This window comes from Pseudomonas sp. 1L-B-1-E-C1, assembly GCF_057291835.1.
Window position 1 is genome coordinate 1 of the sequence record NZ_JBXAWN010000011.1, and the last position, 57,671, is coordinate 57,671.

Consider the following 57,671-nt stretch of genomic DNA (forward strand, 5'->3'; position numbering starts at 1 on the left):
GACAACCCGCTGCGATTCCAAGGACAGTATTTCGACGCCGAGACAGGGTTACATTACAACCGCCACCGCTACTACAATCCGGGGACTGGACGGTTTTTGACCCCGGATCCGATCAAGCTTGCGGGTGGGTTGAATAGCTACCAGTACGTACCTAACCCTACGGGGTGGGTGGATCCTTTGGGGTTGAGCAACAATTGCCCTGGCAAAGCGAAAAAAGGCTTTCAAAGAAAGGTGGATGATACTAGTAACAATAAGGTTGAAAATGGCGAACCAGAGCTACCTATAGGCCATGACAGCACAATTACTAGGAAAGCCGCATTCAGACAAGCGAAACGCGTTGGAGGTGTGCCCCTATCACAGCAGCCATCCAGATCCTATAAAGAGGTACTTACCGACCAGCCTGGTCGCGTGATGAGTAGGGTTTACGAATTCAATTTGAAAGACGGCAGGATTGTGACTATCAGAGAGCATTCATTGGGACATGTAAAAGGTAATGAAGGACCACACTTCAACACTGAAGTTACGGGAACGACAGGTACGAAAGCAGCCTTAAAAGAAGGTGACAACTCACACATTTACTTCAAAAAAGACTAATCATGAGCATATACTACACATGCGAACCGGGCATAAAGTTCCACGAAACGCCCGAGCACTTTCCCGCCCCTGACTTCATGAGCATCGCATTGATAGCAGGCACTCTTCAAGACTTATGGACCACGTGGAAAGCCGTCAGTAACTTTCTCGCGCCTGAATGGCCGGTAACCATAAAGTGGCGGACCATTGGATACTCTCTGGAACAACAGAAAATTCAAGAGCTCCGCCTGCAAAAAGAGATACTCACGAGCCTAAGCCCGAATGGACTTTTGAAAAAAAACGAAAAGACCAAAATATATTCTTATGTAGACTTCACTAACACGAACGATATCATGTTCACCCCCAACGAACTAACACAATACCGAAACACTATTCTCATTCTAAAAAAGGAAGAGGAAGACGCATATAAAATCTGGAGCCAACTAAGTGAGAACGACAGATTGAACGCAGCAGCTATAGCAAAGTTCTTGAAGAGTAATCGAGATGCACTCATCGCTCGCTTTCTAGAAAGTGACACCCACTCAACCGCTCATATTATCACCTCCCAAAAATACTCAGAAAGAATAAAATCAATACTATCCAAGCTAAATAGTGAAGAGATAAAATCGGCCAAGCTTTATGAAATCATTAATAAACTTTGAATCTATTTGAAACCGCTGCTATTGCGTAGATCAAATGCCTGATAAAGGTAGAGCATTTCCCCTTGCTGATCTTGGTGATCCAGAAGAGCTCTCACCGATTGTCAGATATATGCCTTTACCGGAAGGCGGGGCAGGATCAGAAGAAAGACTTTACGCGAATTGGAAAAGCGTCATTTCTGCGTATGAGGAACTATTCTCCCTCGAAAGGAACGCTGACAAAAGCAGTTGAACTCTTTAGTTTTCTAGCATTTTGTAAATCCGCAACTTACTACTCGGCGGCCCCCCTCCGCATTTATAGACAGCGTCAGTCGCCCTGTCACGGACGAACGCGACGAGCTCGGCCGTATCACCCGCTACGAATATGCCGACAACCTGCACCTCGTCAGCCGCCGCATCAATCCCGACGGCAGCCAACTGCGCTACCGCTACGACAACTCGCAACTCAACATCACCGAGATCGAGAACGAGCGTGGCGAACGCTATCAACTTGATTATTACTCGAACGGCCTGATCCAGCAGGAAACCGGTTTCGATGGTCGTCGGACTGCCTACGAGTACGACCTCAACGGCCAACTGCTGAAGAAAACCGAGTTCGGCGATGACGGTAGCGGACTGGTTACCGAATACCAGCGCGATGCCGCCGGCCGTTTGCTGGTCAAGACGCTGCCCGATGGCGAAGAGATTCACTACAGCTACGACGCACTGGGTCGCTTGGTCAACGTCGACGACGGCCATTGGCCGCTCGCTTATGAATACGACGTGCAAGATCGCTTGATCACCGAGCATCAGGGTTGGGGCACCACCCGTTACGCGTACGACAACGTCGGCCAACTCAGCCACTGCCGTCTGCCGGACGGCTGCGTGCTCGATTACCGTCATTTGTCCGGTGGACGCCTGAGCAGTATCGACCTGAACGGTTCACGCCTGACCTCTCACCAATTCAGCGCCGGTCGCGAACAACAGCGCCAGCAAGGCTTGCTGCTCAGCCAATACCAATACGATGAACAGGGTCGCCTGCAAGCACACAGCGTTAACCAACGGGACAAGCACCTGTTCCAGCGTCGCTACAACTACGATGCCAACGGCAATCTCGCCGGCATCGACGACAGTCGCAAAGGCAACCGCAGCTTTCACTACGATCCGCTGGATCGCCTGATCAGCGTACGCGGCGCTATGCCTGAGAGCTTCGCTCACGACCCCGCAGGCAACCTCCTCGGACAAAATGACCTGCCCGCAGCCAACCTCGCCAACGTCAAAGGTAATCGCCTGCTGATGCAAGGCGACCGCCACTACGATTACGACGCCTACGGCAACCTCATCCGCGAAAGTCGCGGCACCGGCCAGAAGCTCGTCACCGAGTATCGCTACGACTGCCAACACCGCCTGATCGGCGTCAGCCTGCCGGGAGGCAGCACCGCATCCTACAAATACGACGCCTTCGGCCGCCGCATCGAGAAAACCGTCGACGGCCACACCACTGAATTCCTCTGGCAAGGCGAACGCCTAATCGCCGAAAGCGCCAAGAACCGCTACCGCAGCTATATCTACGAACCGGGCAGCTTCCGGCCGTTGGCCATGCTCGATGGAGAAGGCCCGCTAAAAGCGGCCCCGTTCTACTACCAACTCGACCACCTCGGAACGCCGCAGGAACTCACCGACTACAGCGGCGAGATCATGTGGTCAGCGAAGTACCGCGCCTATGGCAACCTAGCGGCGCTGGATGTCAGCGAAATCGACAACCCGCTGCGCTTCCAGGGTCAGTATTTCGACGCGGAGACAGGCTTACATTACAACCGCCACCGCTACTACAATCCGGGGACTGGACGGTTCTTGACGCCGGATCCGATCAAGCTTGCGGGTGGGTTGAATAGCTACCAGTACGTGCCTAACCCTACGGGATGGGTGCATCCGTTGGGGCTGAACGGGTGCCCGCCAGATGGAGATGGAAAAGGAAGTCCAACGACAACGACTGGAAATGCAAAGGTCGATACCAAAGAACCGCTTCCACCGGATGTGGACTGGTCAAGTCCTAGCGTCAAAAGAGCCTCTGCACAACTTGACCAAGGCGCTAAGGACGTTACGGTAAACAGTCGAGCGGACGCTGAAGAATTGTTTAGAGGAAAAATGTAGGGCAAGGATATAGAAATGCTGAAGAATTTAACTCCGTAACAGCCAAGGATTACTTCCAAACACCTCAAGGAAAAGAATCCTATTACCACTGGGATGACACTCCAGTGTCTGATATTGAAACTCGGAAGGTTTACATGGCCAATCACAGTCCTACCGACCCACATGCTGCCATGCCACATTTACAGCTGCACCCTAAAGACGGAAAAGTAATTCGAATCTACTGGCCAAACTCATTTGCAGGTCAAAAATGACAGAACAAAAGAAAATTCCTCGGAGTGTATGGTATGGACTCGACGGAGCGAGCTACGACAACATTGCACAGGAACTCCCCTCAGAAGACCCATTGCTACGAAGATGGGCCTCAATATATGCAATTTACAAGTACAAATTTTCGAACGACCCACATCAATATTATGAATTTATTCACAAATCAAAAAATTCAAAATATGCATTAATAATATTCACTATACCTAGCGAGATAATCGATACAAACGATGGCATTGACGATCGCGACATCAACATCTCCGACCTACACACAATGAATTCTGAAGAGGAGATCTATACAATCCTAGGAAAACTAGGAATAGACTCAGAATCATTCACACCTCCATGGCGGTGCGAATACCCGCTTTAATAATGATCGATGGGCGGCATTGAATAAATTCTAGACTACTTTTGGATTTGATGAGTGACTGCCTATCGAAAGCAAATAAGAACTGCCGGCAAGTCTGTTAACCAATAAAAGCGGGTCACAAGTGCGTAGCAACTGGGAGAATCTGCAGCTTAGCCAATACCAATACGATGAACAGGGCCGACTGCAGGCCCACAGCATCAGCCAGCGGGAAACACCTGTTCCAGCGTCGTGATAACTACGATGCCAATGGCAGTCTCGCCGGCATCGACGACAGTCGCAAAGGCAACCGCAGCTATCACTACGATCCGCTCGACCGACTGATCAGCGTACGCGGCGCCACACCAGAAAGCTTCGCGCACGACCCAGCGGGTAACCTGCTCGGACAAAATGACCTGCCCACAGCCAACCTCGCCAACGTCAAAGGTAATCGCCTACTGATGCAAGGCGACCGCCACTACGACTACGACGCGTACGGCAACCTGATTCGTGAACGCCGTGGCAGCGGCCAGAAGCTCGTCACCGAATACCGCTACGACTGCCAGCACCGCCTGATCGGTGTCAGCCTGCCGGGTGGCAGCACCGCATCCTACAAATACGACGCCTTCGGCCGCCGCATCGAGAAAACCGTCGACGGCCACACCACTGAATTCCCCTGGCAAGGCGAACGCCTCATCGCTGAAAGCGCAGAGAACCGCTATCGCAGCTACATCTACGAACTGGGCAGCTTCCGCCCGTTGGCAATGCTCGACGGCGAAGGCCCGCTAAAAGCGGCTCCCTTCTACTACCAACTCGACCACCTCGGCACCACTCAAGAAATCACCGACTACAGCGGCGAAATCATGTGGTCGGCAAAATACCGCGCTTACGTCAATCTCGCGGCGCTGGACGTCAGCGAAATCGACAACCCGTTGCGTTTTCAAGGGCAATATTTCGACACCGAGACAGGGTTACATTACAACCGCCACCGCTACTACAATCCGGGGACTGGACGGTTCTTGACCCCAGATCCGATCAAGCTTGCGGGTGGGTTGAACAGCTACCAATACGTGCCTAACCCTACGGGGTGGGTGGATCCCCTAGGGTTGAATACTTGTCCAGGCGGAGATAAATGCGTTCCGGGGCAAAGCGCTGAAATACCCGAAGGAAAAGCTAGGGTAAGCGATGGAGCCCCGCCTCCTCCTGACGTTCAATGGACAAATCATGGCAACAAACATGTGGCGCCGAAGGCTCCTTGGCCATCTGTTGTAAAATCGACCGCTAATGGAGGTGCAGCTAAATATCTACCCGGCACGGACATTGAAGCGTTAGAGCGGCACGCGTTTGCAAATGGTCAAGATGTTAACAATGGAAAACCATGGAAAGTAATTGACATGGGAAAAACCATAGGCGCCAATGACGGAAAAGAAACTCAGTACATGAGAGTGGAGTTAAGTGCTAACACAATACATGGACATCCAATATCAGAAGAATCGTTTAGAAAACTAACGAAAAAGAAGAAATGACTTATGAATCTTGAAAATATAAAAGATCTCGGTGGCAAGATAACTTTTGACGAAATATCCAGCCTAGCCGGATCGGAAATCGCACTGATTACAGATGAATTAAGAGAGGATCTTTTGCAAGCGCTACTCCCGCATGAGCAAATAATAGACATTGGTTGGTATCCCGAATTCAGTGAACACGGCGCCTTCAGAATCTCATTAATCGCAAATCAAAATTGGGCATCGCCTATATACACCGAAACGGCCAAAACCTGGGCCGATCTTGAAAAAGCGTTAGATCATACATTGAATAAAGTAAAAATTTAATGCATCGACGAGCTCGCGTTGACTAACCAGCGTCGACGACGGTCGTTAGCCGTTCGCCTATAAATATGACTTGCAGACCAACTCATCGAGGAACACCAAGTCTGGGGCACCTTGCGCTACGAATACGGCCGGGCGCGAGCAGCAGCGCCAGCAAGGTCTGCTACTCAGCCAATACCAGTACGACGAACAGGGTCGCCTGAAAGCACACAGCGTCAGCCAACGGGACAAGCACCTGTTCCAGCGTCGCTACAACTACGATGCCAACGGCAATCTCGCCGGCATCGACGACAGCCGCAAAGGCAACCGCAGCTATCACTACGACCCGCTGGATCGCCTGATCAGCGTGCGCGGCGCCATGCCAGAGAGCTTCGCCCATGACCCGGCAGGCAACCTCCTCGGACAAAATGACCTGCCCGTTGCGAATCTCGCCAACGTCAAAGGCAATCGCCTGCTCATGCAAGGCGACCGCCACTACGATTACGACGCCTATGGCAACCTGACCCGTGAAAGTCGCGGCACCGGACAAAAACTCGTCACCGAATACCGCTACGATTGCCAACACCGCTTGATCGGCGTCAGCCTCCCAGGCGGCAGCACCGCCACCTACAAATACGACGCCTATGGCCGCCGCATCGAGAAAACCGTCGACGGCCATACCACTGAATTCCTCTGGCAAGGCGAACGATTGATCGCCGAAAGCGCACAAAATCGTTATCGCAGCTACATCTACGAACCGGGCAGCTTCCGCCCGTTGGCAATGCTCGACGGCGAAGGCCCGCTAAAAGCGGCCCCGTTTTACTACCAACTCGACCACCTCGGCACCCCTCAAGAACTCACCGACTACAGCGGCGAAATCATGTGGTCCGCGAGGTACCGAGCGTACGGCAACCTCGCGGCGCTGGATGTCAGCGAAATCGATAATCCGCTGCGCTTCCAAGGTCAGTATTTCGACGCCGAGACAGGGTTACATTACAACCGCCACCGCTACTACAATCCGGGGATCGGACGGTTCTTGACGCCGGATCCGATCAAGCTTGCAGGTGGGTTGAATAGCTACCAATACGTGCCTAACCCTACGGGGTGGGTGGATCCGTTGGGGTTGAATAATTGCCCTAGCGATAATATGTCACCAGCAAATAGTGAAAAGGTTCCTTCTCTTAAAGGTGCTGTTGACGAAGACGCGCCGCCTTTACCTCAGGCTAAAGATCAATCCGGCTACAATTCAGCTCTTTATGAACGGCTTCGGGCAAGTTATGCCGCTGATGAGATCAAGGCAGCACAGCCCGTCGGAAGCGCATTAAAAGAAGACCCGATGCATCGAGCACCAAGCTAGGTTGTAGATCAAATACCTGATAAAGGTAGAGTATTTGCCCTCAGAGGTGGGGATGGCACTAATAACACGCTTACACAGATGCCAGGAACGATGAATGATAAAGCCGGGATCTTTGAGTGGATCATCAATACCAAGATGGAATTAACGCATCAAAGATTTATACCTGACGGAAAAATAACCGGCACCCCAAACCAAATCCCCTCAAGACTTCCGAGGTAGAAAAATTGGCTCTATTACCACTTGACGGAAACTATGTTTTTTCCAAAACACCTTGGCTGTCTTGGAGCGAGCTTTTATATGGGCTTCAAAAGGGTTACATCGACGACCAAGGTGCTTCTAGCTTCGCTTGTAATACGCTAACACCATCATCACCGGAAAAAGCCTATGAACTTTCCTTACTAGATCCGCAGGAGCTATATCTAGTGCAGGACTTGATAAAATCTTTAGCAAGTAACGAACCAACAACAAAAGAGAACGCTATCTCAAAGCCTTGGATATACCTGTTCCTTTCTCATCTTTTTGAGAATAAGGATCTTTTTCTGGACCCTCTCGAAAAAGTTGAAGAACTATATGCTGATCTTGATTATCCAGAAGAGGTCTCATCGATCGTCAGATATATGCCTTTACCAGAAGGCGAGGTAGGATCAGAAGAAAGACTTTACGCGAATTGGAAAGCGTCATTTCTGCGTATGAGGAACTATTCTCCTTCGAAAGGAACCCTGACAAAAACAGCTGAACTCTACATCTACGAACCGGGCAGCTTTCGCCCGTTGGCAATGTTCGACGGCGAAGGCCCGTGGAAAGCCGGCTCGTCTACTACCAACTCAAGCACGTCGGTTTCTCTCAAGGACTCTCTGCTACACCGGCAAGATCATGTGGTCGTGAAGTACCCGGCCTACGATAATCTCGCGACGCTGCAATCAGCGAACTCGCTAGCATCGCCAAAAAAAAAAATAAACCAGGGAATTTGAGACTGAAGAGCCAAATGAATACCCGTGAGATAACGCTTGCCAATCGATGGACCGCAACCTTTCAAAACATCGGCGAGTTTCGCATGGGCGTCGAGGGCTGGAGCTTGCTTCTACAGGGTCCGGATAACCAGACGATCAAATACTTCGCAGACCGGATTGTTCTCGCGAACGACGAGGACGGCCACCAAGCCAACACCTGCATCCTGCTCTCGGTGGATGGTGTTTATGGTTTCTTGCGTACGGCCGTAGAGGGCGACTGGGTGATCGATTTTGCGCGAGGGATGATTGCCCCTCACCGAGTAACCATTCGCCACCATCACGACGCGTACGACGAAACCCTCGCGCTGTACGAGCAGCCCGCCTTCAAACGTGTGCGCCAGTACATCAGTGTTGCCGGCAAACACATCTATCTGACCTTTCCGCTAACCCGAGATGAAGATTTTCCCAATTTGTGGGAGGAATACCTGGCAATCCGCAAGCGCCAACTGGATGAGCTTTACTTCGCAACCTGATGAACGCATGGAGACATCCGGTACGCATCCCAACCGTTTTACGTCCTTACACTTCTCCAGGTCCGACCCTGCCAAATTAAGCTTCACCTAAGCTTCCCCCGCTAGCATCCCGGCCCATGTACCCCGTCGTCTTGAGCCGTGGATGAGTCCCTCCGACATGAAAGCCTTCGATCTACCCTCCCAGCCGCAATCCAACTTCAGCCTCGTTCTGGTCAATTACAAAACCCCGGACATCACCCGCATGTGTCTGGAGCTGTTGCGTGAGCATGTTCAGGCGCAGGGCATTCCAGTTTGGGTGGTGGACAACGATTCGGCGGATGCCAGCCTTGATTACTTGCGTTCGCTGGACTGGATCAATCTGATCGAGCGGCCGTCGCCGGGCAAGGAAGCGGGGCATATTGCCCATGGCAAGGCGCTGGATCTGGCCTTGGCGAAAGTTGAGACCGACTACTTGTTTCTGCTGCACACCGACACTTTTGTCTACGACATGGAAGTGTTCGCGATGATGATGCGCGAGTGCACGAAAAATGCAGACATGGCGGCGGTCGGTTGTGTGGAGCAACTTGATCGTGGGTTGTTGCGAGATACCTGGCGGTTGACTTCGCGATTCTGCAAACACCATGTTCGCCGGCTCAAAGTTCATTTCGGCCTGCGTTCGAAACCGCCACGCCCGTATAAAGAAACTCATCTTAAAAGTTTCTGTACGCTGTGGAATGTGCGTTTGATGAAGTCGCAAGGATTACACTTCTGTATGGATGATCGGGTGCCGGGTTATACGCTGCAGGATCGAATGATCGAGTTGGGCTATGGCGTCAGGTTCCTCTCGCCGCGGAAGATTTTCCGCTATCTGGATCACATCCAGGCCGGCACCGTCGCGGCGGCAGGCACGTATGGCAAGGACCATCGCCGCACGAAGATGTATCAGGCAACGCTCAAGCGCTTTCGGGGGCAGCGAGGCAAGTCTGGCATGCAGGCTTCGGCTTGAGTCCAGGCAACAAAAAGGGCGACTTCAAAGTCGCCCTTTTTTGTTCTTAACTTTTGTATACAACTACCGTCGTTGGAGTTCGCCCAGTGTTACGGCCTGGCAATCCATGCACCGGTAAAGAGCCCTGACACTGGGCGAACGCCAAGGATTTTAATTCAATCCCATCAATAAGTCGTCATGCGCAAACATGAAATTTTTGTACTGAAAAGTTAAAAATCCGTCATTTCCGATATTTCCCCAGAATTGTCCGACAGAAACATTTATATGATTGCTCTCATACATAAAGTTGTACAAGAGCAATAAATCTGTAGAGCTAATACTCAACTATCGTGTTGACTGGTCACTTTCAGGATATCGGTGTAAGTGACATTTACGCTCTGCCCTACTTTCAGATCTTTCAACCTGGCCTGAATCTCCGGCCTCTTCACATCGAGCGTCTTCGATTGTCCGGACGGGTTTTCGAGAGTGACCTGGTTGGTCTTCAAGTCAATTTCGGTGATCTTCAGCTGCACCTGAACCTGGCGATAGGCCTCGCCGCCCGGGTTATCGCTGCCCGGAGCCTTGCGCAGTTCGCCAGTTCGCTCGGTGGTGCCTGGCAGACCTTTATCTACATCGGTGTCGAGATAAGCCGCGACAGACCGCTGCACTTCGATCTTCACCAGGTCCCCCACCTTGAGATTGGCGAGATTTTTCGCTTTGTCGCTGAGCTGGACGTGGACCTGACGTCCTTCCGGACCTTCCAGCACCACCTGGTGATTGGCCGGGTCGACGGCGAGCACTTTGGTGGTAACGGAATCGGCCTCAACGACGGCAGATAACGGAATGTCGGCAGCCAAAGCGCCGAAACTGGTGACAGAAAGCAGCGTTGCGAGGGTGATGGCCTTGGCCAGAGCGTCGAGCTTCATATGCATTACTTTCCCTGTGATGAAGTGGCGACGCCCGCTGCCGAATCGACTTCAGCGGCGGGCGTGCCAGTGAGCATAGACGCGGTTCAGGGCTTGACTTGGGTTTGTGGCCCGCGGGTGTGTGGCTTGGCGGTTTCCTGAGCGGTGGATTCGCCGCTGGCGGTGCCTTTGCCGCTGTCCTCTCGCTGCTTGGGATCGGTTGGGCGCAGGGCATCATTATCGCGTTCGGTTTCGCCGGCAGGGCGCGGTTCGTCGGGGTTGTCGTTCTGGTTGCTGGTCGTATTCACGGCGGTAGTCCTCAGGCTTCGGGATCGTCGAGTTCGCGGGCGACGTTGACCTCGGGCGTTTGCTTGTGCAAATCGTCGGCCTTGGCGCGGAGCAACTGCCATTGCTCAAGATCGATCGCCCCTTGGCCGAGCAGGTCGTCGGCGATGCGCTGCAGATCGAAATAGTGAGCGTCGGGCGATTGCTGCCAAAGGGTCTGATCGTCGAACAGGCGCTGCCAGGTTCCGAGATCCGGGAGTTGCAGGTCGTCGCTCATGGGTAAGTCCGAAAATGGCGGGTTTCTGGGTAGAGCGGTGGGCGCCGGTGAGAGTTCCAGTCAGTTCGCTCAGCGGTGAAGGCACGGATGCTATCGCTGGCAAGCCAGCTCCCAGAGGGATCAGGGTAGATCCGCTATTCATTCGTATCTTTGATACAGCTATCGCGAGCAGGCTCACTCCTACAAGAGCAAGAGTAAGAGCAAGAGCAAGAGCAAAAGATCGCAGCCTTCGGCAGCTCCTACAGTCTCCGCGTTCACCTCTAGGCCGAGTGTCAGCTCGCCTGCGGCTTTTGATCTTGATCCACCGGCGACGTCGGAAGGCTGAGTGGAGGGATTGATCCGGGCGTGGGAGCGCAGCGACCGTACGACGCAGTCGTACACAGCGAGAGGAGGTGCAGCGAAGCAAACCGGAGACGCTGCGCCCGGATCGATACCGGAGCGAAGGAACCCCGAGCCTGCGAGGGGCCGAACGTAGGAGCAAGCCTTTTCGGTTACCTTTTTGGCGTTTGAAAAAGGTGACCCGCCGTAAGGGCGGAACCCTAAGCAGCCGTTACCGCAGCAACGGATATGTACTCGGTCAACCAGAACAAATCCGCTCGACAAAAAACCTTCGCGAGCAAGCTCGCTCCCACAGGAAAACTGCACCTACCGTTAATACCCGGTCATTTCCAGATAGCCCTGGCCAGGATGGCTGCCATCAATCTTCACCGGCCCTTCCCAATACGGAATACGCAAATCCATCCACGCATTGCGGTTGATCGCATCGACGCTGATATCGAGCTTCTTGTCGGGAATACGGATCGACCATTTCACCGGCATCGGTCGATCAGCAACCTTGGCCGTATCCTGCGGAACGAGGCTGATCTGCTCGCTGTGCAAGGTCTGAATCTGCCCGTCAGCGGCGATCCAGGTGCCGGTCAGGTACGGTGCCCCGTCCTTCTGCCGCATGCGATAGAGCATCACATGTTCACCGCTGTCCAGATGCAGCGAAAACCAGTCCCAGCCAGTCTGATTGGCGGTCAGCGGTTGACTGCTCCACTCGCGATCGAGCCACGCCGGGCCACTGACCGTGTAGGTCCGGCCGTCGATCTGCAGCGTGCCGCTGGCCTGGAAAAATGGCTGGCTGTAGTAATACGAGGCCTGGCCTTCTTCGGATTTCTGGCTGAAACCCTGATCGCCCTGCAGCACCAGCGGTCGGCTGGAGGTAAGGCGCAGTTGATAAGCGAAATTCTTGTCACGAGCACTGAGTTGCATATCGCTCAACGGATCCTGCGCTTGGCTGGCAAACATCCAGTCGTCGATCCACGCCTCGAACGGCGCCAGGCGCACGCCCGCCTGGCCTACACCTCCCCGGGCGTAGCGTTCGGCGGCGTGATGAACCGAACGCGAGGTGACGGCCGCATGGCCAAGCCAGATCGTCTGATTGCCCCACCCGGCCTGCTCGGCGAGCGGTTTCAGGGCGCTGCGAAACAGCGTCCATTGCACACCAAAATCGTTGCCCTGCTGATCCTTGAGATTGGCGGTGACGTACCACCACTCGATGCGAAAACCATCATGCGCGCCGTGATCGGCAGGGAAACTGAACACCCGACCGGGCACCACCGGGGTGAACGATTGCGCCTGATCACCCATCCCCGCAAAGCCCTTCTCCTCGGGTGCGGGCTGATCGCAACCACCGAGCAGCAACACCAGCATCAGCACGACGCCGTTAATCCTCATGGGCAAACGTCCTCAGCAACTCCGCCGGTTGCGTGCGGTACAGCGAATACAGCGGCCATGCCGAGGCCAGTAAAGTCGCGAGCAAGGCCAGGCCCATCAGTTGCAATAACTGCAACGGGAACACCCGCAACGGCAATCGCCAGCCAAACGCCTGCACGTTGATCACCGCATCCAGGCACCACGCCAGTGCGATACCCAGTGGCAGCGCCAACAACAAGGTCAGCACCGCCAGAAGCCAGGTCTGGCCCAGGTTGAGCAACATCAATTGCTTGCGCGTCACGCCCAGCGCCCACAATGGTGCAAGCTGACTCAGCCGACTCTGGCTCTGGGTCAGCAGACTGATGAACAGCGCCACACCGGCCACGGCCAGGGTCAGGCTGTTCAATGCCGCCGTCGCGGCAAAGGTACGTTCGAAGACTTGCACCGACCAGCCCTTGAGCCGCGCCTGATCGATGATGCGGCTGTCATCCAGCTCAAAGCGCGCCTGTAAGGCGTTGAGCAGCGCCGGAATCTGCGGTGGATCGATGCGCAGATTGAAGCGATTCGGGGTGAGTTGCGGCCAGCCGCGCAGCAGGTGCTCACTGCTGATCAGAACGTGCCCCTTCGGATTGCCGTAGTCGGCGTAGATGCCGACAATGCGCGGCGACCATGTGCCGTTTGGCGTGGGAATGTTCAGATGCTCGCCCGGCTTCAATTTCAGGCGTCGTGCCAGTTGTTCGCTGAGCATCACCGCATCGTCAGTGGCCAGCTTCCCCCATGGATCGCTGCCGCTGCTGTCGAGCAGCGGCCAGTGCTGGCGATAGTGCGGGTGATCGATGATGCCGTAGACATCGGCCGGCCAGCCTTGCAGCGTCACCGACACCTGCCAGTTGGGCAGCACTGCGCTGACGTTGGGCTGCTGCTTGAGCCAACTGTGCATTTCGCGAGCCTGGGCTGGATTGGCCGGGTTGATGTACAGCTCGGCGCTCAGGCGTTGTTCGAGCCAGTCGTTGAAGGTCTGGCGAAAACCGGCGGTCATGCTGCCGGCGCCGATGTTGGCCGCGAGAGCCAACAGCAGCGCCATCAACGCCAGACTCAGGGCTGGCAGTTGCTGGCGGCAATCGGCGAGAAACCACTGGCCGAGCACCGAACGACTGCGCCCGAGCAACGGGTTCAACAACGCACTGAGCAGCACCGGCAAGGCCAGCGCGGCACCGAGCAACAGCCCGGCCATGAGCACGAAGCCGCTGCTCAGGCTGTCACCCCAGATCAGCGCCGCCAGTGCAATCGCCAGCAGCGCCGCCGCCAGCCAACCCTGCCGACGCAACCAGCGCGAATATTGCTGATGCCATGCCTGCGGATCAGCCACCGCCAGCAACGGCAGGCGCGCCGCCCGCAGCAGGCTGTTGGCCCCGGCCAGCAGCGCGCCGAGCAGGCTCAGACCGATGCCGCTGAACCACCACCAGGGACTCAAACGCAACTGCCCCGCCACTTCCGCGCCATACAACCCGCGCAAGCTGGCGGCGACGTCCGGCAGCAGCACGCTGGCCAGCCAATAGCCGCTGATCACACCGAACAATCCGCCGATCAGCGCCAGCACACCCAGTTCAACCACCAGACATGCGATCAGCATTCGTGCACTGACGCCACAGGCGCGCAAGGTGCGCAGCAAACCTCGGCGCTGTTCCAGAGCGAGGCCGATGGCAGCGTGGACGATGAACAGGCCGACCAGAAACGACAGAAATCCAAGGGCATCGAGATTGAGGTGAAAGCTCTCGGTCAGCCGCGCCAGATTGTTTTCTTCACCGCTGCTTTTGAGCTGCAAGCGATCGCTGAAACTGGCCGGTAATTCTTGATGAAAGTCCTTGGGTAGCAGCAGTCGCGACAATTGCTCGGGTTGGTCGAGCAGGCGTTGCGCTACGCCGATGTCGACCAGTAACAGGCCCGGCGCCATGTCCTTCTGCGCGAGCATTGGCGGCAGGGTCTGGCCGTTCACGGTTTGCGGTGTTTCACCTTCGCGCAAGCCGAGCATTTGCAGGGTGTCCGGGGAAATCCAGGTGCTGCCCGGCGGGCTGAAAAATTCGACGATGCGCTCGATCGGCATCGCCTGCCCGGCCACTGCAGAATCCGTCGGCAGCGACACCGGCTCGATGCCCATCACCTGAATGCGTTGGTCTTCGTGGCCCTTGAGTGTCAGCCGACCCTGCAATACCGGCGACACCGGCCAGCCCTCACGGCGCAGCTCGATAAACCAGCGCTGGGGAAACAACGCACCGTTCGGCGTACTCAGGCTGGCTTGCGGTTCGCCGCCGATCATCTGGCTGGCCCGCGCATAGCTGTCGCGTGCCTGGCTGTTCAGTGCCTCGACGCCGGTGAGCAGACTGGTGGCCAGCCACAGCCCGGTCAGCACGCTGAAAAACTGCACGGGATGGCGCCGCCAGTGGCTGAGCAGCGCGCGCAGGGTTTGCCGCCAGATCATCAGGCAACCCGCCCGTTCGACAACACCACGCGCTGGGCCAATCGCGCCGCAACGCGCTGACTGTGGGTGACCATCAGCAGCGTCGTCGGTGTGTCATCGAGCAGTTCGAGCAACAGCCGCAGCACTTCATCACTGGTCGCTTCATCGAGGCTGCCGGTGGGTTCATCGGCCAAGAGCAATTTCGGCTGTGAAGCCAATGCTCGGCCGAGCGCCACCCGTTGCTGCTGGCCGCCGGAGAGTTGCTCGGGATACCGCGAGAGCAGATCGCCCAGCCCCAGACGCTGCACCAGATGCGCCTGCCAGCGCGGCTCATGGCGCCCGGCCAGGCGCGCCTGAAAGGCCAGATTGTCTTCCACGCGCAGGCTGCCGATCAGGTTGAACTGCTGAAACACCAGACCGATTTCCGTGCGTCGCCAGTTCGCCAGTTGCGCTTCGCTCATGGCTTCCAGGCGATGTTCGCCGCTGCGAATGCTGCCGCTGTCGACCTTGTCCAGCCCGGCCACCAGATGCAGCAGCGTGCTTTTGCCACTGCCCGATTCGCCCATCAGCGCCAGACTGCCACCGGCCTCCAGCGTCAGGTCGACGCCTTGCAGCACCGGCAACACTCCCTGTGGCGTGGCATAGCTTTTGAAAACGTCGCGAACCTCAAGCATGGGCAAACCCGATCAGTGAACCTGGGCCTAGGATAGCGGCCCTGAATGGTTTTTGTCCGCTGATGATCATCGCCAACCTTGCGCCGCGTCTTACGCTGCTGGCTGTTCGGCCATAACGATAAAAAACCGGAGACACCCATGCCCCGTTTCACTTTGAGCCCGCGCGGCCTGTTGACCTGCCTGATCACCGCTTGCCTGAGTCAGTCGCTGCTCGCCGCTGACGGCCCGGTGGCGCCCAGCGCGCAAACCGCCGCGAGCAACGCTGCAGTCCTGAACACCCTGCCGTTCAGCGACCGCACCGATTTCGAATCGGTCAGCAAAGGCTTGATCGCCCCCTTCGAGGGTCAGATCAAGGACGCAGCTGGCAAAGTCATCTGGAACGTCAATGCCTATGACTTCCTCGCTGAAGAAAAGGCGCCGGAATCGGTCAATCCGAGCCTGTGGCGGCTGGCCCAACTCAATGCCCACGCCGGTCTGTTCGAGGTCAGCCCCAAGCTGTATCAAGTGCGCGGGCTCGACCTGGCGAACATGACCATCATCGAAGGTGACGAAGGGCTGATCATCATCGATCCGCTGACCATGGCCGAAACCGCCAGGGCTGCGCTGGATCTGTACTACGCCAACCGTCCGCGCAAACCGGTCGTTGCGGTGATCTACAGCCACACTCATGTCGATCACTTCGGCGGCGTGCGCGGGGTGATCGACGAGGCCGATGTCAAGTCCGGCAAGGTCAAGGTTTATGCGCCGGTCGGTTTCATGGAACACGTGATGAGCGAGAACGTCATGGCCGGCAATGCCATGAGCCGCCGCGCGCAGTACCAGTTCGGCAGTCTGCTGCCGCGCAGTGAAAAAGGTCAGGTCGACGCTGGCCTTGGCAAGAGCGCGCCCAGTGGCGGCACGGTCACGCTGATCGCGCCCACCGACCTGATCGCCGAGCCGCTGGAAACTCGCACCATCGCTGGCCTGCAAGTTGAATTCCAGCTGACCCCGGGCACCGAAGCGCCGGCGGAAATGAACCTCTATCTGCCCCAGTTGAAAGCCTTGTGCATGGCTGAAAATGCCACGCAGATGATGCACAACATCCTCACGCCGCGCGGTGCGCAGGTGCGTGATGCCAAGGCCTGGTCGCAATACCTCGATGACAGCCTGGCGCGCTACGGTGACAAAGCCGACGTGCTGTTCGCCCAGCACAACTGGCCGACCTGGGGCGGCGAGCGAATTCGAACTCTGCTCGCCGATCAGCGTGACATGTACGCCTTCATCAACGACCGCACCCTGCACTTGCTCAACCAGGGCCTGACGCCGCTGGAAATCGCCGAGGCGATCAAGAAGCTGCCCGGCTCGCTCGATCAGAAGTGGTACACCCGCGGCTATTACGGCTCGCTGAGTTTCAACACCCGCGCGGTGTATCAGCGCTACATGGGTTTCTACGACGGCAACCCGGCCAACCTCAATCCGCTGCCGCCGGTGGAGGCAGCCAGACGTTCGGTCGAGGCCATGGGCGGTGCCGCGCCGGTGCTGGAGAAAATGCGCAGTGCGATGGCCAGCGCTGACTATCGCTGGGCTGCGCAGTTGGGCAACCAGTTGCTGTTCGCCGACCCCGACAATGCCGAAGCGCGCAAGGCTCAGGCCGAGACGCTGGAACAGCTGGGTTATCAAAGCGAGAACGCCACCTGGCGCAACATGTACCTGACCGGGGCGATGGAACTGCGCGACGGCGTGCCGCCGCAGACTGCCAATACCGTATCGGTGGACATGGTCCGGGCGATGAGTCCGGAAATGTTCTTCGACTACCTCGCGGTACGCCTGGACAGCGACAAAGCCGTGGCCCATGACCTGACGCTGAACTGGACGTTCGACGATGTGCAAAGGGATTTCACCCTGACCTTGCGCAATGGCGTACTGACTCACCGCGCCGGCCTGAATCCGGCGGCGGATGCCAGTGTCAGCCTCAGCCGCGATACGCTGGAGAAGATCAGCCTCAAGCAACTGGACTTCCCGACGGCGATGCAGAATGGACTGGTGAAGTTGCAGGGCAATGGGCAGAAATTCGGATTGCTGATGGGCAGCCTGGATACGTTCGGACCGCAATTCAATATCGTCACGCCGTAAGTCAAAAGCCCCTCACCCTAGCCCTCTCCCGGAGGGAGAGGGGACCGACCGCGTTGCATGCACGAGATACGCCGACGTGGGATACCTAGTTGAATTCAATCTTGAATAACACGCACATCAGCTCCCATGAGTCATAAGCCCCCTTCCCGGAGGGAGAGGGGACTGACCGAGTTGCATGCACGAGATACGCCGACGTGGGATAACGAGTTGAATACAATTTTGAATAACACGCAGATCGGCTCCCATGAGTCATAAGTCCCCTTTCCGGAGGGAGAGGGGACTGACCGAGTTGCCTGTGAGAGATACGCCGACGTGGGATAACGAGTTGAATGCAGTTTTGAATAACACGCAGATCGGCTCCCTTTCCCCCTCGCCCCCTTGGGGGAGAGGGCTGGGGTGAGGGGGTAAATCTTGCTGACACCCTTGATGACGATCAATCACCTCGATCCTGCTTTCAACAAACCTGCCCCGGATTCAACCGGAACTGCTTCGGCGTAGTCCCGAACTGTTTGCGAAACGCGCGGATAAAGTTGCTCGGCTGCCGATAGCCCAGGCGTTCGGCGATCCGCTCGTTCGGCTGATCCCCCGTCGTCAGCCAGTGCCTCGCCATTGTCAGATTATCCTGGCGCGCAGGTGCGCTGGCTTCAGCGCGCCAGTGGCGCAGCACGCTTTGGTGCAAAAACGGATTGGCGCCAAGCAAGGCCTGGTCGAGACTCGATCGCCGCAATGTCAGGCACAGGTGCTCGCCCTGCTCCACCGCAACGCCAACTTCACGCAGCCAGCTTCCGGCCATTTGCGCAGCGCGCAGGCTGACATTCACAAACAAATCTCCCGGCGCCCTGCCCAACCGCCGGGCAATATTGCGCACCAGTGTTAGCGCCGCCGCGTCCAGAGCGAAATGATGGAGCGGCCCCAGCAGCGAACGCAGGCGCAAATGAGCCACTTCGCCCGCCTCGACCAACTCCACCGCGACGTAGTTGATCACCCGCGGCAAGCAGTCGATGAAGCACTTCAGACTGGCGCGCAAGGTCGCCGCCGAGTCGAGGAGAATATTCAGTCCTTGCAGGCAATCGGTCGCCATCCCGTCGGCCAGTTCACAGCCGAACGTCGGCGCGACCCCCGCCCACTCACACTCACGCCACAACTGTTCAACCGATCGTGCGGCGATCGATTGACGCTGACCGGCGAGCACTGACGGGCAAATCCCGGCGCGCGCCATCAAGTGTTGCGGGCACAGTCCGGACTGCCGGGCATGAGCGAGAATCGTGCGGACGAAAGCGCTGGAAACGAACACAGGCTGGGACATGAAGGCATGCCATGGAAGAACAGGCGTGTACTTATGCCAGTGGACGTGCTATCGATCCAATGCATTAAAAGTATTCGCAGAATGCAGGAGACGCATGATGGATCTTCGCCAGCTTCGCCACCTGGTCGCCCTCGCTGACTGTCGCAATTTCGGTCGCGCCGCCGAGGCGATCAACTTGAGCCAACCGGCGTTCAGCCGCAGCATCCAGACGCTGGAGCGCGACCTCGATTGCGCGCTGGTCGAGCGCAGCAGCCGTGAATTCCGCCTGACCGGGCAAGGTGAACTGGTGCTGCAGCACGCGCGGCGCCTGCTCGCCGGCAGTCAGGCACTGCACAACGAATTGACGCAATACAACGGCCTCACCGGCGGCGAACTGCAATTCGGTTGCGGCCCGTATCCGGCGCAAGTGCTGGTGCCCGAAGCGCTGGCCGATTTCATTCAGGCGCATCCGGCGATTCGCACGCGCTTTCACCAAGGCGACTGGCAGCAATTGTCGCTGTGGTTGCGTGAGCAGCAGATCGAGTTTTTCGTCGCGGACGCGCGGCACTTCGTCAGCGATCCGCAATATCAGGTGCAGCAGCTGCGCAGACGGCCGGGACGGTTTTTCTGTCGCGCCGGGCATCCGCTTGTCGCGCAGGCAGACCTGCGTTTGCGCGCCCTGCTCGATTACCCGATCGTCGGCACGCGCATTCCACCGATGATCCGCAAGGTGCTCGCCGATATCCTCGGTGAGCCCGACTTCACGCCGAGCGTGGAGTGCGCGCAATTCGATGCCATCCAGCGCGTGGTCCTGCGCTCTGATGCCGTGGGTCTGGCGACGCTTGAGGCCTTGCGTGAACAGCTCGACGAGGGCCTGATCGAGTTGCTCGATTTTGTCGACGTGCCGCACGACGAGGCGGCGCTGCAATTGGGTTACGGCATCGTCAGCCGCGCCGGCTATACCCTGACGCCGGCAGCGCGGGCGATGATCGAGGCGATCCTTAGCGTCGATCAACGTTTGCTGGCGGCCAATCGATGAGCGCAAGAGCCTGCGCACCATGAGCAAATTCGCCCCGTTGGCCGCCAATGCCTTTTACGCGCCGACCCTGTTGCCGGCCATTGAAGAATTGCTCGCGCGCGGCATTACCCAAGGCGCAATCGAAGCCCAACTGCGCCGCAGCCTGTCTGACCTGCGCACGCCGTTCATGCGCATGCCGCTGCTGATGTCGCGGCGCTTCTGGGCGTTTGCCGTGGAGCAGAGCGCAGATCCGTCGATCGGTCTGGCGGCGGGTGAACGCTTCGTTTCGACCGCCACCAACGGTTTGACCTATCTGTTCGATGTCGCCGTGTCGCTGCAACGTGCCTGCGAGTTTTTCGCCGAGTACTGTGCGTTTTTCAACGGGCATTTGCGCATGGAGATCATGCGTGAACACCGTGGGGTAACGCTGCGTCTGCTCGAGACGGGCAGTCTCGGTGCTCCGGCAGCGCTGACCGATTACATCCTTGTCAGCCTGTGCGGCCTGATGCGGCGCAAGTTGCTGGCCAGTGGTTTGAAGGCTGACCCGGTGCTGGGTGTGGCGCTGGTGTCGGCAAGCCGCGAACAACACGAAACGGCGTTCCGCGCCCCGGTGAGCGCAGAGCAATCGTGCGCGGCGATTCATCTGGATCCGCAGCTGTTCGTAATGCCGTTGACACCGGGCAATCCGGCGCTGGAAACAACCTTGATCGATTTGCTGGAGCAGACCCGCCGTCACAGTGAGCCGACCTTGCTGGAACAGCTCAGCGATTACCTGATCGAGGATCTGGCGACGGCGCACTGGCAGCAATTCTGCGCAACCCGGCATGTGCTCGAGCGCACGGCGGCACGGCGGCTGAAGGCGTTGGGCTGGACCTTCAGCGAACTGCTTGACGAGTATCGGCACTACCGGGCCGAGGACCTGTTGCAGTCCGGGGCGTTGGAGTTGGTCGAAGTGGCGGATCGGTTGGGTTACAGCGATGTGCAGGGATTCAACCGGGCGTGTCTGCGGTGGCTGGGTTGTGCGCCGGGGGTGTATCGGGCGCGGTTCATCAAGGGTTGAGATTCTCGCTGGCTGTGCTGTTTTTGTTCGCGAGCAGGCTCGCTCCCACAGGGCTCGCTCCCACCTTGGAATGCAATTCCCTGTGGGAGCGAGCCTGCTCGCGAAGAGGCCCGCCCGCCCCACTCAAATCTCACTGCCCCGAAGCCACACTCGCCGGCGCCCGTTCCGGGGTGACGATGCTGCCCAGATCGATATGCTTCCACTCAGGCTTGGCCCCCAACCGCGCATTGAAGCGGTAGTTGAAAGTGAACTCATCCGCCGTCGGAACGCTCAGCGGTTTGCCATACAGCGCTTCAATCCCTGCCAGGTCGTAACCCATCACCTGCAGCAGCGTCGGGAAAATGTTGTAGTGGCTGGAGCGGTCCTTGTTGGCCAGCAGATTCGCTGCCCAGTCTGGCGTTTGCAATCCACGGCCCTGAATCACCACCAACGGCACCAGGCCCTCCTCTTCCACCGGGTCGCCGCCGCAATGGGTATTCAAGCCCGGGTTGCCGCGTTCATGCAGATCCTGGCCATGATCGGAGGTGTAGATCAGCAGCGCGTTGTTCAGATTGGCCTGGGCAAAGACCCGCGCGAAGAACTCGCCAACATTCCACAACAGCGTGTTCTTGTACGCGTTGCGATACAGCACCCAGTCATCCGGCTGGCCGTTGAAACCGGCACGTTCGCCAGTGTCGGCGACTTCGGTGAACTGCCCGCGTGGCAGCGTTGGCCGGTAAGCCATGAACGCGTCCGGGTATTTGTCGTGCACCGGAAAATGCGCGCCGACCTTATTGATCACGATGAGCTCGGCGCGATCGTCGTTGAGCAGTTCGATCAGCTTCGCCGCTGCCGCCATGTCGCGATCACGGACGCTGGTCTGGTCGAATTGCACGAAACTGTCGATGTCGTTTTTCTCGGCGGCGGTCATCAGGTTCTGCAGGTTGCCGGCGGTGCGCTGGGCGTCGATGTACACCGTGCCGAGCCCGGCCTGTTTCGCGTACTGCCAGATCGACGGCTGCGTGCTGTTGATGCGCCGGTAATCGGCGCGGGTGCCGCCGTAGCGCAAGGTGACGTTGGTGTCCGCACTGCAATTGGCAATGGACGCGGCATAGCCAAAGTTGAAGACATCGACCCCGGCTGGCGCCTGTTTGAGGTTGCTGTGCACGCCGAACGGCGCGTTGATGTCGAGGTAATTGCCGGAGATGCTTTCATCGATAATCAGCACGATGTCGTGCCCGACGGCAGGCGCAGCGCGCGCGAGGGTAACCGCTTCACGCGGGCCGACAGTGTCGTGCAGCGCTTCATAGGCAAACAGATTCAAATAGGCCAAAGGCGTGTACATGATCGGCAGGCCCCGGGCGCCCTCTCCCGCACGTAAAAACAGCAGAGCGCTGAGCATCAACACACCGAAGATGGGCGCCGCGATCCGCAACCTGTTCGATACGACCAGGGCATGACGCGGCTTGAGCCCGATGCCGAACAACAGCAACAAGCCGCTGAGCACCGCGCGCAGAATTGCGTCGCGGTACTGATACGCGGCTTCCTGAATGAAGCCGCCGGAATACACCAGCGAGACGAAATCGCTGTATCTCAGGTAATCCGCGGTGACCCGGGTATAGACATCGAAAAACACCGCCGCCGCAAACAGCGTTAATGCGAATGCATGTCGAACGAGAGCTTGCCGTATATAGGCAGTCAGATATAACGCTAAAGTCAGCGCCAAAAACATCGCGCCAAAAACAAGTGCATTGAAACTCCACCCGATAGCATTTAACCGCTCCAGGTAGTAGTCGGAATACAACAGTAAAAAGACAACTAAAAGCAGTTCTTTGGCATATCTGAACATGGCGATACCGGGCGGGCAGAAATGGCGGGATGTCAAAGCTTTGTCGGTCAGACCCTGACACTAGCACCCGCCCCTAAAAGCGCAAGAATTGACTGATAGCCGGATTGACCGTCAAAAAAACGGTGCCTCAAATCTGACACACAAAATCTGGAAACCCCTTTAAAACCAATACTTTCGACCGCTTGTCGGTTACTTTAAATCTGAACAAATCTGCAAAAAAACAACAAATTCAATCGCAGCAATGACTTGATGGCCAATCGCCAAAAAACACTCAAGTGTTATACCCGTGCAACATGTCATTTTGCTGACACGCTTCTCAAACCCTGCGCTATACCCCTTTAACAATCTCATTCCGTAGTTAACTTTTCTGGTTTTATTGAGGTGTGCAGATGGACGTGAGCGTATTTGGCACTGGCTATGTCGGACTTATACAAGCCGCTGCACTTGCCGATGTCGGCCATCGGGTTTTATGCATTGACATTGATCCGAACAAGATCAAACAACTGCAACAAGCGGTACCGCCCATCAGTGAGCCAGGCCTGTCCGCAACACTTGAAGAAAACATCAAGGCCGGGCGCTTGTTGTTCAGCACCCAGGCCAGTGATGCGGTGACCCACGCCGAGCTGATCTTCATCGCCGTCGGCACCCCGGCGGACGAGGATGGCTCCGCCGACCTCAGCCATGTGCTCAACGTCGCCCGGCAGATTGCCGGCCTGATGGAAGCCGATCGCACGCTGATCATTAAATCCACCGTGCCGGTCGGAACTGCCGATCAGGTTCTGGCCACGGCCACCAGCGAATTGCTGCAACGTGGCAAAGCCGGGCTGCAGGTGCGCGTGGTGTCGAACCCGGAATTTCTCAAGGAAGGCAGCGCCCTCGCCGACTGCATGCGCCCGGACCGGATCATCATCGGCACCCGCGACGACGCTGCGCGCGAGCAGATGAGCGAGCTGTACGCACCGTTCTGCCGCAACCACGAAAAACTCATGTTCATGGACAACCGCAGCGCCGAGCTGACCAAGTACGCGGCCAACGCGATGCTCGCCACCCGCATCAGTTTCATGAACGAACTGGCCAATCTCACCGAACTGCTCGGCGCCGACATCGAAGCGGTGCGCAAAGGCATCGGCTCCGACCCACGCATCGGCTACCACTTCATTTACCCGGGCTGCGGCTTCGGTGGCTCGTGCTTTCCCAAGGACCTGCGTGCCCTGCTGCATACCGCCGAACACAACGGCATGCCGTTGAAACTGCTGCGTAGCGTCACCGACGTCAACGACAGCCAGCGGCACATCCTCTTCAGCAAATTGCGCGCGCAGTTTCCGCAAGGCCTGGCCGGCAAATCCATTGCGGTCTGGGGCCTGGCATTCAAACCGAACACCGACGACATGCGCGAAGCCCCCAGCCGTTATCTGATGGACGCGTTGTGGGCCGAAGGCGCCAGCGTGCAGGCCTACGATCCGGAAGCCATGTCCGAATGCCGACGCATTTACGGCTATCGTAACGACCTGCATCTGTGCGCGACCCGCGACGACACCCTCGAAGACGCCGACGCGCTGGTGATCTGCACCGAGTGGAAAAACTTCCGCGTGGTCGATTTCGAGCTTCTCGCCGAGAAGCTGCGGTCGAAGGTGATCATCGACGGCCGCAACCTCTACAACCCGGAACAAGTAGCGGCCGCCGGCCTGCACTACAGCGGCATCGGCCTGCGCCACATCGCCCCTGAAGGGCTGCGGCCATGAAGATTCTGGTCACCGGATCCGCCGGTTTCATTGGTGCCCATTGCGTCCTGCGCCTGCTGCGCGACGGGCATTCAGTGGTCGGCCTGGACAATTTCAACCACTACTACGACCCGCAGCTCAAGCACGACCGCGTGCAGTGGGTGCGCCAGCAGGTTGGCGATTTTCAGCTGGCCACGGTGGATCTGGCCCACGCTTCGGCCATCGATGCACTGTTTGCCCGCGAACAACCGCAAGTGGTGATTCATCTCGCCGCGCAGGCCGGGGTGCGTTATTCGCTGGACAATCCACGGGCGTATCTGGACAGCAACCTCAACGGTTTCCTGAACATTCTCGAGAGCTGCCGGCATCACCCGGTCGAGCACTTGATCTACGCCTCGTCGAGTTCGGTATACGGCGCCAACCAGCACACGCCTTATTCGGTCAAGGATGGCGTCAACCATCCGCTGTCGCTGTACGCCGCGACCAAAAAAGCCAATGAGCTGATGGCGCACAGCTACAGCCATCTGTTCGGCATTCCCTGCACCGGCCTGCGCTTTTTCACCGTCTACGGGCCTTGGGGTCGGCCGGACATGTCGCCGATCCAGTTCGCCCGGGCGATCAGCGAAGGCGAGCCGCTGAAACTGTTCAATTACGGCGAGCATCAGCGCGATTTCACCTACATCGACGACATTATCGAAAGCATCGCTCGCCTCATCGATCAGCCACCACAAGCCAATCCGCAATGGGATCGCGAGCAACCCGACCCGGCCAGCAGCATGGCGCCGTGGCGCCTGTTCAACATCGGCGGGCAGCAGCCGGTGGCGCTGAAAACCTACCTCGCGCTGATGGAAAAACACCTCGATCGCCAAGCCATTGTCGAGCTGCTGCCGCTGCAACCGGGCGACGTGCTCAACACCTGCGCCGAGGCCAGCGATCTGGCTCAGGCCACCGGATTCCAGCCCCGGATAGAACTGGATGAAGGACTGGGCCGCTTCATTGCCTGGTTCCGCGACTACTACCCCACTGCCCGTGCGCCGCTTGCGGCTGAATGAATGCGGAGGACGCCATGACTGGACATGAAAAAAGTGTGTCGATTGCACAGATGCGCCCTGACAAGCGTGTCGACCCGGAACATCGCATGCGCCTTGATGCGGCGATTCACCGTCAGGGTCGTGGCTGGCTCAGCGGCCGTGATGGCGGCCGCCCATGGCAACTGTCGCGGACCAACCGGGTGGTCGCCTGCCTCGGTGCGCTGACCATTCTGCTGCTGCTCTCGCCCGTGCTGTTGGGCCTGGCGCTGACGATCAAATTCACCAGCCCTGGGCCGGTGCTGTTCGTGCAGAAACGCACCGGCTACCGCGGCCGCAAGTTCGGCATGTTCAAGTTCCGCACCATGGTCAGCAACGCAGAAGAACTCAAAGAGTCGCTGCGCCACCTGAACAAACACGGGGCCGACGCGATTGACTTCAAGATCGACAAGGACCCGCGCGTCACCGGCATCGGGGGCTTTCTGCGGCGCACCAGCCTCGACGAGTTGCCCAACCTGATCAACGTAGTGACCGGCGACATGCGCCTGGTCGGCCCTCGCCCGACCTCGTTCAACGCCTACCGCTACAAGGACAATCACCTCGCACGTCTGGCGATCTACCCCGGCATGACCGGTCTGTGGCAGATCTCCGGACGCAGCAACATCGACTTCGACCAGCGCGTTGAGTTGGACCTCAGCTACATCGCCGAGCAGAGCCTTCTGCTTGATCTGAAGATTCTGTTGAAAACCCCCTTCAAAGTATTCAGCGGCCACGGAGCAAGCTAATGGACGGTTCAACCAATAAAAGCCTGAGCATCGCCAGCCCCAGCGAGTCGAATCTGACGTCGACCGTGCTGGATCTCGATCTGCGGATCCTGTTTCTGACCGCCGCCAATCCCGGCGCCGGCACCACCACCAGCGCGCTGGCACTGGCCAGTCAGCTGGCGCAGATGAGCAGCGGCCAGGTATTGCTGGTCGACGCCAGCCAGTCGGCGAACAACCTCACCCAGCAAATGAACCTGGGCAAAGAGCGCGGCCTGCGCGACCTGCTGTTCAATCCGGACAACCCGCCGCTGTTGCAGGACTGCGTGGTGCAGGTGTCGAGCCTGCCCTTCCACGTGCTGCCCAATGGTCGGCCGATCCGCACGCTGGAACACCTGACCGCCGAGCGCCTGAGCCCGTTGCTCGACCAGTTGGGCAGCCAGTACCGCTTCGTGGTGATCGATGGCGACGCGGTGTACTCCGCCGCCGACACGCTGGTCATCAGCACTCAGGTCGACGGCGTGGTGTTTGTCGTCCGTGCCGAAGACACCCGCTGGGAAGTCGCCCAGGCCGCCGTGCAACGCCTGACTCAGGCCGGGGCAAAAGTGGTCGGCAGCGTGTTCAACCGGCGCAAGTACTACATGCCCAAATGGCTTTACAAAAACCTGTAAGCGAACGCAAAGGATGACGCCATGAACGCCAGAATGCTTGTCCTGCTGTTGCTGCCGCTTGCGGGCTGCTCCAGCAATTCCGACACCCGCAACATGCCGGTGAATATTCTCACCGCGACACCGGCCAACGCCCAGGCCACCGACATGCCGCGGGTCGAGCAGACCCTGCGCCCGAAAGATGTGCTGGATGTGATTTTTCACATCAGCACCAGCGGTTCGGACGCTTACCGCGTGCAATCAGGTGACCAGATCGGCCTGAATTTCACCGCCGCCAGCCAGCTCAACGGCACGCAACTGGTGCTACCCGACGGCACCATCGAACTGCCGGGCGCCAATACATCGGTGAAAATTGCCGGGCTGACCAGCGAAGAAGCCCGCCAGGAAATTCAGCGTGCGTATGAGCGCAAGCAACTGTTCCAGCCCAACCGCAATCAGCTCTCGGTGCAGATTCTCAGCCCGCTGAGCAACGAGCAGAACCTCAAGAGCGCGTTGAACCACCCGGCCACCGGCATGAGCCGCGAGATCACCGTCGGTACCGACGGCTACGCGAGCTTTCCGGAAATCGGCGCCGTGCCGCTGCAAGGCATGACCGTCAATCAACTGGAAACCTTCCTCAACCAGAAGTACGCGCAGCTGCCGGGCCGCATGAATGTGGACGTTCTGCTCAAGTCCACCGCCGGCAACGAAATCTACGTGCTGGGCGAAGTCGCACAACCGGGTTCCTACCCGATCCGCCGGCCGGTGTCGGTGCTCGAAGCGCTGACACTGGCACGCGGCACCAACGTCAAGGCGCGGCTGGACTCGGTGGTGATCATGCGGCGCAACGGCAATCAGGTGCAGGCAATGAACTACGACGTCGAAAAGGCCTTGTCCGGTGACGCGCCACAAATCGCCTATCTGCAGCCGGACGACATGCTCTACGTGCCAAAAACCAAACTCGCCAGCGCCGGCGAACTCGCCCGGCAACTGGCGGATGTGGTGCTGTTCCAGGGCGTCGGTTTCAGCTTCGGCTACCGCGTCGACAACAAAGGCAGTGACAACTGACTCTCAGGTGACCGACATGAACCCAAAAGAAAATTACCTGCACGAGTTCTTCAGGATTTTCTTCGCCAACAAGCAACTGGTGAAGCGCATCTTCCTGACCTTTGCAGTGATCGCCCTCCTCCTGCCGTTGCTGCTCAAACAGAGCTTCGATATCACCGCGCAGGTCATCGTGCAGTCGAAAAAGCTGTCCCAGGGCGATGCGACGACCTCGCTGACCCAGGACAACGCCACCTTCATCCCGCCATCGCTGGCGGACATGGAAACCGAAAGCAATATCCTCCGTTCGCCGGCACTGATCCGTCAGACCATCAGCGAACTGCGCGACCAGGGTCAGTACAACCCGCCGCCGGGGATGCTCAGCAAGCTGGCCGGCGAACCGTTCAAGCGATACGTCAGCACGCCACTGCGCGAATACGTGGTCAATCCGCTGCGTGACGCGCTGGGCATGCAAACCGATCCGGTGCGCGACACGACACTGGACGGTTTGACCCAGGACGCCATCGACAACCTGAAGATCGAAACCCTGCCGGGTTCCAACGTGATCTCGATCGTCTACAGCTTCCCCGATCCGGCCCAGGGCACAACGTTCGTTGCCGCGTTGCTGCAAAACTACCTGGTCGATCGTCAGGCGTTGCAATCGATCGAACTGCCCCACTCGTTCTATGAGACCAAGAAGCATCAGTATCAGGTGCGGCTCGATGGTCTGGAAGGCGCGCGGCTGAGCCTGCTGGAAAGCGTCGGTTCGTCCGACCCGAAAGAGGAAATCACCTTTCGCCTCAACGCGATCAACACCGAAGAGCAGGCACTCAACCTGTACCGTGATCGCTTGCTGCAAAGCCAGCGCTGGCTCGATTACCTGAAAACCAGCCTGGCGGCGGCCAACTCCAACAAACTCAACGACTACACCTTCCCTTTCACCTTCACCACGACGGTGGACAACATCGCGTTCGAGGACCGCGAGATCAGGCAGATGGGCGAGGCGCTGACCACTCAGGTCAGCCGCTATATGAATGACCTGGCGGTATTCCAGCCCGGCAGCGAACCGATGTTGCTGGCCCGCGAGCAAATCGCCCGCACCCGCCAGCAGTTCCTCAAAGTGGTCAACAACCGCATTCAGGAACGCACAACCGACCTGTCGGTGGTGAGCCAGGTCATCGAACAGAAAACCGCGCGCATTGCCGAGTTCAAGAATCGCATCCATCAATTGCAGCAGACGCAAAGCAAGCTGCGTCAGATGGACACCGAAATCGGCGCGTTGCACGCAGCGTTTTCCACCTATGCGCAACGCTTTGCCGAAAGCAGCACGACGCGCGCGCTGGATAACGACTTGTCCAATGCCCGGGTCTTGAGTCCACCGTTCGAACCGACCGAAGCGGCTTTTCCCAAGCCGATGCTGATCATTCCGTTCGGGCTGTTCACCGGTCTGCTGCTGGCGATTGCGTTCGTCTACGTGCGTGAGTTCTTCGATCACCGCTTCAAGCATCCGGCGCAAATCAGCCATGAGCTGGGCGTGCCAGTGTTGTTGGTGCTCAACGAAGAAACGCCGCAGGCGGGCAATCCGCACAAGAACTGGACCATGCCAAGCCTGGTTCACTGGGTGCGCAATTGAACGCGGTGTCCACCCCAATCGTCGCCCTGCCGATCATTCACTTGCTCAGCAGCGGCGGCTTCTACGGGGCCGAGCGGATGTTGCTGGATCATTGCCTGGCCACGCCGGGGCAGCACCAGGTGCTGTTCCTCGACGCGCCGCCAGAATTGATCGCGCGATTTCGCGAGGCCGGGGTGGACGCTCGCGCTTGTGCCGGGCTCGGCGGACTGCTGCGGCACTTGCGTCAGCGCCGTGGCGACAAACCATTGCTCAACACCCACAACTTCAAAGGGCTGCTGTTCGGCTGGGTTGGCGCCACGCTGTTGCGCCTGCCGCTGGTAATCACTCAGCACGGCTTCACCCCGCGCAGTCGCAAGCAGAAGTTCTACACCTGGCTGAGCCTGCAACTGTGCCGCACGGCGTCGGTGAAGCAGGTGGTCTGCGTGGCGCAAAGTATCGCCACGCTGCACCTCGAGGCCAGCGTGCGTGCGGAGAAGTTGCAGGTGATTCCCAACGGTCTGCCAGCGGCGCCGGCGATGCAACCGGTGGCCGACCGGCAACGCTGGCTGGCCGGTTACGTCGGCCGGTTGAGCAGCGAGAAAGGCCCGGACCTGTTCCTCGATGCGCTGATCGGCTTGTGTCACCAGCATCCGCAGCTGGACGCTGTGATGCTCGGTGACGGCCCGGAACGTGAGGCCTTGCAGACGCGCATCGACGCTGCCGGTTTGCCGCAGCGGATTCGCCTGCCGGGCTATCAGACGGCAATGCAAGGCTGGTGGCAGCAACTCGATGCGCTGGTGATCAGCTCGCGCACCGAGGGCACGCCGATGATTCTGCTCGAAGCGATGCAGGCCGGGGTGCCGGTAGTGGCGTTCGCGGTCGGTGGTATTCCCGATGTCTTGCAGGACCGTCACAACGGCCTGCTCGCCGCGCCGATGGATACCGCCGCCCTCGCCCGCCAGCTCGACACCTTGCTGGCCGAGCCGAAACTGGCCGCGCAGTTGCGCGACAACGCCAGACGCACACAACAGGAACACTACGACCTCAAGGCTTTGGCCGAACGCTGGTCGCAGCTGTACATCCACACGGCACGGGAGGCACGCACATGATTTTCCCGCTCTCGATAGTCAGTCTGTTCGCTTTGGTGAGCCTCGGTTTGCTGGCCAGTCCCTGGCCGTATCTGGCGCCGGGGGCAGTGATTGGCCTGGTCGGTTTCACCGTCCTGTACCGCAAGCCGACCTGGGGCCTGCTCGGCATTGCCGCGCTGGTGCCGTTCGAAGGGTTCTTCAAGGACAGTTCTGTGTCCGGGAGCAAGTTGCTCGGCGCCTCGCTGGCGGTGATCGTGATGTTGCAACTGGCGCTGCATCAGATTCCGTCCGAACGCCTGCGCAGCAACCTGTGGCGCTACCTGATCGGTTTCATGGCGCTGTACCTGCTGAGCCTTTTCGCCAGCGACAATCTGGGCATGTCGCAAACTCATCTGCGTGAACTGAGCGTCGGCCTGGTGCTGTTCGTGATCACCCTGTTGATCGGCCGTGAGTTGAATCTGGATCTGTTCGCCCGCCTGGTCACGCTCAGCGTCAGTACGACATGCGCAATGGCGATGTTTTCCAGCCGATTCCAGGACAAGGGCCGCGCCGCCGGCCTGCTCGAAGACCCCAACGCCTTCGCCTTGCTGATCGCTTTCGCCGTGCCGCTGGGCCTGCTGCTGGTGATCCGCAGTCCGAACCTGCTGCAACGCCTGTTCTGGGCTGGCTGCTGCCTGCTACTGCTCGGCGGCATGACCAAAACCGAGTCGCGCTCAGGGCTGGTGGTACTGGCGTTGAGTCTGGCAATCGGGGTCTGGCACTACCGCCAACAGCTGACCCGCATTCGTCCACGGCATTTCGGCTTCGCCATGCTCGGCGCTGCGATCATCCTGCCCTTGGCGATCTATGCGATGCCGGCCGGCTATCTGGCACGCATTCAGTCACTGAGCATTCTCAGCGCCGGGGCCAAGGCTCAGGACGAATCCCTCGGCCGTCGCGCCTCCTACATTGTCGTCGGCAGCCAGATCATCCGCGAGCATCCGCTGCTCGGCTCCGGCCCCGGCACCTTCCCGTTGCACTACGCGACCACCGGTTACGCCAAGGCGTTTTCCGCCAACCGCAAGATCGGCGACCTGTATCGCCGGGCGCATAACACTTATCTGGAGATCTTCAGCGAACTGGGGATTCCCGCCGGCCTGCTGTTTGTCGGCATGCTGGTGCAGGGTTTCTACAACCTGATCCGCGCACGACGCACGTGGCTGCAACGGCGCGAGTGGCAGCACGCAGGCATGGTTACCCATCTGGGGATGAGCTTTCTGTCATTGACGTTGTTTCTGATGTTCCTCAGCGCGCCGAACCTGAAGTACCTGTGGATCATGCTGGCGCTGACTTGGGTGCTGCGTCTGAAAGCCGAGCAGGCAGCGCTGACGGAGGCCAAAGCATGAGCCGGATCAGCATTGTCATTCCGATGTACAACGAAGCCCGGCACATCGGCCGCACCCTGCTGGCCGCGAGCAAAGCCGCGCACGCTGCCGACATCGACTGTGAACTGATCGTGGTCGACAACGGCTCCAGCGACGAGGGGCCACAGATCGCCCGCGCATTCGGCGCGCAGGTTCTGCTGGCGCCCGGGCTGCTGATCGGCGCGTTGCGCAATCGTGGCGCAACGGTTGCCCGCGGTGAATGGCTGGCGTTCATCGATGCCGATATCGAGATGCCGGAAGACTGGCTGAAGCAGATGTTTGCCCTAGCAGCAGGCGACCAGGGGGACGTCTTCGGCCTGGATCTGCACACTCCTGCCACAGCGCCATGGTTCGCCGCCGCGTGGCAGCGCCGCTCTTTGCGCCCCTCGAGCCGCGCCACGCGCACCGTGCAATGGCTGCCCAGTGCCAACCTGCTAATGCGCAAGCAGTGGTTCGACAAGGTCGGCGGATTCAACGAAACCCTGCGCACCGGTGAGGACAAAGAGTACACCCTGCGTCTGCACAGACACGGCGCGCGCTTGCTGTCGGTCAATACCAGCGTCGCCCTGCACTGGGGCTACGAAATGACCTGGCGCGAATGGATCGGCAAGGAACTGTGGCGTCAGGGCAGTCACCTGCAATTGCTCCGCGCCCACGGCATGAGCCTGCGCCTGCTGCGCTTTCCGCTGCTGTCATTGCTGGTGTGGTTGCTCGATGTTCTCGCGATCGTCGCATTGCTGGGCGGCCACGCGCAGCAGGCGTTGATGCTGCTGATGGCGGGCCTGCTGCCCGGTCTGCTGCTCAGTGTGCGGCAAAGCATTCGCCAGCATAACCTCAGCCTGACCTTGCAACTCTGGGGCCTGCACTGGGTGCGTCTGCACCTGGCGAGCGCGGCATTGATTCTCGGTCTGTGTCATTGGAATGCAAGGAGGCCTGCCCGTGGCTGAACTCATTTTTTGCCTGTGCCTCCTGTTGCCAGCGTATGCCTACATCGGCTATCCGCTGCTGCTGACCTTGCTCGCGCCGCTGTTTCCGGCCTGGCGCCATGCCCCGGCGCCGCCGTTGAATATCAGCATCGTCATCGCTGCGCACAACGAGGCGCGGCACATCGAGCACAAATTGCGCACGCTGCTGGCCCAGGACTATCAACCGGCGACGCTGCAGATCATTCTGGCCAGCGACGGTTCGACCGATGACACCGTGGCCTGCGCGCACAAAGTGATTGATCCGCGCATCACCGTGCTCGACCTGCCGCGTCAGGGCAAAGCCGCCACGCTGAATGCCGGCGCCGCCCTGAGTAGCGGCGACATCCTGGTGTTCACCGATGCCGACAACCAATGGTCGCGCGACACTCTCGGGCACTTGCTCGCGCCGCTGAGCGATCCGCAGGTCGGCGCCTGCGCCGGGCACATGGTGATCCCGGTCACCGGTGGTGGCCTGAGCATCGGCGACAGTCTGTATCGGCATTACGAAGGCTGGTTGCGCCGGGTCGAGAATCGCACCGGCTGCATGGTCTCCGCCGACGGCGCCCTGCTCGCCTTGCGCCGCGAGCTGTTTCAGAACGTGCCGGCCGAGGTAAACGACGATTTCTTCATCAGTACCTGCGCACCGGTGGCGCACAAACGCATCGTTTATGTGCCCGAGGCGCAGGTGATCGACCAGGGCGTCGACGAAGCGGACAAGCAGTGGCGCCGCCGCCAGCGAGTCACCGTCGGTGGCCTGCAGAGCCTGGCGCAACGCCGTGAACTGCTCAATCCCTTCAAGCACGGCCTGTATTCGATCGCATTGATCAGCCACAAACTGATCCGTCGACTGGCGCCGGTGCTGTTGTTGCCGCTGCTGCTGAGCAATTTCTGGCTGTGGAACGAACACGGTTTCTACCGCCTGAGCCTGGTCGCGCAATTGCTCGGTTACTCGATTGCCATCGCCGGCCTGCTGGATGCGCAACACCGTTTGCCCAAACCTTTCCGCCTCGCGGCATTCCTGCTGGTGACGCTGGCAGGCATGAGCGTCGGCCTGTGGCAGTTCCTGCGCGGGCAACGTTACGCACAGTGGAATCCTGACCAGAATCGTTGAGAGGACGCATGCCATGGCGATCAAACAGTTGATAAAACGCACCAGCGGCTGGCTCTATCTCAACTCGTCCGTGGGGCGCAACCAGTTGCACGGGGCCGGGGTCATCCTGATGCTCCACCGGGTGCTGGCCAACGACCGTGCCGCCAATCTGCCGCACCGCAATGAACTGTGCGTCGGTCCACAAGCGTTCGAACACTTGCTGATGTGGCTGCGCAAGCATTTCGATTGCGTGCCGCTGATGGAATTGCTGCAGCCCAACGCCCTGCGCACCGAGCGCCCGCGCGTGGCGCTGACCTTCGATGACGGCTGGCGTGACAACGCGGTCAATGCTTATCCGCTGTTGCAGAAATATCAGGTGCCGGCGAGCATTTTTCTTTCCACCGATTTCATTGGCAGCCGGCAACGCTTCTGGTGGGAAAGCGTCGGTGAAACGCTGTGGGGCAGCCATGGCGAAAAGGCCCGTATGCACCTGATCGAGCATCTGCGCATCACCGGCCATCCGCTGCCGGTGTTGCTCGACGATATCGATGTCGACCGGCGCAGCCTGGCGCTGCTGCATTACCTGCAAGGGCTGAAGAGCCTCGATCCGCAGGAACTTGAACGTCTGACCAATGAGTGCCTGCCGGATTCTCTGCCGCAAGCGCTGGACTGGCATCAGGTGCGCGCCATGGAAGCGTCCGGTCTGGTGCGCTTCGGCCCCCACGGCGCCAGTCATGCGATCCTCACCGGCCTGGACGATGTACGCCTGCACGAAGAAATCAGCCGTAGCCGCGACGCCCTGCACAACGGCTGCAATCGGCCCTTGCCGGTTTATTGCTACCCCAACGGCGACAACGATGAGCGCGTGCGCGAGCAGGTCGCCAATCACGATTACCCGTTTGCCCTTGGTACGGCCACCGGACTCTATCGCGGTGCCGGCGATCCGCTGAACCTGCCGCGCTTCGGCGTCAGCCAACGCACCGCGCGCAGTCCGGAGCTGCTGTCGTTACGCATCTTTCGCGGGGCACGGCCATGAGTCGCGGCAGCTACATCCGGCATCTGGCCCTGAGCATGGGCACCAAACTGGCGATGATTGCCTTGCGCCTGCTGCGCAACGTCTTGCTCGCACGCATTCTCGGCCCCAGCGAGCGCGGCTTGTTCGCACTGCTCAGCACCCTGCCGGATCTGATCAGTGCGGCCACCAGCGGCGGCTTGAATTCGGCAGTCGGTTATCAAGCGGCCAACCAGCGACCGATGGGTCTGTTGCTCGCTCAGGTCTTGGTGTTCGGCTGCCTTCTGGCCGGGCTGCTGACGTTGCTGGTGGTGGCGTTGGCGCGAGAGTTCGGCAGCGAACTCGATGTCACCCTGCAGCTCGGTCTGCTGGCCTGGTTGTTGCTGCTGGCGGTACCGCTGACCGTGCTCAAAAGCGGCCTGCTGACCTTGCACAACGCGTCGGGCGGCGTAGTCGCTTTCAATGTCCTGCGCCTGATCGAATCGCTGGCGCCGCTGCTGCTGTTTGTGGCGCTGTTCTGGATGTGGAAAGAGGCGGCACTCGAAGCGGCACTGATCAGTTGGCTGGCCGGTATCAGCCTGGTGGTACTGGTGGGCTGGATGTGGCTCAAACGCGCACAGCCGCTGCAACTGCAATGGGACCGTGCGAGCCAGAAGGAGTTGCTGAAATTCAGCGCGCGCAGCCATCCGGACCTGCTGTTCCAACAGGTCATTCTGCGCTCCGATTACCTGTTCATCGGCGCCCTGCTCGGCAGCAGTGCGCTCGGCCACTACGCCATGGCCAGCGCCGCCGCCGAACTGCTGCTGATCGTCCCGGAAGCGGTCACCACACCGCTGATGAAGCGTCTGCTGCAACAGGACAAGGGCATGGACAAGGTCACGCCGCTGGCGCTGCGCCTGACCGCCACAGTGATGCTCGGCGCCTGCGTCAGCATGGCGCTGATCGGCGAATGGCTGATCGTCACCCTGTTCGGCGTCGCCTACCAACCGGCGTACCCGGCGCTGCTGGCTTTGCTGCCGGGGCTGTTGGGCCTGTGCTACGCCAGCATTCTGCGCCTGGACCTGATCGGCAAGAATCGCCCTGCCACCGTCTCGCTGATGATGGGCGTGGGGGCGTTGCTCAATCTGGCCCTGAACCTGCTGCTGATCCCCAGCTACGGCATCGTCGGCGCAGCAGCGGCGTCCTCGATTGCCTATCTGGCCGTAACCCTGGCAATGCTGGTGCTTTATTGCAGACTCAGCGGCGTACCGTTCTGGCACACGCTGTTCATTCTGCCCGGTGACATCAGCCCGATGTGGCTGATGCTGCACCGCAGGAAAGCCGCATGAAGCGCCTGGCCCTGCTGTGCGGACTCGGCATGACGCTGAACGCCTTCGCTGCGCCCATGCAGTGGGGCGACATCCGCGACGGCAGCCTGTATCTGCAAGCCGATCGCCCGGATACCGTCACCGTGCGCTGGGTGCCGGCGTGGCAGGCCGAGGCTAATGAAGAGCATATCTATCTGCTCGACGGCCATGGCCGTTTGCAAGGTGACCGGTGGATCAAGGCCAGTGAAGTCCGTGGCTCGCAGCGCTGGCCGCTGGTGCCGGGAGCTGCCGGTTATCGCCTGGAAATTCCCGGCTACAGCTTCCGCAGTTACCGCGTCGAGCATGACGACAAGACCGTGGCGCTGTTCAGTCCGGCCAAGGTGCATTTCAGTGTCGAAAGCCGCAAGGGCGATGAGCTGTTTTTCCAGGTCGCACCGGGAGAGCATGCGGTGCTGAACGGCAAATACCATGGCGGCGTCAACGCGCTGCAAGCACAGCGTGTGGACGATGGACAACAGCTGTCGCTGGCCCTCAAGCCCTACCGCGCCTATTGGCAATTCGATCAAGTGGCCTTGCCGGTCAGCGACCGGCCTCAGGTCTGGCGCTTGCGCCTGCAGGGCAGCGGCAAAGCGGCGTTCTGGCTCGACGGCACGGCCAACCTGTTTGCGCAGAATCCGCAGCAGTTGCAGCCAGTGCGTGAAGAGTCGGGTGAGGTAAACCTGACCCTGCACGCCAAGGTGCTCGGGCGCACTCCGGATCTGGGCATCGCGCTGCCCAATCTGATGCCGCCTGCGAGCAGTCATGCCGCACTGGATGCGTTGAAACCGGGTGCGGCGAGTTATTACAGCTACGTTGACGTCAGCTCGAAAAATGCCCGTTTCGAAGACCCGGTTCGTCAGCTCTATCAGACGCGCTTCGGCATCCGCCAGGACATCACTCTGCTCGCGGGCACCGGGCGTCAGGCCAATCTGCGCGCCGACGTACAAAGCAGCAACGGCCTCGATGCCTGGCTCGCCAGCACTCGCACACTGGGGGGGCAAGGCACGCATTACATCGGCTTCGCCGACGAGCCAAACCTCAACTATTCGAGCTACGAGGATTACCAGGCGATTTTTGTCAGCATGGCCCGCCAGGTGCGCAGCGATCCGGCCAATGCCAAAGCCGGCGTGCGCATCGCCATGCCCGCCACTTCGCGCCTGGTCAACGGCCCGTTCGCCAATAACGCCGCGGGCAAACGCGGGATCGATTGGGCACGGCGTCTGCTCAGTGAGTCGCCCGATCAGATCGACGCGTTGGCCTGGCACGAATGGATGATCCGCGACCTGCTCGCCACCCGCGTCTACCGCGACAGCGTGCGCCGCGCCGCGGAACTGGTAGGGCTCGGCGCCAACGGCCAGCCGCGCAAAGCCTTGCTGCTCGATCAGACCAACATATCCAGCGGTTCAAGCCTGAGCCCGTACGACCAGGAAACTCACTACGCCGCGCTGTGGTGGGCCTCAGTGGTCATCAATGCCTCTCAGGACGGCTTGCTGAGCATGCTCAATTGGTTTCAGGCAGCCGACGAGCCGCCCTACGCCAAGGGCATGGTGCGCGTGCTGGGCGGCGATCGCTTCGAGCTGAAACCGGTGGGCCTGGCCCAGCAATCCATTGCCCGGCATTGGCTGCCGCACGTGCTGCAACTGGATAACGACGCTTTCGAAGTGGATGTGCTGGCGATGGCCGGTGACGAGCAGCGCACTGTGCTCGGGGTGAACAAAGGCACACGTCTGCAACGCGTTGATCTGAGCGGCGCCAAGTGCCCGCTTGAGCACGGCGCCCTGCATTTCTTCGGCGCTGACAATCGCGCCCGCGACGCACCGTTTGCCTGCGAAAACGGGCGCGTGCGTTTCGAATTACCCGGGCAAACCCTGTTTGCCCTGAACTGGAACGCTTCATGAACCGCCCTTCTGCCCTGCGAGCGTCATGCTGCGCGCGGCACCTTCATCAGGAGAAGAGACCATGGATATTTTGCAAAAACTCAGCGGACATATCCGTCGCAAAGGCCTGCGAGCGACCTTGGCGAAGATCCGCACAATGTACATTTTTTCCCATCGGCAATTGCTGTGGATGGAGCGGGATCTGGTCAGCCCCGTGCCGCCGCACAACCTCAAACCGTACCCGCCACTGCGCATAATGAAGATCACCGCAGACAACGCCAGCGCCTTCACCCGTTACTTCGGCGACCGTGTCGGCGTCATGGCCGAGCTGGCCAATGAAGGTCACACCGGGCACATGCATGTCGATGAGCATGGCGATGCCGTGGCCTTTATCTGGGGCACGCCGCGCGATTATTTTGATCGGCATTACTACGGTTGCCGGTTCCCGGTGAAACCCGGCGAGTTCTTCGAGTTCGGTGGCGAAATGGCCCGCGCCTACTGGGGCACCGAATTGTCAGTCGATGTGCAAGTGCGCCTGTGGAAAGCCATGGCCGCGCAAGGCTGCAGCAAAGTGGTCGATGTCTGTGACTCCAGCAACATCCCGGCGCTCAAGCTGCACCTGCGCATGGGCTATACCGAACAACAGCGGATCACCCATATCTACACGCTGTTTGGCCGCTGGCGCTTCTACCGCGAAACCCGTTACAGCGGTTCGCGCCTGGCAGCGCTGCGCAAAACTTCCCGTCCACCTGTCCCAGCAACGGCGGCCTGAACCTATGGCGATGCGATTCGAATGGCGCACATCCCTGTGCGCGGCCGACTTTCCGGCAGAGGCCTGTGAGGCACTGCGCCTGCGCGTGGCCGACCACACGCCGTTCAACAATCTTGGCTGGTTGTGCGCGGCGGAACAGGCGCTGGGCGAGAATCAGCATCTGCACATATTGCTCGGCTGGGAAGCAGAGGCATTGCGTTTGTGCCTGCCATTGGTGGCCAGCCGCGAACGCTTCGCCGGTCTCAAGTTTCGGGTTTTGCATCACTTGGGTTATCCGCTGGCCGATCGGCTGGCCTTGCTGTCACTGCTCGGCAGTGAAGACATGCACAAGGCGCTGCTGCTGATCCGTGAGCGCCTGCCCCATGCGCTGCTGCAACTCAACGAACTGTCGGAACCTGCCGGCGAAGAGAGTGCGCTCACCGAATGGATGGCGCGCAGTTCCACGGCTGAGCGACGCCTGAGTTGCCGGGTGCCGGTGCATCTGATCAGCGACGCCGACCGTCAGGAAGTTACCGGCGACCCGCGCTACAAACTGCGTCGGGCGCGTAAACGGATTGCCGCATGCGGTGCGCAAATACGCCGGATCACCCCGGATGCGCTGAGCATGGGCGCCGTGTTGCAGACCATCAGCGAAGTCGAAGCGCTGAGCTGGAAAGGTGATGAAGGCGTGGGAATTTTCGCCACACCCCACAGCCGCCAATGGATCGAACGCGCCTTCACCGCCCTCGCCGGCCAAGGCTTGGTGCGCGTGGTGATGCTGGAGCTGAACGGCCGCTGCATCAGCTATCGGCTGGGCCTGCTCGAACAGGGCCGACTCTACGACTACAACCTGGCGTTCCTGCCGCAGCATGCCGATCTGGGCAGCGGTCGGGTGCTGCTGGAGGAATGGATTCGCTGGGGCCTGGACGAGCAATGGCACTGGATCGATGCCTCGCGGGTCAGCCTGGAAAACTCCAGCCATCAACTGCACGAGCGCATGACCGGGCAACTGGAACACTGGCGCTGGAGCTTCTACTCATGGCGTCCCAGTGGCCTCCTGCTCGGCTTGGGGCTGCGTCTTTGGTACTGCGTCAAACCAGCCCTGCAAAAATGGCGCGCACAGCGTGCCGGCAGGCTGACAGCGGCAAATACATCCGCAATACAACCGGCAACATCATCCACCACACCTGGGCTAGCGCCTCGGAGAGCATCATGAACGTCATCGACAAACTGCTTCTGCGCATCAAACAAAAAGGCCTGCGCCGCACCCTTGGCGCTTTCGGCAAACGTTATGTCTTCGCTCACCGTGAATTGCTGTGGATGGAGCGCGATCTGGTCACACCGATCGCGCCGAACAAACTGCGTCCCTGTGAAGGTTTATTTAGAGTCGACATCACCGAGGACAACGCCAAGGCTTTCAGCAAGTACTTTGGTGACCGTGTGCAGACCATGGCCGAGCTGGCCGCTGAAGGGCACACCGGGCACATGTACCTGGATCAGGAAGGTCACACCGTCGGGTTTGTCTGGGCCAGCACTCGCGACTATTACGATCGACACTTCTACCGCTACACGTTTACGGTCCAGCCGGGGGAATACTTCCAGTTCGGTGCCGAAATCACCCGACACTATTTCGGCAGCAGCCTGACCGTCGATGCCCAGACCGCACTCTGGCAAGTCATGTCTGCCCGAGGCTTCAAAAAAGTGGTGGATATCTGCGACAACGCCAATATCCCGGCCCTGAAAATGCATGTGCGCCTGGGCTATAAGGAACAAGGACGGATCACCCATGTTTACGACCTGTTCGGCCACTGGCGCTTCTTCCGCGAAACGCACTACAGCGAGTCAAGGCTGGAGGCGCTGCGCAAGCCGGAAAGACCAGTGGTCAGTGCGCCGGCGCAAGCTTGATTCGGTCTGAATATTTTCGCCGGTTTTGATGCCGCCATCGCGAGCAGGCTCGCTCCCACACTGGATAGTCGCCGTACACGAAACCAATGTGGGAGCGAGCCTGCTCGCGATGAGGCCAGTAGCTGCAACCGCAGCTCTCACAATCGATTGGCTGGTTGCCTACAAACTGTGACGACACTTCCAATATTCGGAAAAGACTTGGCCGACTGTTTATCCGTATCCACTTGGATACAGTCGACTAATGACTTATCTTATCCAGCAAACCGCAATATTCCAGGCTTGGCACCGTTCGATTAGAGACTTGCGCGCCAAAGTGGCTATCGCCCGGCGTATTGATCGGGCGTCAACAGGTAATCTCGGCGACGCCAAATCGGTGGGCGATGGAGTCTCTGAGATGCGTCTGGATGTTGGCGCGGGCTACCGGGTGTATTTCACAATCCGCAATGGCGCAGTAATCATTCTGCTGGCCGGAGGCGACAAATCCTCACAAAGCGCAGACATCCGACGCGCACAAAAAATGGCAAAGGAGGTTTAACCATGAGCCAGACTTTGACGAATTTCGACATGGTCGCGCTGCTCGACAGTGACGAAGCCATCAGCGAATACCTGTCGCAGGTGCTTGCAGACGGAGACAGCGAAGAATTCCTTCGCGCTATCGGTTACGTGTTAAGAGCGCGAGGAATGACGCAGATCGCCAGGAATTCAGGCATGGGTCGTGAAAGTTTGTACAAGGCTTTTGCTCCCGGAGCGAAGCCGCGCTTTGACACAGTGCTGAAGGTAATTCATGCACTGGGCATCGATCTATATGCGCAGCCGGGGCACGTAGTCAATCACGCCGTTCCCTGAATTTTGTAGCGGTTGCAAGGCCGCCATCGCGAGCAGGCTCGCTCCCACACTGGATAGTCGCCGTACGCGAAACCAATGTGGGAGCGAGCCTGCTCGCGATGAGGCCAGCCGTCGCAATAAAGGTTCTCAGGCCTTGCTCGCCACCAGGCTAAAGCACATCGGCAACTGCGCCTGCTGGTTCAGGTAGCAGTCATACACCTCTTCTCGATTCGAATGCGCATACTCCTGAAAGTCCACAATGCTCAGCCCCGCTCCGATGGCGCCGCAAACAGCGACAGGCTTTCCCGACCGTTATTGCAGCCCAGTTGAATCACGTCTTTAACGTCGACTTCCAACAAGCCGCGCAAGGTGTCATCAAGGCAGCAAAACTCCGCCTGCGCGACATCACTGAGCAATGCCTGCCAGTCCGGCGAATCCTGATGATGACGGGCGGAATCGTTCCACGCCTGTCGATTGCTCTCGATGGCGGTTTTGGGGTTGGGCACTTCCATGGCGCACTCCGGATGAGGCTCGTGATTGAGCGGCGTGAGTCTAGAACAGACGCGGAGTTGGGGTTGTTGCGATGTTGTAAGCGCGAGTCTGGCGATGAATTACCGTTCTTCGCGAGTGTGCCAAAGGCGCAGCAGGTAGATAGTCGAATCGACAATTTCGTAGCGCATTTCGTAGTGCCCGACCAGAATCCTGCGAACATCTCGCGGTTCAAATTCTTCCAGACGTTCACCCAAGCGCGGATTGGCCAGCAGCATTATCGGAGCGGCGGTCAGCTGTTGCACAGTGCGCGCAGCGGCAGGTTGATTAACTGGTGCCAAAAACTCGTAAAGCCTGGTCAGGTCGGAAAGCCCTTTGCTGGTCCACTTCAACTCCATATCAAAGTGGAGCCTTGAGAGGCGTATCGGAACTCAAGCTGTCCGCCCATGCCTGCACTGATTGATGATCGATAACGCGCCCGGCGTCCACATCAGCCAAGGCTTCGCGCGTCAGACGGCTGCGCTCTTCCTCTTGATCAATCCAGGCGCTCAGGGCCTGTTTCACAATCCAGTTACGCGAGCGTTCCAGACGCTCAGCCATCAGATCGACCTTTTCGGCCAATTGCACGGGTACATGGGCAGTCACGGATCGGGTTTTGATTGGCGCGGCCATGTCAGTTGACTCCTTGAGATTGCGGGCAGCGGGCGTTCACCGTCGATCAGAGTAATCCTGCCCTATTGTGTTCGCTCAGCTTTGATACAAATTGAATCAAAGTTAATCATAACTGCCCATGCACCGCTATTTGGCCCGACAGAACGCGATACTCGACGGTAAATAAAATCAAAGATTCACATGACTCTGGTTAAGCCGCTCACGCAAAAACTCCACCAGCGCCTGCACCGGCCGCGAAGCCTGGCGATGTTGCGGATATACCGCCGATAAGGTCAGTGGCTCCGGGCGTAGATCATCCAGCACCGGCACCAGCCGCCCGTCCTTCAGCGCCGCGCCGACGATGAAGGTCGGCAGGTAGGTAATCCCCATCCCCTGCACCGCCGCGTCCCGCAGCAGTTCGCCGTTGTTCACGCGCATGCGGCCGGTGACGTTGATCAGCAGCGGTTTGCCCGGCGCTTCGTTGAAGCGCCATTGCACCGAGCGCCCGTGGCCGTACGGTAGGCAGTCGTGGCTGTGCAGGTCTTCGGGTTTGAGTGGCGTGCCGCGTTCGGCAAGGTACGCAGGGCTGGCGCAGTACACCCGTTCGATGCTGGCGATACGTCGGGCGATCAGCGTCGAGTCTTCCAGTACGCCGATGCGCAGGGCCAGGTCGTAGCCCTCGCCGAGCAGGTCGACCGGGCGATCGCTCAAATCGACCTCGACAGTAACCTCGCGATAACGCTGCAGGAACAGCGGCAACAGACAACCCAGATGCGCCACGGCAAACGACAGCGGCGCGCTCAGGCGAATCGTGCCGCGCGGTTCGGCGGTTTCACCGGCGATGCCCTGCTCGACCTGCTCCACCTCGCCGAGCAAACGTAGCGCCGACTCGTAGTAGCTCTGCCCGAGCGGGGTGACGTCGAGCCGGCGGGTCGAGCGATTCAACAAGCGCACACCGAGGCGCTCTTCCAGTTGCATCAAACGTCGGCTGACGAACTGCTTGGACAGGCCCAACTGATCAGCCGCGGCGGTGAAGCTGCCGGAGTCCATGACCTGGCAAAAAATACGCATGTCTTCGAACGGGTTCATTGTCACTCTCTGGTGGACAGTTAAACGCTTTATAGCCGCTTTTTCGCTTTTCAGCAGCCCATTAATCTTTGCTCACGGTTTGAAAACAACCCTGAACACAAGGAACTGCCGAAGGCTGCGATCCGATCGTTCCCATGCTCTGGGTGGGAACGCAGCCGGGGACGCTCCGCGTCCGACAATCAAAAGATCGCAGCCTTCGGCAGCTCCTACATCACACATTCAAAAATGGAATTGAACATGAGCATCAAGAAAACCCTCGCCGCCTCCCTCCTCGCCCTGTCCGTCAGCAGCGCCTTTGCCGCTGGCAACACTGGGGTCGAACACAACACTCAAGCATTCCTCGACGCCCTCGCCGCTGGCGGTGGTCGCCCGCTGGAACAGCTGAGCCCGAAAGATGCCCGTGCGGTGCTGACCGGTGCCCAGGCTTCGGTGAAGGTTGACCTGTCCGGTGTGGAAGTCAGCGACAAAGCTATCAAGGTCGACGGCCAGACCATCAACCTGAAAGTGGTGCGCCCGGCCAAGGTCAAAGGTGAGTTGCCGGTGTTCATGTTCTTCCACGGTGGCGGCTGGGTGCTGGGTGACTTCCCGACGCATCAGCGCCTGATCCGTGATCTGGTAGTCGGCTCTGGCGCCGTTGCGGTGTATGTCGATTACACGCCGTCGCCGGAAGCGCAGTACCCGACCGCGATCAACCAGGCTTACGCCGCGACGAAATGGGTGGCCGAACACGGCAAGGACATCGGCGTCGATGGCAAGCGTCTGGCGGTAGCCGGCAACAGCGTCGGCGGTAACATGGCGGCGGTCGTGGCGTTGATGGCAAAGGAGCAGAAAGCCCCTGCCCTGCGCTTCCAACTGTTGATGTGGCCGGTGACCAATGCGCAATTCGACGACGGCTCGTACCAGCAATTTGCCGAGGGTCACTTCCTCACCAAGGGCATGATGCAGTGGTTCTGGGACAACTACACCACCAACCCGGCCGAGCGTGCGCAGATCCACGCCTCGCCGCTCAACGCCAGCGCCGAACAGCTCAAGGGCCTGCCCGCTGCGCTGGTGCAGACCGCCGAGTTCGACGTGCTGCGTGACGAAGGCGAAGGCTACGCGCGGCATCTGGATGCGGCTGGCGTGCCGGTGACCTCGGTGCGTTACAACGGGATGATTCATGACTTCGGCCTGCTCAATCCGCTGAGCCAGATTGCGGAAGTCAAAGCGGCGGTGCGTCAGGCGGCGGCTGAACTGAAGACCCATCTGAATCCATAAAAGCAAAAGATCGCAGCCTTCGGCAGCTCCTACAGGAAAACGCATTCCAAAGTAGAAGTTGTCGCAGGCTGCGATCTTTTCATTTGCAGCCATTGCGGAGCTTCGGTCATGACTCTTTTCTACGCCCATCTGCTGTCCTGGAGCGCCGTCCTGTTGCTGCTCGACGCGGCACTCTGGCATTTCTCGCCCTTCATCCATCGCGCGCCGCGAGTCGGTGTGCGTCTGGCGTTGTTTCTGGCATTCAGCGCGCTGGTGATCAACGCCGGCGTCAGCCCGTTGCAGGCGCCGCTGTTCGCCGATGATCGCGTGGCGCAGCTGGGTGCGACGGCGCTGGGGATTCTCTGGTGGTTGTACGCAGCACGGGTGCTGACCGAAGTGATCGGCCTGGCGCTGATGCGCCGCATCGGTCACAGCGGTCGCTTGCTGCAGGACGTCATCGGCGCGCTGGTGTTTCTGGTCGCGATTGTTGCGGCGGCCGGTTACGTACTGGAACTGCCGGTCAAAGGCCTGCTGGCCACTTCCGGGGTGGTCGCCATCGTTGTCGGTCTGGCCCTGCAGAGCACTCTCGCCGATGTGTTTTCCGGCATCGTCCTCAACACTACCAAGCCCTATCAGGTGGACGATCTGGTGATGATCGACGGCGTCGAAGGCAAGGTCTTCGATATCGACTGGCGCGCCACGCACCTGCTGACCAGCGCCGGCACCATGGCGGTGGTACCGAACTCGGTGGCGGCCAAGGCGAAGATCGTCAACCTCAGTCGGCCGAGCAACATGCACGGCGTGTCGATCAGCATCCAGGTGCCCAACCACATTCGTCCGCGACGGGTCCTCGATGCCCTCGATCGCACCTTGCAGGGCAGCAGTTCGCTGTTGCTCAGCCCGGCGCCGAAAGCCGTGCTCAAAGAGGCTGGCGAAACCATGTCCGAATACGTTGCCAGTGGATTTATCGCCGAGCTCGGCAAGAAAAGCGAAGTGCGCAATCAGCTGTTCGACCTCGCCCACCGCCATCTCGAAGCGGCGGGCATTTCGCGGCACCCCGACGGCGTAATCGAACCGTCGAGCCGTGCTCGTGCGTTGCTGGATGAGGTGAAGATTTTCCGCTCGCTGAGCAGTGAGGAACGCGATCGCCTCGCTGAGTCGATGGTCGCGCAGCAGTACACGGCCGGTCAGGTAGTGCTGGATCTGGACGAAGTGCCGGACAGCCTGTTCGTGATTGCCACGGGCGTGGTCAGCGCGACGGTGCCGGACGGCAATGGTCAGACCGAGGCCGGACGCATGGGGCCGAGCGAAGTCATGGGTGAGCAGAGCATCCTCGCCGATACGCCGTCGCAGGCGACGTTCACGGCGCTGACGTCGAGCATCATCTATCGCCTCGACAAGCAGTTGACCCGAGAGTGCATGGACAAGCGCAGCGAAGTCGGCCGGGCCTTGAACAAGTTGCAGGCGGTGCGTCAGCAGAACAGTCGCCTCGCGTTGATGGCCAAACCGGTGGCGGTGAAAAAAGGCGGGTTCTTGGGTTGGTTGCAGAAGCGCTAACAGCAAAAGATCGCAGCCTTCGGCGGCTCCTACAGGGAAAATGCGTTCCCATGTAGGAGCTGCCGAAGGCTGCGATCTTTTGATTTTCTTACTTGGCGGTGAACTTGGTATAGCTGTTGATCAGGTTGCGATAGTTAGGCAGACGCTCGGACAGCAGGTGCGCCAGGCCTTCCATGTCGTTGCGCCAGTCGCCCTGCAGTTCGCAAGCCACAGCGAACCAGTTCATCAGGTGTGCACCGGCGGCCGACATCCGCGCCCACGCCGCTTGTTGCACGGTGGTATTGAAGGTGCCCGACGAGTCGGTCACGACGAACACTTCGAAGCCTTCAGCAATTGCCGACAGGGTCGGGAAAGCTACGCAGACGTCGGTCACGACACCAGCGATGATCAGCTGCTTGCGGCCGGTGGCCTTGATCGCTTTGACGAAGTCTTCGTTGTCCCAGGCGTTGATCTGGCCTGGACGCTGAATGAACGGCGCGTCGGGGAATTGCTCGAGCAGCTCAGGCACGATCGGACCGTTCGGACCCGCGTCGAAGCTGGTGGTCAGAATGGTCGGCAGCTTGAAGAACTTGGCGATGTCGCCCAGTGCCAGCACGTTGTTCTTGAACTCGTTCGGCGAGAAATCCTGCACCAGCGAGATCAGACCGGTCTGGTGGTCGACCAGCAGGACGACGGCATCATCTTTGTTCAGACGCTTGTAAGGAACGCTCATGGCAAAACTCCTGGATGGATGGTTGTTGCGGGAAGCGCCGGCCCTGATGACCGGCGCTTTTTTCAAACTCAGAACGCGAAGCAGGAACAGCCGAACGCGCCCCAGAAACCGGCGAAGTCACTGACCGGTGCATTCGACATCCGCGCTTTTTCATGGCTGTGGGTGTGCACGGCGCACGGCCCGCTGCACTGGTGAACCTGCGCCTGAAGTGGCGAGTTCGGACGCCAGTGGCCCGGGACTTTCACCACTGGCGACCAGTCCGGCAGTACCGGAATCGAACGCGGGCCGAGGTCTTCGAAATCGCCAGCGGCGTAGACGATCTTGCCGCCGACCACGGTCATCACCGACTCGATCCACTTGATCGCTTCTTCTTCGACGCTGAAGAAGTCCGCGCTCAGCGCCGCCAGGTCAGCCAGTTGACCGACGCGGATCTGGCCCTTCTTGCCCTGCTCCGAGGAGAACCAGGCGCTGCCGTGGGTGAACAGTTCCAGCGCGGTGCTGCGTGGCAAGCCTTCTTCGTACAGGGCCAGACCGCCAACAGTGCGGCCGCTGACCATCCAGTACAGCGAGGTCCACGGGTTGTAGCTCGATACGCGCGTGGCATCGGTGCCGGCGCCGACCGGCACGCCTTCAGCGAGCATGCGCTTGATCGGTGGCGTGGCTTCGGCAGCTTGTTTGCCGTAGCGATCGACGAAGTATTCACCCTGGAACGCCATGCGATCCTGAATCGCAATGCCGCCGCCCAGCGCTTTCACGCGCTCGATGTTTTGCGGGGTGATGGTTTCCGCGTGGTCGAAGAACCACGGCAGACCGTTGAACGGAATGTCGCGATTGACCTTCTCGAACACGTCGAGCATGCGGCTGATCGATTCGTTGTACGTGGCGTGCAGACGGAACGGCCAGCGCTGCTCGACCAGGTGGCGCACCACCGGCTCCAGCTCCTGCTCCATGGTCTGCGGCAGGTCCGGGCGCGGTTCGAGGAAGTCTTCGAAGTCAGCGGCGGAGAACACCAGCATCTCGCCAGCGCCGTTGTGGCGCAGGTAGTCGTCGCCCTGATGCAACTTAACGCTGCCGGTCCAGTTCTGGAAATCGGTCAGCTCTTCTTTCGGCTTCTGGGTGAACAGGTTGTAGGCGATGCGTACGGTCAACTGGTCGTCTTTGGCCAGTTGCTCGATCACTTGGTAATCGTCAGGGTAGTTCTGGAAACCACCGCCGGCGTCGATCGCACTGGTCAGGCCGAGGCGATTGAGTTCACGCATGAACTGGCGGGTCGAGTTGACCTGATATTCCAGCGGCAGCTTCGGCCCCTTGGCCAGTGTCGAGTAGAGAATCATCGCGTTCGGCCGCGCAACCAGCATGCCGGTCGGGTTGCCGTTGCTGTCGCGCACGATCTCGCCACCCGGCGGGTTCGGCGTGTCGCGGGTGTAGCCGGCCACGCGCAGGGCGGCGCGGTTGAGCAGCGCACGGTCGTAGAGGTGCAGGATGAAAACCGGGGTATCCGGCGCCGCCTGGTTGATTTCTTCCAGGGTCGGCATGCGTTTTTCGGCGAACTGGAATTCGTTCCAGCCACCGACCACACGCACCCACTGCGGGGTCGGTGTGCGATCGGCCTGATCCTTGAGCATGCGCAGCGCGTCGGCCAGCGACGGCACGCCTTCCCAGCGCAGTTCGAGGTTGTAGTTCAAACCGCCGCGAATCAGGTGCAAGTGCGAGTCGTTGAGGCCAGGGATAACGCAGCGGCCTTTCATGTCGACCACTTGCGTGGCGCTGCCCTTGAGGGCCATGGCCTCGGCATCGTTACCGACGGCGACGAAGCGGCCATCCTTGATCGCCACCGCACTGGCCAGTGGTTTTTCCCGGTCTACGGTATGAAATTGGCCATTGAATAAAATCAGATCGGCGCTCATCGCAGTTCCTCAAGCAAAAGTGAAAAGAAGCGAACCCCGCGCTCAGCGTGGCGAGGTTCCTTGGGAATCGAGGTGTTCATGGGCCTGGCTGGCTTCCAGCCACGGGGTGAACAAACGGGTCACCGGCGGCATCACCACGTAGACCACCGAAAGGACGATGGTCAGGGTGATAAAAAAGGTGGCGACCACGTAGTTGGAAAGGATTGGATGCAGCGCCAGCAACGGCCCCCAGATCAGCGGCACCAGCAAGGTGTGCGGCAGAATCACCAGCAGCGAGACCACGGCCTGCTTCCAGCGCGGCGGCGGCGAAGCGGCATCGGCAAGGGGCGAGAACCAGAATTCATTGACCGGAGCGACTTCGGTCTGATCACCGTCGGCCAGCATCGGCGCAGCTTCGGCGACCAGCGCCTGACGCTCGGAGGATTCCAGCCAGCCCTGCATCGCTTCGGTGGAGCTGAAACGCAGCACGCAGGTATAAAAATCCAGACGCCCGCGCTTGCCGCGCACCACGTCCACTCCCAGATGCCCTTCGCGCTGCCCGGCAACGCGCACGATGTTGCGCAGCCATGCTTCATACGCCGACTCGAAACCGGCCTTGACCGAGTGTTTGATGATCAACGTGACAGTCTCATCGGCCCCCGGTGCTTGTTGATTCAGGACTTCAGGCATAACGCAGCACTCCGGGCAAACGAACAGGAACCGCCAGCCGTCCAGGCCCGGCGATCAATACAGTGGTGAAAAGAATCAACAGCAACCAGCCGAACTGCCCTTCGGCCACACTCCATTGCGGATGCACGACCAGCAACGCCACCAGCAGCACAAAGAGAATAGGCAAGCAGGCCAATCGCGCCAGCACACCGGCGACGATCAGTAGTGGGCAGAGGACTTCGGCGAAGATCGCCAGGATCAGGGTCAGGTGGGCACCGAGGTGGAACGGATCTTCGATCAGTTGCAGTTGCGCGGTGAAGTCCAGCAGCTTGGGCAAGCCGTGCACCCACAACAGAAACAACCCGCCGCTGACCCGCAGGAACAGCAACCCGATGTCGCGTGCCTGTTCATCCCTCGTAGCAATCATGACCCGACCCTTTGAATGTCATTGACGGGAATCATGCCAAGGCCGGGGCGGGAGAAATTGGATGGGTGTGCTTAGTTGCTTTTCAGACCGCCGACGGTCTGCAGTCAGCCACAAAACATTGTGGGAGCGAGCCTGCTCGCGAAGGCGTCGGGTCAGTCAGATCCACACTAACTGACACACCGCTTTCGCGAGCAGGCTCGCTCCCACACGAAACTGCTTGTGTGATAGAAGGCGGTTAAAGCGCCGGAATATCCAGCGGCGCCGCCATGAACTGGCTGATCCGCGACCGCAGCCATTTCTCCGCCGGGTCGTTGTCGTGCACCCCGCTCCACGCCATCGACAATTGCGCGGCATCGATCGGGAATGGCGGGTCTTCGGCACGCAGGGCGCAGCCTTCGACCAGTGCACAGGCAGCGTAATCCGGCACGGTGGCGATCATCTCGGTACCGGCGAGCAAGGCACGCAAGCCACTGAATTGCGGCACACCGAGAACCACCCGGCGGCAGCGGCCGATCTTGGCCAGATCGAGGTCGATATTGCCGCTCAGGTCACCGGAGAACGACACCATCGCATGCGGTCGCTCGCAATATTCGTCCAGCGTCAGCGGCCCCGGACGATCATCGCCGCGCAGGACTTTGCAGGGAATGTCGCGCAGCTTCTTGCGCTTGGCATTGGCCGGCAGATCCGTGGTGTAACTGACACCCACGGAAATTTCCCCCGAGGCCAACAACGCCGGCATCAACAGATAGTTGGCGCGGCGCACCACCACCACGATCCCCGGCGCCTCCTGCTGAAGCTGGCGCAACAATGGTGGAAACAGACCGAACTCGGCGTCGTCCGACAAACCGATGCGGAACACGTCGCAACTGCTCGCCGGTTCGAATTCCTTGGCGCGGCTGACCGCACCGGAAATCACGTCCATCGCCGGTTGCAGCTCCTTGAGGATCGCCAGTGCCCGCGCCGTCGGCTCCATGCCGCGACCGTTGCGCAGTAGCAACGGATCGTCGAACAGATCGCGCAAGCGCCCCAGCGCAGCACTGACCGCCGGCTGGCCCATGAACAGTTTTTCGGCGACGCGGGTCAGGTTCTTTTCGAACATCAGCGCTTCGAAAATCACCAGCAGGTTCATGTCGACGCGGCGCAGATCGTTACGGTTCATGGGCGTGGTTTCCTTATCGGTGTCAGACGCTTTTTGCCACTGGCGCTGGGCACTTTACTCGATCAACGGCACTTTCGCCGCGCGTTTGTACGGGCCGTATTCCACCGGCACCCACTGGAAGTGTTTGCCCTCGGCGGTGATGTGGCCGATACCCGGGAACGGCAAATGCGCGGCCGTCACCCAGGTCTTGCTCGCCGCCGCCGCACTGAACACGGCCTGACGACTGCCGATCGCTTGCTGACTGTTGACGTCAAAACCGATCGACACTTCCGGGTGCAAAAACTGCACCGCCAGGTTGTGCACCAGATCGCCCATGAACACGATGCTCTGCTGCTGCGAGGTGAAGCGGTACGTCGTGCTGCCCGGCGTGTGCCCGGCTTCGAGGGTGGCTTCGACCAAGCCTGGCAACGGCGACTGCCCGGGGGCGAAAGTCTTGAAGCGACCGGCTGCAACATAGGGCGCGGTGGAGTCCTGGGCAATTTTGAAAAACTCTTTGGCGCCTGCCGGGGCCTTGGCCAGCGCTGCCGGATCGAGCCAGTAGTCGGCCTCGGCTTTGGCTGCAAACACGGTGGCGTTGGCGAACAGCGGTTTTTTCTCTGCATCGACCAGACCACAGACGTGATCGAGGTGCAGGTGAGTCAGCAGAATCGTGTCGACCTGCTCAGGCTTGTAGCCGGCGGCCTGCATGTTGGCCGAAAGCTGCCCGGCGGTGGCGCCGATGCATTGCCCTGCACCGGTATCCACCAGAATCAGCTGTTTGCCGGTGTTGACCAGAAAGGCATTGAACGCGGTCTGCACCCCTGGGGTTTCAATCGAACGGCGGGCGAGGAGCGCGCGAATCTGGCTCTGGCTCATGCCCTGCAACAACTTCGGCGACAAATCGTTGTAACCGTCGAACAACGCCGTGACTTCGTAATCGCCCACCGCCAAGCGGAAGTAACCCGGCGCCTGAGTGCCCACCTGCGGCGCCTGCGCCATCGCGCCGGACATTGCCAGCATGACCGCCAGAGTCGTCGCTGCTTTTACCCTGCCTTTCATTGCATTCCCCTTTGATCCTGGCCGACGCCGGCCGCGCTTTATCGACATCGTCGCGTAAAGCCCGGGCGCTGACTTGCAAGGATGTGCTGAGTTCCAGCGTTAGCGAGGAAATTAACAACGATTAACTCGTCAGCCTCACGCCCTCGCCCAACAATGAAGACCTCTGCGCAGCGTTGCTTTTTTGACCTGAGGGAATGCGCCGACCGTGCCTTCCCCACCGACACGGACCTTGGCCATGGCTTATCTACAGCAAACCGTCGCCCTCGCCCCTGCCTGCGAACCGCGGAAAAACGCGACTGGCGGACTCAGTCCTCAGCGCGAGCGCCAGATCAAACAGTTGATCCTCGAGCGCCTGGGCGAAAGCCTCGAAGTGGCTGAACTGGCCCGGGCCTGTTCACTGTCACGCAGTCATTTCTCCCGCGCGTTCAAGTGCAGCACCGGCCTCTCGCCACAAGACTGGATTCGCACCCAGCGTCTGGCCCGGGCCAAGTTGCTGATCCAGCACACCGACCTCAGCCTGACGCAGATCAGCCTGGAGTGTGGCTTCTGCGATCAGGCGCACTTCTGCCACATGTTCACTCGCAGCGAGGGCATCAATCCGTTCGCCTGGCGCTGTCGAGTGATGGGCAAACTGAACAACAGCGCCGCGCAGCCTGCGGTGTTTTGACTGCTGCCGTTACGCCACCCGTTGCACTGATGCTCAAACCTGAGGATTATGCCCGGACACCCCGGATCAGACGGCCTGCGCATGCGCCAGGGACTGATTCGCCCTGTCCGCCGCATTACCGCAGGAGCGCGCTGTTGAGTTTTCCCCCGAATCAGGCCATTGCATTTGGCCCCTATCGGATTCATCCCGGGCAACGACTGCTGATTGAAGGCCAACAGCCTTTGCGCCTGGGACGGCGGGCGATGGACATCCTCCTGATTTTGCTGGCCCACGCTGGTGAAGTGGTGAGCAAGCAGCAATTGATGGCCGGGGTCTGGCCAGACAGTGTCGTCGAAGACATCAACCTGCGCGTGCACATGGCGGCGCTGCGCAAGGCGCTGGGCGACGGGCAGAACGGGCAGCGCTATATCGTCACCGTGGCGCAGCGCGGCTACAGTTTTGTCGCACCGATTGTGCTCGACAGCATCGAACAGAAACCTGCGGTCGCTGTAGCCAGACACAACCTGCCGCTGCGCCGTACGCGAATGATCGGTCGCCAGCCGGTGGTCGATCACCTGATCGCGCAACTGCCGCGCCGACGCTGCATCACCCTGGTCGGCCCCGGCGGCATCGGCAAAACCACGGTCGCCCTGCGTGTCGCCGAGCAATTGATCGGCCAGTATCGCGACGGTATCCGCCTGGTGGATCTGGCTCCCATCGCCGATCCCGCGCTGATCGGCTCGCACATGGCGACACTGCTCGATCTGTCCGCAGCTGAAGGCGATGCGCAGGCTTGTCTGGTCGATGGCCTGCGTGATCGGCAAATGTTGCTGGTAATCGACAACTGCGAGCACTTGATCGATGCGATCGCGGCGCTCAGCGAGCGGATTCTGCGCGGCGCGCCCAAGGTGCATATCCTCGCGACCAGCCGCGAGAGCCTGCGCGCCGAGGGCGAGTTCGTGCAGCGTCTGGAATCACTCGAATGCCCGTCCATGTCGACCGCGATGGAGCCGGCCCAGGCGCTGGGCTTTGCTGCGCTGCAATTGTTTGTCGAACGCGCCACGGCGGCCAGGGAAAACTTTCAACTGAGCCACGCCGAGCTGCCGCAAGCGATCGAGATTTGCCAGCGCCTGGACGGCATTCCGCTGGCACTGGAACTCGCCGCCGCGCAGGTGAGCGAATTGGGCATGGACGGACTGCTCAAGCAATTGCGCGAGGGTTTGCCGCCGCTGTCAGCCGGACAACACAGCAGCGCCGAGCGCCACCTGACTCTGCGCGCGACGATGGACTGGAGTTTCAACCTGCTCAACGCCTGCGAGCAAACCTGTCTGCGCCGTCTGGGGATTTTCCGCGGCAGTTTCAACCTCGCCTCCGCGGCGGCAGTGGTCATTGGCCAACAGATCGATCCCGGTGCGGTGTTCAACGCAGTCACGCAACTGGTGGCCAAATCCCTGCTTAGCGTCGAAGTGGGCGACGAAGATGTTTTCTATCGCTTGCTCGACACCACCCGCCACTATGCACTGGAAAAACTCGAACAGGCCGATGAGCTCAGTGCAACCCGCCGACGCCACGCCGAGCGTTGCCTGACCTTGATGCAGCAGGCACAAGCGGATTGGGACAACACCCCGACCGTGCTGTGGCTGGAGCGCTACGCCCGGGGTCTGGAAGATTTGCGTGCGGCGCTGGACTGGAGCCTCAATGGGCCGGGACCGGATGAGCTGGGCGTTCAACTGGCAGCCGCTTCGGCGCCGTTGTGGCAGGAGCTGTCGCTGTTGCGCGACTACAGCCGCTATGTGCGTCGCGCACTGGTGCTGCTCGAGGAAACATCTGCGCCCTGCCCTCGCCTGCAAATCGCCCTGAAACTGGCGCTCGGCAGTGCCAGCTACCACACCTGGGGCGGCACGCCACAAACCATTCAGGCCTTCGTCGACGCCTGCCAATTGGCCGAGAAACACGGCGATCTCGCCGGGCAACTGCGTGCGGTGTCCGGGCACATGGCGGTCAATCTGAGCTGCGGGCATTACTGCATGGCTTTGGCCCAGAGTGAGCAATTCGACCGAATCGGCGTACACGGCGAACCGCTGTTATCACTGAGCACACATCGCTTGCGCGTGCTGGCCCTGCATTATGCCGGCGACCAACCGCAGGCGCGCGCGCATGCCGAGCAAGTGCTGCAACGCATGGCCCACAGCGGCCATCTCAATCGCTTCACACATGGTTTTGGCGTGCAATACGACCAGAGCGTCGCCTCGCTGACGGTGCTGGCACGGGTGCTGTGGCTGCAGGGCCTGCCCGAGCAGGCTTGGCGCGCGGCACGGCAGGCGCTGGACATTGCCGTGCAGATCAACCACGGCACCTCGATTTGCTACACCCTGGCGCTGGCCAGTTGCCTGATCGCTCATTACAACGGCGACCACGCAAACGCCCGCGCCCTGCTGCAGTTGTTGCTGGAGCAATCGCAGAAGCATTCGGTGTTGCTGTTCAATAATTGGGGCCGGCACTACGCGCAGGTGATCGATCCGGATAATGCCGCGCCTGTGTCAGCGGAGAGCAGTGGTCTGATCCGCGAAGTCATGGTTACGCTGGATGAGCGCTTTGTCGATGAGGCACTGGTGGAGCGGGCATATAGCGGCGATGCGGGATGGAGTGCGGCGGAGATATTGCGCGGGCGGGCGGCGGCATTGTTGAAGGGTTCAGAGACTCCCCTTCGCGAGCAGGCTCGCTCCCACAAGGGTTCGGTGTCGGGCGTAGATTCTCAGTTGGGTGCGGATTCCTGTGGGAGCGAGCCTGCTCGCGAAGCGGCCTTCTCAGACAGCGCTGAAATCCAGGAAGCAGAACGAACGCTGCAACAAGCCTTGACCATCGCCAGAAGCCAAGGCGCGCTGGCCTGGGAACTGCGCAGCGCCACGGTTCTTGCTGAACTGTGGCAGCGCCAGTCTCGCCATCGCGAGGCACTGGATCTGCTGAACCCCATCTACCAGCGCTTCACCGAAGGCTACGCTACTCCGGACTTGCGCAAGGTGCGTCGGCTACTCGACCGCCTGCGCGACCTGTGCCCGGCCTGACGCGTTGCGTATGCGGCTGAAATAGCGCGCATGGCGATGTTCCAGTTCGAGCCTTTCGTCGCTGCGTTGGAGCTGATCACGCGCATAGCGGCGCACGGTGTTGAGCATCCAATAGCGCACCGTTGCATCGATGGGTTGCTGGATCAGCAACGATTTGCGCGCCAACCCTTCGATTACCGCGCTCAGCCTGGAACCGGCCAGATCCGCGCTGCCGATTACGCTCAGTGCGGCCTCGAGGGTAAAGCCCGCCCTGAACACCGTCAGACGCAGCAGCACTTGCTGCTCCATTTCCGTCAGGCATTGATAGCTCCAATCGATAGCGGCAGCCATCGACTGATGGCGCGGTTCTGCGGTGCGCCGGCCTTGGCCAAGCAACTGCAGACCGTTTTCAACTTGGGCCTGTAAGCCGATCAAACCCAGTGCGTCGATCTGCGCCGCGGCGAGTTCGATCGCCAGCGGCAGACCGTCCAGTTGACGGCAAATCTCGCGCACGCCCGGCAAATCCTGTTCACGCAAACTGAAGCCATGCTGCCGCGCCCGCGCGCGATTGACGAACAACTGCACTGCCGGATAGCCCATGGCTTCTTCGACGGTGTTCAATGTCGAGCGCTTGGGAATCGCCAACAGCGGGACGTAATGAACGGTCTCCTGCGCGACTCGCAGGGGTTCGCGGGCGGTAACCAGAATCGACAGACGGGGCGCAGCATGCAACAGGGTTTCTGCCAGAGCCGCGCAGCTGTCGCGCTGGTGGTCGCAGTTATCCAGTATCAACAAGGCGTGCCGGC

48 protein-coding genes and 6 pseudogenes (1 of these 54 running past the window's edge) are annotated in these 57,671 nt (G+C 59.7%); 35 read left to right on the forward strand and 19 right to left on the reverse strand.

Translation table 11 applies throughout. From position 1 onward, the window contains the following. The 10 genes and pseudogenes from AC0Z4S_RS19300 to AC0Z4S_RS19345 all read left to right on the forward strand — a co-directional run. The coding region (locus AC0Z4S_RS19300; protein WP_485624220.1) for an RHS repeat-associated core domain-containing protein at positions 1 to 594 on the forward strand (594 nt) is incomplete at its 5' end. 2 nt (positions 595 to 596) lie between these two features. Further along, the gene (locus AC0Z4S_RS19305; RefSeq protein WP_485624222.1) at positions 597 to 1,235 is read left to right on the forward strand and encodes a hypothetical protein; all 639 of its coding nucleotides are present in this window, start codon (positions 597 to 599) and stop codon (positions 1,233 to 1,235) included. Positions 1,236 to 1,550: 315 nt separating this feature from the next. Beyond that, a pseudogene (locus AC0Z4S_RS19310) lies at positions 1,551 to 3,168 on the forward strand (RHS repeat-associated core domain-containing protein); the annotation flags it as partial. 910 nt (positions 3,169 to 4,078) lie between these two features. Beyond that, positions 4,079 to 5,501, forward strand: a pseudogene (locus tag AC0Z4S_RS19315) (RHS repeat domain-containing protein); the annotation flags it as partial. Between the two features lie 3 nt (positions 5,502 to 5,504). Continuing rightward, entirely contained in the window at positions 5,505 to 5,807 is a 303-nt protein-coding gene (locus AC0Z4S_RS19320; RefSeq protein WP_252875663.1) for a hypothetical protein, read from the forward strand. Between the two features lie 22 nt (positions 5,808 to 5,829). Continuing rightward, a pseudogene (locus AC0Z4S_RS19325) lies at positions 5,830 to 6,921 on the forward strand (RHS repeat domain-containing protein); the annotation flags it as partial. Between the two features lie 443 nt (positions 6,922 to 7,364). Then, a pseudogene (locus tag AC0Z4S_RS19330) lies at positions 7,365 to 7,802 on the forward strand (DUF2247 family protein); the annotation flags it as partial. 78 nt (positions 7,803 to 7,880) lie between these two features. Further along, a pseudogene (locus AC0Z4S_RS19335) lies at positions 7,881 to 8,066 on the forward strand (RHS repeat-associated core domain-containing protein); the annotation flags it as partial. Positions 8,067 to 8,125: 59 nt separating this feature from the next. Further along, positions 8,126 to 8,623, forward strand: coding sequence for a hypothetical protein (locus AC0Z4S_RS19340; protein WP_485624224.1), 498 nt, complete (start codon positions 8,126 to 8,128; stop codon positions 8,621 to 8,623). A 157-nt stretch (positions 8,624 to 8,780) separates the two neighbouring features. Then, positions 8,781 to 9,608: a glycosyltransferase family 2 protein gene (locus tag AC0Z4S_RS19345; RefSeq protein ID WP_485624226.1), complete on the forward strand. Its 828-nt coding sequence runs from the start codon at positions 8,781 to 8,783 to the stop codon at positions 9,606 to 9,608. Positions 9,609 to 9,928: 320 nt separating this feature from the next. Here the strand turns inward: AC0Z4S_RS19345 and AC0Z4S_RS19350 are convergent, their stop codons facing one another. The 6 genes from AC0Z4S_RS19350 to AC0Z4S_RS19375 all read right to left on the reverse strand — a co-directional run bounded on the left by AC0Z4S_RS19350 (position 9,929) and on the right by AC0Z4S_RS19375 (position 15,884). Next, complete coding sequence (locus AC0Z4S_RS19350; RefSeq protein ID WP_485624228.1) at positions 9,929 to 10,513, reverse strand: hypothetical protein; 585 nt, start codon at positions 10,511 to 10,513, stop codon at positions 9,929 to 9,931. 86 nt (positions 10,514 to 10,599) lie between these two features. Continuing rightward, on the reverse strand, positions 10,600 to 10,800 hold the full coding sequence (locus tag AC0Z4S_RS19355) for a hypothetical protein (protein WP_253500783.1): 201 nt from the start codon (positions 10,798 to 10,800) through the stop codon (positions 10,600 to 10,602). A gap of 11 nt (positions 10,801 to 10,811) precedes the next feature. Continuing rightward, positions 10,812 to 11,054 (reverse strand): hypothetical protein, encoded by a 243-nt coding sequence (locus tag AC0Z4S_RS19360; protein WP_485624229.1) that lies wholly within the window; start codon positions 11,052 to 11,054, stop codon positions 10,812 to 10,814. A 651-nt stretch (positions 11,055 to 11,705) separates the two neighbouring features. Then, positions 11,706 to 12,773 carry a lipocalin-like domain-containing protein gene (locus AC0Z4S_RS19365; RefSeq protein ID WP_485624230.1) on the reverse strand — a complete coding sequence of 356 codons (1,068 nt, stop codon included), beginning with the start codon at positions 12,771 to 12,773 and terminating at the stop codon, positions 11,706 to 11,708. Next, a complete protein-coding gene (locus AC0Z4S_RS19370) occupies positions 12,763 to 15,231 on the reverse strand; it encodes an FtsX-like permease family protein (RefSeq protein WP_485624231.1) in 2,469 nt (822 codons plus the stop codon). The genes AC0Z4S_RS19365 and AC0Z4S_RS19370 overlap by 11 nt, the downstream gene beginning before the upstream one ends. Continuing rightward, positions 15,231 to 15,884 (reverse strand): ABC transporter ATP-binding protein, encoded by a 654-nt coding sequence (locus AC0Z4S_RS19375; protein ID WP_253500780.1) that lies wholly within the window; start codon positions 15,882 to 15,884, stop codon positions 15,231 to 15,233. The genes AC0Z4S_RS19370 and AC0Z4S_RS19375 overlap by 1 nt, the downstream gene beginning before the upstream one ends. A 138-nt stretch (positions 15,885 to 16,022) precedes the next feature. Between AC0Z4S_RS19375 and AC0Z4S_RS19380 the strand changes: the two genes are divergently transcribed. Beyond that, on the forward strand, positions 16,023 to 17,996 hold the full coding sequence (locus AC0Z4S_RS19380; RefSeq protein ID WP_485624233.1) for an alkyl/aryl-sulfatase: 1,974 nt from the start codon (positions 16,023 to 16,025) through the stop codon (positions 17,994 to 17,996). A 454-nt stretch (positions 17,997 to 18,450) separates the two neighbouring features. Here the strand turns inward: AC0Z4S_RS19380 and AC0Z4S_RS19385 are convergent, their stop codons facing one another. Beyond that, positions 18,451 to 19,302, reverse strand: a complete 852-nt coding sequence (locus AC0Z4S_RS19385; protein WP_485624235.1) for an AraC family transcriptional regulator ligand-binding domain-containing protein — start codon at positions 19,300 to 19,302, stop codon at positions 18,451 to 18,453. A gap of 97 nt (positions 19,303 to 19,399) precedes the next feature. Here AC0Z4S_RS19385 and AC0Z4S_RS19390 point away from each other — a divergent pair, with 97 nt between their 5' ends. Together AC0Z4S_RS19390 and AC0Z4S_RS19395 are read left to right on the forward strand one after the other, a co-directional pair. Then, positions 19,400 to 20,320, forward strand: a complete 921-nt coding sequence (locus AC0Z4S_RS19390; protein WP_485624236.1) for a LysR family transcriptional regulator — start codon at positions 19,400 to 19,402, stop codon at positions 20,318 to 20,320. A gap of 19 nt (positions 20,321 to 20,339) precedes the next feature. Continuing rightward, entirely contained in the window at positions 20,340 to 21,359 is a 1,020-nt protein-coding gene (locus AC0Z4S_RS19395) for a helix-turn-helix transcriptional regulator (RefSeq protein WP_485624237.1), read from the forward strand. A gap of 130 nt (positions 21,360 to 21,489) precedes the next feature. Here the strand turns inward: AC0Z4S_RS19395 and AC0Z4S_RS19400 are convergent, their stop codons facing one another. After that, positions 21,490 to 23,187 carry a sulfatase-like hydrolase/transferase gene (locus AC0Z4S_RS19400; RefSeq protein WP_485624239.1) on the reverse strand — a complete coding sequence of 566 codons (1,698 nt, stop codon included), beginning with the start codon at positions 23,185 to 23,187 and terminating at the stop codon, positions 21,490 to 21,492. Positions 23,188 to 23,576: 389 nt separating this feature from the next. Here AC0Z4S_RS19400 and AC0Z4S_RS19405 point away from each other — a divergent pair, with 389 nt between their 5' ends. From AC0Z4S_RS19405 to AC0Z4S_RS19490, 18 genes are all read left to right on the forward strand, one after another. Then, the gene (locus AC0Z4S_RS19405; RefSeq protein ID WP_253500774.1) at positions 23,577 to 24,929 is read left to right on the forward strand and encodes a UDP-glucose dehydrogenase family protein; all 1,353 of its coding nucleotides are present in this window, start codon (positions 23,577 to 23,579) and stop codon (positions 24,927 to 24,929) included. Continuing rightward, positions 24,926 to 25,960 carry an NAD-dependent epimerase gene (locus tag AC0Z4S_RS19410; RefSeq protein ID WP_485624240.1) on the forward strand — a complete coding sequence of 345 codons (1,035 nt, stop codon included), beginning with the start codon at positions 24,926 to 24,928 and terminating at the stop codon, positions 25,958 to 25,960. The genes AC0Z4S_RS19405 and AC0Z4S_RS19410 overlap by 4 nt, the downstream gene beginning before the upstream one ends. Positions 25,961 to 25,974: 14 nt before the next feature. Then, positions 25,975 to 26,721 carry a sugar transferase gene (locus AC0Z4S_RS19415; RefSeq protein ID WP_485624241.1) on the forward strand — a complete coding sequence of 249 codons (747 nt, stop codon included), beginning with the start codon at positions 25,975 to 25,977 and terminating at the stop codon, positions 26,719 to 26,721. Beyond that, entirely contained in the window at positions 26,721 to 27,368 is a 648-nt protein-coding gene (locus AC0Z4S_RS19420) for a CpsD/CapB family tyrosine-protein kinase (RefSeq protein ID WP_253500771.1), read from the forward strand. The genes AC0Z4S_RS19415 and AC0Z4S_RS19420 overlap by 1 nt, the downstream gene beginning before the upstream one ends. 21 nt (positions 27,369 to 27,389) lie before the next feature. Continuing rightward, entirely contained in the window at positions 27,390 to 28,412 is a 1,023-nt protein-coding gene (locus AC0Z4S_RS19425; protein ID WP_253500770.1) for a polysaccharide biosynthesis/export family protein, read from the forward strand. Positions 28,413 to 28,428: 16 nt separating this feature from the next. After that, a complete protein-coding gene (locus AC0Z4S_RS19430) occupies positions 28,429 to 30,021 on the forward strand; it encodes a GumC family protein (protein ID WP_485624242.1) in 1,593 nt (530 codons plus the stop codon). Next, positions 30,018 to 31,109 (forward strand): glycosyltransferase family 4 protein, encoded by a 1,092-nt coding sequence (locus AC0Z4S_RS19435; RefSeq protein WP_485624244.1) that lies wholly within the window; start codon positions 30,018 to 30,020, stop codon positions 31,107 to 31,109. The genes AC0Z4S_RS19430 and AC0Z4S_RS19435 overlap by 4 nt, the downstream gene beginning before the upstream one ends. After that, positions 31,106 to 32,473, forward strand: a complete 1,368-nt coding sequence (locus AC0Z4S_RS19440) for an O-antigen ligase family protein (RefSeq protein WP_253500767.1) — start codon at positions 31,106 to 31,108, stop codon at positions 32,471 to 32,473. The genes AC0Z4S_RS19435 and AC0Z4S_RS19440 overlap by 4 nt, the downstream gene beginning before the upstream one ends. After that, positions 32,470 to 33,438 (forward strand): glycosyltransferase, encoded by a 969-nt coding sequence (locus AC0Z4S_RS19445; protein ID WP_485624246.1) that lies wholly within the window; start codon positions 32,470 to 32,472, stop codon positions 33,436 to 33,438. Before AC0Z4S_RS19440 ends, AC0Z4S_RS19445 begins: the two co-directional genes overlap by 4 nt. Continuing rightward, positions 33,431 to 34,567 carry a glycosyltransferase gene (locus tag AC0Z4S_RS19450; protein ID WP_485624248.1) on the forward strand — a complete coding sequence of 379 codons (1,137 nt, stop codon included), beginning with the start codon at positions 33,431 to 33,433 and terminating at the stop codon, positions 34,565 to 34,567. The genes AC0Z4S_RS19445 and AC0Z4S_RS19450 overlap by 8 nt, the downstream gene beginning before the upstream one ends. Before the next feature lie 13 nt (positions 34,568 to 34,580). Next, entirely contained in the window at positions 34,581 to 35,582 is a 1,002-nt protein-coding gene (locus tag AC0Z4S_RS19455; RefSeq protein ID WP_485624249.1) for a polysaccharide deacetylase family protein, read from the forward strand. Next, positions 35,579 to 36,886 (forward strand): oligosaccharide flippase family protein, encoded by a 1,308-nt coding sequence (locus AC0Z4S_RS19460; protein ID WP_485624251.1) that lies wholly within the window; start codon positions 35,579 to 35,581, stop codon positions 36,884 to 36,886. The genes AC0Z4S_RS19455 and AC0Z4S_RS19460 overlap by 4 nt, the downstream gene beginning before the upstream one ends. Continuing rightward, positions 36,883 to 38,802: a hypothetical protein gene (locus tag AC0Z4S_RS19465; protein WP_485624253.1), complete on the forward strand. Its 1,920-nt coding sequence runs from the start codon at positions 36,883 to 36,885 to the stop codon at positions 38,800 to 38,802. The genes AC0Z4S_RS19460 and AC0Z4S_RS19465 overlap by 4 nt, the downstream gene beginning before the upstream one ends. Before the next feature lie 61 nt (positions 38,803 to 38,863). After that, positions 38,864 to 39,553 (forward strand): N-acetyltransferase, encoded by a 690-nt coding sequence (locus AC0Z4S_RS19470; protein WP_485624255.1) that lies wholly within the window; start codon positions 38,864 to 38,866, stop codon positions 39,551 to 39,553. A gap of 4 nt (positions 39,554 to 39,557) precedes the next feature. Next, entirely contained in the window at positions 39,558 to 40,748 is a 1,191-nt protein-coding gene (locus AC0Z4S_RS19475; RefSeq protein WP_485624257.1) for a GNAT family N-acetyltransferase, read from the forward strand. Next, positions 40,745 to 41,437: a GNAT family N-acetyltransferase gene (locus AC0Z4S_RS19480; protein WP_485624259.1), complete on the forward strand. Its 693-nt coding sequence runs from the start codon at positions 40,745 to 40,747 to the stop codon at positions 41,435 to 41,437. The genes AC0Z4S_RS19475 and AC0Z4S_RS19480 overlap by 4 nt, the downstream gene beginning before the upstream one ends. 241 nt (positions 41,438 to 41,678) lie before the next feature. Then, positions 41,679 to 41,972 (forward strand): type II toxin-antitoxin system RelE/ParE family toxin, encoded by a 294-nt coding sequence (locus tag AC0Z4S_RS19485; RefSeq protein WP_076567390.1) that lies wholly within the window; start codon positions 41,679 to 41,681, stop codon positions 41,970 to 41,972. Positions 41,973 to 41,974: 2 nt separating this feature from the next. Further along, the gene (locus AC0Z4S_RS19490) at positions 41,975 to 42,283 is read left to right on the forward strand and encodes an addiction module antidote protein (RefSeq protein WP_253500758.1); all 309 of its coding nucleotides are present in this window, start codon (positions 41,975 to 41,977) and stop codon (positions 42,281 to 42,283) included. 263 nt (positions 42,284 to 42,546) lie between these two features. On the opposite strand, the pseudogene AC0Z4S_RS19495 reads toward AC0Z4S_RS19490, so the two are convergent. From AC0Z4S_RS19495 to AC0Z4S_RS19510, 4 genes and pseudogenes are all read right to left on the reverse strand, one after another. Then, positions 42,547 to 42,774: pseudogene (locus tag AC0Z4S_RS19495) on the reverse strand (SAM-dependent methyltransferase); the annotation flags it as partial. Between the two features lie 99 nt (positions 42,775 to 42,873). Beyond that, on the reverse strand, positions 42,874 to 43,149 hold the full coding sequence (locus AC0Z4S_RS19500) for a type II toxin-antitoxin system RelE/ParE family toxin (RefSeq protein WP_485624261.1): 276 nt from the start codon (positions 43,147 to 43,149) through the stop codon (positions 42,874 to 42,876). Between the two features lies 1 nt (position 43,150). After that, a complete protein-coding gene (locus AC0Z4S_RS19505) occupies positions 43,151 to 43,423 on the reverse strand; it encodes a CopG family ribbon-helix-helix protein (RefSeq protein WP_485624263.1) in 273 nt (90 codons plus the stop codon). 168 nt (positions 43,424 to 43,591) lie between these two features. Further along, positions 43,592 to 44,491 (reverse strand): LysR family transcriptional regulator, encoded by a 900-nt coding sequence (locus tag AC0Z4S_RS19510; protein ID WP_024012435.1) that lies wholly within the window; start codon positions 44,489 to 44,491, stop codon positions 43,592 to 43,594. Positions 44,492 to 44,728: 237 nt separating this feature from the next. Here AC0Z4S_RS19510 and AC0Z4S_RS19515 point away from each other — a divergent pair, with 237 nt between their 5' ends. Then, positions 44,729 to 45,748 carry an alpha/beta hydrolase gene (locus AC0Z4S_RS19515; RefSeq protein WP_485624265.1) on the forward strand — a complete coding sequence of 340 codons (1,020 nt, stop codon included), beginning with the start codon at positions 44,729 to 44,731 and terminating at the stop codon, positions 45,746 to 45,748. Between the two features lie 108 nt (positions 45,749 to 45,856). Next, positions 45,857 to 47,284 carry a mechanosensitive ion channel domain-containing protein gene (locus AC0Z4S_RS19520; protein ID WP_485624267.1) on the forward strand — a complete coding sequence of 476 codons (1,428 nt, stop codon included), beginning with the start codon at positions 45,857 to 45,859 and terminating at the stop codon, positions 47,282 to 47,284. Positions 47,285 to 47,372: 88 nt separating this feature from the next. On the opposite strand, the gene ycaC is transcribed toward AC0Z4S_RS19520, so the two are convergent. The 6 genes from ycaC to AC0Z4S_RS19550 all read right to left on the reverse strand — a co-directional run bounded on the left by ycaC (position 47,373) and on the right by AC0Z4S_RS19550 (position 53,175). Next, complete coding sequence (gene ycaC / locus AC0Z4S_RS19525) at positions 47,373 to 47,996, reverse strand: isochorismate family cysteine hydrolase YcaC (RefSeq protein WP_016774080.1); 624 nt, start codon at positions 47,994 to 47,996, stop codon at positions 47,373 to 47,375. A 68-nt stretch (positions 47,997 to 48,064) separates the two neighbouring features. Further along, positions 48,065 to 49,903, reverse strand: coding sequence for an amidohydrolase (locus tag AC0Z4S_RS19530; RefSeq protein ID WP_042609477.1), 1,839 nt, complete (start codon positions 49,901 to 49,903; stop codon positions 48,065 to 48,067). 42 nt (positions 49,904 to 49,945) lie between these two features. Next, the gene (locus tag AC0Z4S_RS19535) at positions 49,946 to 50,572 is read right to left on the reverse strand and encodes an antibiotic biosynthesis monooxygenase (RefSeq protein WP_485624269.1); all 627 of its coding nucleotides are present in this window, start codon (positions 50,570 to 50,572) and stop codon (positions 49,946 to 49,948) included. After that, complete coding sequence (locus AC0Z4S_RS19540) at positions 50,565 to 50,978, reverse strand: DoxX family protein (protein ID WP_310048639.1); 414 nt, start codon at positions 50,976 to 50,978, stop codon at positions 50,565 to 50,567. Before AC0Z4S_RS19540 ends, AC0Z4S_RS19535 begins: the two co-directional genes overlap by 8 nt. 235 nt (positions 50,979 to 51,213) lie before the next feature. Next, positions 51,214 to 52,137 carry a LysR family transcriptional regulator gene (locus AC0Z4S_RS19545; RefSeq protein WP_039762138.1) on the reverse strand — a complete coding sequence of 308 codons (924 nt, stop codon included), beginning with the start codon at positions 52,135 to 52,137 and terminating at the stop codon, positions 51,214 to 51,216. Between the two features lie 54 nt (positions 52,138 to 52,191). Next, entirely contained in the window at positions 52,192 to 53,175 is a 984-nt protein-coding gene (locus AC0Z4S_RS19550; protein ID WP_485624271.1) for an MBL fold metallo-hydrolase, read from the reverse strand. Positions 53,176 to 53,410: 235 nt separating this feature from the next. Here AC0Z4S_RS19550 and AC0Z4S_RS19555 point away from each other — a divergent pair, with 235 nt between their 5' ends. Both AC0Z4S_RS19555 and AC0Z4S_RS19560 read left to right on the forward strand, forming a co-directional pair. Further along, entirely contained in the window at positions 53,411 to 53,842 is a 432-nt protein-coding gene (locus AC0Z4S_RS19555) for a helix-turn-helix domain-containing protein (RefSeq protein ID WP_253500751.1), read from the forward strand. A gap of 134 nt (positions 53,843 to 53,976) precedes the next feature. Further along, positions 53,977 to 56,886, forward strand: a complete 2,910-nt coding sequence (locus tag AC0Z4S_RS19560) for an ATP-binding protein (RefSeq protein WP_485624272.1) — start codon at positions 53,977 to 53,979, stop codon at positions 56,884 to 56,886. Here AC0Z4S_RS19560 and AC0Z4S_RS19565 read toward each other — a convergent pair. Beyond that, positions 56,851 to 57,671 carry the 3' portion of an ATP-binding protein gene (locus AC0Z4S_RS19565; RefSeq protein ID WP_485624273.1) on the reverse strand. It continues 652 nt past the right edge of the window, so the window shows 821 of its 1,473 coding nt (coding positions 653-1,473); the start codon falls outside the window, past its right edge; it ends in the stop codon at positions 56,851 to 56,853. The genes AC0Z4S_RS19560 and AC0Z4S_RS19565 overlap by 36 nt on opposite strands.

Coding starts and splice junctions, on each gene's coding strand:
- AC0Z4S_RS19345 (WP_485624226.1), top strand. CDS start 8,781: ATGAAAGCCTTCGATCTACCCTCCCAGCCGCAATCCAACTTCAGCCTC.
- AC0Z4S_RS19500 (WP_485624261.1), bottom strand. CDS start 43,149: ATGGAGTTGAAGTGGACCAGCAAAGGGCTTTCCGACCTGACCAGGCTT.
- AC0Z4S_RS19360 (WP_485624229.1), bottom strand. CDS start 11,054: ATGAGCGACGACCTGCAACTCCCGGATCTCGGAACCTGGCAGCGCCTG.
- AC0Z4S_RS19375 (WP_253500780.1), bottom strand. CDS start 15,884: ATGCTTGAGGTTCGCGACGTTTTCAAAAGCTATGCCACGCCACAGGGA.
- AC0Z4S_RS19365 (WP_485624230.1), bottom strand. CDS start 12,773: ATGAGGATTAACGGCGTCGTGCTGATGCTGGTGTTGCTGCTCGGTGGT.
- AC0Z4S_RS19475 (WP_485624257.1), top strand. CDS start 39,558: ATGGCGATGCGATTCGAATGGCGCACATCCCTGTGCGCGGCCGACTTT.
- AC0Z4S_RS19530 (WP_042609477.1), bottom strand. CDS start 49,903: ATGAGCGCCGATCTGATTTTATTCAATGGCCAATTTCATACCGTAGAC.
- AC0Z4S_RS19420 (WP_253500771.1), top strand. CDS start 26,721: ATGGACGGTTCAACCAATAAAAGCCTGAGCATCGCCAGCCCCAGCGAG.
- AC0Z4S_RS19390 (WP_485624236.1), top strand. CDS start 19,400: ATGGATCTTCGCCAGCTTCGCCACCTGGTCGCCCTCGCTGACTGTCGC.
- AC0Z4S_RS19350 (WP_485624228.1), bottom strand. CDS start 10,513: ATGAAGCTCGACGCTCTGGCCAAGGCCATCACCCTCGCAACGCTGCTT.
- AC0Z4S_RS19490 (WP_253500758.1), top strand. CDS start 41,975: ATGAGCCAGACTTTGACGAATTTCGACATGGTCGCGCTGCTCGACAGT.
- AC0Z4S_RS19425 (WP_253500770.1), top strand. CDS start 27,390: ATGAACGCCAGAATGCTTGTCCTGCTGTTGCTGCCGCTTGCGGGCTGC.
- AC0Z4S_RS19410 (WP_485624240.1), top strand. CDS start 24,926: ATGAAGATTCTGGTCACCGGATCCGCCGGTTTCATTGGTGCCCATTGC.
- AC0Z4S_RS19385 (WP_485624235.1), bottom strand. CDS start 19,302: ATGTCCCAGCCTGTGTTCGTTTCCAGCGCTTTCGTCCGCACGATTCTC.
- AC0Z4S_RS19400 (WP_485624239.1), bottom strand. CDS start 23,187: ATGTTCAGATATGCCAAAGAACTGCTTTTAGTTGTCTTTTTACTGTTG.
- AC0Z4S_RS19480 (WP_485624259.1), top strand. CDS start 40,745: ATGAACGTCATCGACAAACTGCTTCTGCGCATCAAACAAAAAGGCCTG.
- AC0Z4S_RS19535 (WP_485624269.1), bottom strand. CDS start 50,572: ATGCCTGAAGTCCTGAATCAACAAGCACCGGGGGCCGATGAGACTGTC.
- AC0Z4S_RS19395 (WP_485624237.1), top strand. CDS start 20,340: ATGAGCAAATTCGCCCCGTTGGCCGCCAATGCCTTTTACGCGCCGACC.
- AC0Z4S_RS19305 (WP_485624222.1), top strand. CDS start 597: ATGAGCATATACTACACATGCGAACCGGGCATAAAGTTCCACGAAACG.
- AC0Z4S_RS19555 (WP_253500751.1), top strand. CDS start 53,411: ATGGCTTATCTACAGCAAACCGTCGCCCTCGCCCCTGCCTGCGAACCG.
- AC0Z4S_RS19460 (WP_485624251.1), top strand. CDS start 35,579: ATGAGTCGCGGCAGCTACATCCGGCATCTGGCCCTGAGCATGGGCACC.
- AC0Z4S_RS19445 (WP_485624246.1), top strand. CDS start 32,470: ATGAGCCGGATCAGCATTGTCATTCCGATGTACAACGAAGCCCGGCAC.
- AC0Z4S_RS19455 (WP_485624249.1), top strand. CDS start 34,581: ATGGCGATCAAACAGTTGATAAAACGCACCAGCGGCTGGCTCTATCTC.
- AC0Z4S_RS19545 (WP_039762138.1), bottom strand. CDS start 52,137: ATGAACCGTAACGATCTGCGCCGCGTCGACATGAACCTGCTGGTGATT.
- AC0Z4S_RS19520 (WP_485624267.1), top strand. CDS start 45,857: ATGACTCTTTTCTACGCCCATCTGCTGTCCTGGAGCGCCGTCCTGTTG.
- AC0Z4S_RS19340 (WP_485624224.1), top strand. CDS start 8,126: ATGAATACCCGTGAGATAACGCTTGCCAATCGATGGACCGCAACCTTT.
- ycaC (WP_016774080.1), bottom strand. CDS start 47,996: ATGAGCGTTCCTTACAAGCGTCTGAACAAAGATGATGCCGTCGTCCTG.
- AC0Z4S_RS19515 (WP_485624265.1), top strand. CDS start 44,729: ATGAGCATCAAGAAAACCCTCGCCGCCTCCCTCCTCGCCCTGTCCGTC.
- AC0Z4S_RS19465 (WP_485624253.1), top strand. CDS start 36,883: ATGAAGCGCCTGGCCCTGCTGTGCGGACTCGGCATGACGCTGAACGCC.
- AC0Z4S_RS19430 (WP_485624242.1), top strand. CDS start 28,429: ATGAACCCAAAAGAAAATTACCTGCACGAGTTCTTCAGGATTTTCTTC.
- AC0Z4S_RS19510 (WP_024012435.1), bottom strand. CDS start 44,491: ATGAACCCGTTCGAAGACATGCGTATTTTTTGCCAGGTCATGGACTCC.
- AC0Z4S_RS19405 (WP_253500774.1), top strand. CDS start 23,577: ATGGACGTGAGCGTATTTGGCACTGGCTATGTCGGACTTATACAAGCC.
- AC0Z4S_RS19470 (WP_485624255.1), top strand. CDS start 38,864: ATGGATATTTTGCAAAAACTCAGCGGACATATCCGTCGCAAAGGCCTG.
- AC0Z4S_RS19440 (WP_253500767.1), top strand. CDS start 31,106: ATGATTTTCCCGCTCTCGATAGTCAGTCTGTTCGCTTTGGTGAGCCTC.
- AC0Z4S_RS19415 (WP_485624241.1), top strand. CDS start 25,975: ATGACTGGACATGAAAAAAGTGTGTCGATTGCACAGATGCGCCCTGAC.
- AC0Z4S_RS19380 (WP_485624233.1), top strand. CDS start 16,023: ATGCCCCGTTTCACTTTGAGCCCGCGCGGCCTGTTGACCTGCCTGATC.
- AC0Z4S_RS19540 (WP_310048639.1), bottom strand. CDS start 50,978: ATGATTGCTACGAGGGATGAACAGGCACGCGACATCGGGTTGCTGTTC.
- AC0Z4S_RS19370 (WP_485624231.1), bottom strand. CDS start 15,231: ATGATCTGGCGGCAAACCCTGCGCGCGCTGCTCAGCCACTGGCGGCGC.
- AC0Z4S_RS19485 (WP_076567390.1), top strand. CDS start 41,679: ATGACTTATCTTATCCAGCAAACCGCAATATTCCAGGCTTGGCACCGT.
- AC0Z4S_RS19550 (WP_485624271.1), bottom strand. CDS start 53,175: ATGAAAGGCAGGGTAAAAGCAGCGACGACTCTGGCGGTCATGCTGGCA.
- AC0Z4S_RS19505 (WP_485624263.1), bottom strand. CDS start 43,423: ATGGCCGCGCCAATCAAAACCCGATCCGTGACTGCCCATGTACCCGTG.
- AC0Z4S_RS19320 (WP_252875663.1), top strand. CDS start 5,505: ATGAATCTTGAAAATATAAAAGATCTCGGTGGCAAGATAACTTTTGAC.